Genomic DNA, 57671 nt, shown 5'->3' on the forward strand with positions numbered 1-57671 from the left:
AAAAATGCACGAAAATAATTCTATCGATTGGTCAAAAGTCATTCCACGAAAAATATCTGTTCGCGTTGATGGGCACGCAACAAGCGTCTCTTTAGAACCGCCATTTTTAGATATTCTAAAAGATATAGCCCGCAAAAAAGGACAATCTTTAGCCTTTATTATCACTGATATTGATAGCAAAAGACCACAACAAGTCAATCTTTCGGCTTCGTTACGCGTTTATGCCCTTCAAAGTGTTCTCACCCAACGCCTTTAATGTTTATGCTTATTTTTTACGTTCTCTTTTTGTTTATTCAACTGAAGCTGTTGTGACTTTTTTAAGAGAAGTTTTTTTAATCTAGAACTTCAATGAAAAAAAGACTACAAAAGAGATATAATGAGTAATTTTTCTGATCACAACATACCTTTCTTTGAAGAGGATTCCCCTCCAGACCATGATAAGAAGAGCTCTGGTTTTTCCTCCCATACTCTAAAAGAACAAAAATCATATAACACGGACTATTTAGAACAACTCAATCCAGAACAGCAACAAGCTGTTATGAATACTGAGGGACCTCTTTTAGTTCTTGCAGGTGCTGGTACAGGAAAAACGCGCGTTTTAACAACCCGTATTTCTCACATTTTGCGCTGTGGGCTTGCCTCTCCTCAGCAAATACTTGCTGTCACTTTCACCAACAAAGCAGCACGTGAAATGAAAATACGTATTGGTGAACTTATTGGAGAAGTTGTTGAAGGTATGCCTTGGCTTGGAACTTTTCATTCCACTGGTGCTAAAATTTTACGCCGTCACGCAGAGCTTGTTGGTTTAAAAAGAAACTTTACAATTCTCGATAGCGATGATGTTCTTCGACTTTTAAAACAGCTTATTCAAGCTGAGGGACTAGACGATAAGCGTTGGCCCGCACGAAACCTTGCCATGATGATTGATTCTTGGAAAAATCAAGGACTTTCACCAGAACATATCTCAAAAAGTGATGCTCATTCCTTTGGCAACGGCATGGGACGCGAACTTTATCACAGTTATCAAAATCGATTAAAAGACCTCAATGCTTGTGATTTTGGCGACCTTCTACTTCATTCTATCTCTATCTTCCAACATAATCCAGATATTCTTCGCGAATATCATTCTCAATTTCGCTATATTCTTGTCGATGAATACCAAGATACAAATACAGCACAATATCTTTGGCTTCGCCTTTTGGCACAACAGCCCAAAGGTCAACATATTAATCTTTGTTGTGTTGGCGATGATGATCAATCCATTTATGGATGGCGTGGTGCAAAAGTCGAGAATATATTACGTTTTGAAAAAGATTTTCCTTCTGCCAAAATTATTCGTCTAGAACGCAATTATCGCTCAACATCCCATATTCTTAAAACCGCCTCCCATCTCATTGCTCATAATCAAGAAAGACTGGGAAAAGTCCTTTTTTCTGCACAAATAAAGAGTGAGGAAGAAAAAGTAAAAATACATTCAGCATGGGATTCGCAAGAAGAGGCCCGTGCCATCGGAGAAGAAATTGAACAAGCACAACAAACAGGTCATGCATTAAATCATATGGCTATATTGGTGCGTGCATCATTCCAAATGCGTGAATTTGAAGATCGCTTTGTAACGCTTGGTCTTAACTATCGCGTCATTGGTGGTCCTCGTTTTTATGAACGAATGGAAATACGTGATGCTATGGCTTATTTACGCGTTGTTGTCCAACCTGCTGATGATTTAGCTTTTGAGCGTGTTATTAATACACCGAAACGCGGCATAGGCGATGCAACCCTGCGCATTCTTTATGAGAGTGCGCGAGCACGTGCTGTTCCTCTCTTTTCTGCGGCCGCTGACATCATTGAAACAGATGAGTTAAAGCCTAAAGCACGCAGTGCGTTACGAAACCTTATTGAAAACTTCCGCCGCTGGCAAAATATGCTTCAAGACACACCTCATAAAGAACTTGCCGAGATTATCCTTGATGATTCTGGTTATACAACCATGTGGCTAGAAGATCGCTCACCAGAGGCTCCTACACGACTAGAAAATCTTAAAGAAATGATCCGTTCCATGGAACAATTTGAAAATCTTCAAAGTTTTTTGGAACATGTTGCACTGGTTATGGATGCTGAAAACAATGAAAATACCGATGCAGTCAACATCATGACCCTTCATTCAGCCAAAGGGCTTGAATTTGAAACAGTTTTTCTTCCTGGCTGGGAAGAAGGACTTTTTCCCCATCAGCGCTCATTAGATGAAGGTGGACGTTCAGGATTAGAAGAAGAACGGCGTCTTGCTTATGTTGGACTCACAAGAGCAAAAAAACACCTGCATATATGGTTTGTATCTAATCGTAGAATTCATGGACTTTGGCAATCTACTCTTCCCTCCCGCTTTCTAGATGAATTACCAGCAGAACATATAGAAGTCATAGCAACGGAAACAGCTTATGGTGGTTATGGAAAATCTTCCTTTCAAAATCACGATTCCTGTTATACTGGCTATGCAACAGCAAGACAAAAGCGTGCACAAAAAAACAAGACGATTGAAGGGAAATTTATCGCTCAATCAATCTCTCATGAATCATCAGATTTTTCTATTAATGATCGGATTTTTCACATAAAATTTGGTTATGGTCATATTACAGCAATAGACGATCATAAATTGACAATAATGTTTGAAAAAGCCGGTGAAAAGCGTGTACTAGATAATTTTGTAAACAAAGCTTAACTAAAAGCAAACCACGATCAGTTTTTGCAAGAGAACGTTTTGTTTTATTCTGATTATCATTTCCATTTGCGAACAAAGACTTCAATGGGTAAATTTTGCATATCCGGCAATGCATCGTAAATTGTATCAAGCGACCAATCCCACCAAGCCATCTCCAAAAGGCATTCTATGACATGATTGGGAAAACGCATCCGCAAGCGTTTAGCAGGAACACCAGCGACAACCGCATAAGGCATAACATCTTTCGTTATAACAGCGTTAGCACCAATAATTGCTCCATGTCCAACTGTCACCCCAGGCATAATAACCGCGCCATATCCAATCCACACATCATGCCCAATAATAACACGTTTTGCACAACGCCTTTCACGAAAACCACTATCTAATGCCATATAACGAAAATATTCGTTTGGACGATAGGTTATTTTATGTGTTGAAACACGCTCCATAGGATGCTCCAATGCATTCATCCGTACATGAGATGCAATAGAACAAAACCGCCCAATACTGCTATAAATAGCCTCACTATTACGTTCTAAATAAGAAAAATCTCCAACGGTTACATCCCGTAAAATCACCCGCTCATTAATTTCCACATAGCGCCCTAATTTACAACCATGCAGCCGCGCTGTCGTATGGATACGAGGCTCACTTTCATGAAATCGAAGATCTTTCTCAATATTCATACATCTTTCACCAATGTTTCATCAATAGATATGGAAAGACATACCAATCAAGCCAATAAAATCAACCATGAAACAGAGATTGCAAAACAAACCTGCCGATGTTACAATTTCGTGATCTATCTAAGAGAGTCAAACTATGAAAAATGTAATACGCATCTTGGGGCTGACAATCATATTTCTTGCAGGTGTTTTTATTTATGATGCGCTGACAAATAAGCCTTTAGGTGATAATTTTACACTCACTGATTCTAATGGAAAAAATATCACTGAGGCTGATATTCGAAGCAAGCCTTCAATAGTTTTTTTCGGCTTCACTATGTGTCCTGAAATCTGCCCTACGACATTGATGAATCTTGATCGATGGCTTACAGCCCTTGGACCCAAGGCCGATAAATTAGGCATATGGTTTGTTACTGTTGACCCTGAACGTGATACACCAGAAGTGCTCCATGAATATCTCAGTAATTTTAACAATAAAATCATTGGGATCAGTGGAGATCCTGATAAAGTTCATAAAATGGTCAATTCCTTTAACATCGTTGCTGAAAAAGTCCCTGGAACAGATGGAAACTATACATATAACCATACAGCAGCAATTTTTTTACTCAAAAAAGGTGGAAAATTAGCTGGCGTTATCCGTTATGACACGAAAGAAAGCGATAGCGAATTAAAAGATGAAATCGCCATTGAACGGTTAAAAAAACTCATCTTAAACTAAAAAAAGCCGATCAAAAGAAAGAACAGCATGTCGCAACAAATTCGCCTCTATTATACTGCTTCTAAAAATGAAGCAGAACGGTTCTATACCCTTATAGACACAGCCTTTGACGAAGAAGGTTATCCTCTTGCTCTTACAGAGATAGATGAACAAAATGCTGTATATGAACTTTCACTCTATGTAAACCAAGGAAACTACGAGCATATTTTGAAACGCTTTGCCCAAATCCTTTCTATAGATCCTGATAAAATTAATATGGAAGTTTTACCCAACATTGATTGGGTACAGAAAAGCCTAGAAGGACTAAAACCTGTGCAAGCCGGTCCTTTTTTTCTTCATGGAAGTCACAACCGAAACGCCATTCCAGCCAATGTTCTCCCTATTGAAATTGAAGCAAATCAAGCTTTTGGCACCGGACATCATGAAACAACAGCTGGTTGTTTAGAAATGATTGCCAAAGTGATGGAACATGAAAGTCCCCAAAATGCACTTGATCTTGGTACCGGCAGTGGGATACTCGCCATCGGCATCGCAATGCTCAAACCTATTGCTATACTTGCGTCTGATATTGATCCAATCGCTATTCAAGTTACACAACACAATATCCAACTCAATGGCGTAAAAAAATATATCAAAGCTGTCACAGCAACAGATTTTGCCCATGATGAAATTGCTTCACGTGCTCCCTTTGATCTCATTGTTGCCAATATCCTTGCCAATCCTCTTATCGCACTTGCACAAGAAATGGTAAAGGCACTCCAAAAAGGTGGATCACTGATACTCTCTGGAATTCTTGAAGAACAACATGCAGATGTTTTAAAGGCTTATGTAAAACAAGGGCTGAAACACATTGAAACATACCACCGTCAAGGATGGGTTACGATACATCTGAAATAAAGTAAAAGAAAAGGACGTCGTTATGTATCAATCTTTTGAGGCGACAACAAATCCTGCTTATGCAGTAGAACGCATTGCCTCTCTTCGTAAAGAACTAGACCGCCTTGGACTCGATGGTTTTCTTGTTCCACGTGCAGATGAACATCAAGGAGAGTATGTCCCTCCTCATGCTCAACGCCTTAGCTGGCTAACCGGCTTTACTGGATCAGCTGGGATTGCACTGATTTTAAAAAACAAAGCCATCATATTTACAGACGGGCGATATAAACTCCAAGTTCGCCAACAAACTGATCCTAATATTTTTGATTATGAAGATCTCATAACCTACCCCCCCTCACAATGGCTTGAAAAAAATGGTCAAAAACTTTCTATTGGCTTTGATCCATGGCTCCACACCATCACTGCCACCGATGCATTGAAAAACGCATTAGAAATGAAAGTAGGTGGAAAACTTGTAGCAATTCACTCCAATCCCATTGATCTGCTTTGGCATGATCAGCCATCATTGCCACAAGCTGCCCTATCAATTCACCCTCTCAAATATGCTGGGTGCAATACGGATGAAAAACTCGCTTTGATTTACAAAGATATACAGAAAACTCATGCAAATGCTTTTATTTTTACAGACCCCTCCTCCATTGCATGGACATTCAATATACGTGGCAACGATGTTTCCAACACACCTTTTTCCCTTTGTTTTGCTCTCATTCCAATCCAAGAAACACCAGCCTTATTCATTAACAACAAAAAACTTGGTGTAGAACAGAAACAATATCTGGAACGTTATGCAAAATTATATGAACCAGAACAGCTTATTCCAAAGATCAAAGAGTATGTTCAAAAAGGGACAGTGTTTGCCTTAGATCCACAGCTAACATGCGAAAAATTACGAACTGTTATTGAAGAAAAAAATAGCTCTTTCATCACACTTACCGACCCTGCCGCTCTACCACGTGCCATTAAAAATGACACAGAACTCAATGGCGCACGCAAAGCGCATCTACGCGATGGTGTTGCCCTAACCCGTTTTTTTTCCTGGTTAGATAAACAAATACCAGGGTCAATAAGTGAAATTTCTGCCGCTCAAAAATTAGAAGAATTTCGCATAAATACAGCAAAAGAAATGGGAGAAGAACTTAAAGATCTTTCTTTTGATACAATTTCAGCAGCAGGAGAAAATGGCGCCATTATTCATTATCGTGTAACGACACAAACAAATAAACAACTCAATGCGGGTGAACTTTATCTTGTTGATTCAGGTGGACAATATCGTGATGGAACGACAGATGTCACACGTACAGTAGCAATTGGGAATATTGGAGAAGAAGAAAAACGCTGTTTCACGCTTGTCCTCAAAGGTATGATTGCTCTTTCAACTGCAAGATTTCCAAAAGGAACCCGCGGACAAGACATTGATATTCTAGCGCGCATTGCATTGTGGAAAGCTGGTTTTGATTATGCTCATGGCACCGGTCATGGTGTTGGGTCTTATCTTTCTGTTCATGAAGGACCACAAAATATTTCCCGCAAAGGATGCCAAGAACTCATCTCCGGTATGATTCTTTCAAATGAACCAGGATATTATCGCGAAGGTGCTTTTGGTATCCGTCTTGAAAATTTGATAATTGTAAAGCCAGCACAAAAAATTGATGGCGGGGATATAGAAATGCTTTCGTTTGAGACGCTTACACTTTGCCCTATTGATCGAAAACTCATTCTCCCAGAGCTTTTGACACAAGAAGAACGGCAATGGCTCAATGATTACCATGCGCGCGTTTATCAGATGAATGCACCTTACTTAAATGAAGAAGATAAAAAATGGACAAAAAAGGCAACACTGCCCCTTTAAATGAGGCAACACAAATATCTTCTAATGCTTCTTATAAAAACACCACACCCTTCTCTTTTAAAGAGAGAAATGCGTATTTACCATCAGCAATCACAAAAAACGCTTCTATAAAATACTTCAAGTTTTTTTGCCGATAGGATAAAAGCTCTTCCCAAACTGAAACAGAACGGGATATACTTGTAACAGATAATGCTTATAAACTATCCTCCACCATCTTCACATGAAGTTGTAGCCTTATTCTGCTATATAGAAATTTTCATTATATTTTGTAATCCTACGCGTCACATTTCTAAAAAGCCTATTATAACCAGCTTATTACGCCGTTTAAACTCAAAAATTCTGCATATTTAGTTACAATTTTACCTTGATTCACAGTGATAACGTATATCTTTTACTAATAATAACCTTGTATATTCTTAATCATAAGAGTTTAAGTTTAATATTTAAATTCAACGTTTTTTAATCACTTAATAAATATCAAAATATATGGCGCTCTATTTTTGCAAAAAAACAACCCCTATTATTCCCTTTTTGCTTCCAGCCCCCAAAAATGTAAGAGAGATAACCATACAACCAGCATACGCATCTTCTAGAAAACGCCCTCTAAACATTATGTTTCTCAATCAACTGTAGCCAAGTCTCTTCATCGATAACCTCAACACCTAATTCTTCAGCTTTAGCTAATTTAGAGCCTGCTCCAGGTCCTGCAACAAGAAGATCTGTTTTTTTAGAAAGTGAACCAGATGTTTTGGCTCCTAATCGCTCTGCCAATGCTTTTGCTTCATCGCGTGACATATGCGTCAAAGTTCCTGTAAAAACAATAGTCTTTTCCGCTATTGGAGAAGAAGCTGTCGTGATAGGCACCTCATCAAGAGGGGTTACTTCTTCAAGTAAAACAGACAAAACCTCACGATTATGCGCTTCTTGATAAAAATCAACAATTGCGCTCCCTACCTGTGGCCCAATGCCTTCGATATTGGTAAGCTCCATCCAAGCTTCATTGCCTTTTTCATTTTCCTTATCACACGGCATAAGTGCTCCCATAGCCGCAGTTTCAAAAGCTGTATAATTTTTATAAGTACGCGCAAGGCGGCGTGCATTCACCTCTCCAACATGGCGAATCCCCAATGCAAACAAAAAACGGCTTAAAGGAATTTCGCGACGTGCATTAATGGCATCATACAATTTGCGAACTGAAACAGTACCAAAACCTTCTATATTTTCTAAACGTATCAAAGATTTTTCTTGGCGACGTTCTAAAGTAAAAATATCGGCTGGTGTATGAATACAAAGCGCTTCATCTTGAGCATAGAAAAAAAACTCTACCTGTTTTTTACCCAAGCCCTCAATATCAAAAGCATTGCGCGCAACAAAATGACGAATACGCTCAATCGCCTGTGCAGGACAAATAAGCCCCCCTGTACAGCGACGCACGGCTTCTCCCACTTCACGAACAGCATGACTCCCACAAGCTGGACACAAATGAGGAAAAATAAAGACAGCAGCATCTTTCGGGCGTTTTTCAATAATAACATCAATAACTTGAGGGATCACATCACCAGCACGTTGTACAATAACGCTATCGCCTATACGAATATCACGTCCTTCACGAATAGGCTCTCCTTTATGACCAATTCCCTTAATATAATCCTCATTATGCAAACTAGCATTGGTCACCACCACTCCACCAACAGTAATAGGCGTAAGACGTGCCACAGGTGTCAAAGCTCCCGTGCGACCAACTTGAATGTCAATATCTCTCAAAAGCGCTATCGCTTTTTCTGCTGGAAATTTATGCGCGATTGCCCAACGCGGCGAACGAGAAACAAATCCCAAGCGCTTTTGGAGCATCAAATCATTAACCTTATAAACAATACCATCAATATCATAGCTTAAAGAATAACGGCATTCTTCGATATCGTGATAATAAGAAATAATCTCTTCTAACGTCTTAAAGACTTTTGTTAATGGATTGATAACAAAGCCATATTCTTTTAGCTTTTTCATCATCTCCATTTGACTTTCTGCCAATATTTCACTCACCTCACCACAAGCATAAGCAAAAAATTGAAGCTTTCTGCTAGCGGTTATCCGTGAATCAAGCTGACGGAGTGAACCAGCTGCCGCATTTCGAGGATTGGCAAAGGTTAACTTGCCCTTCTCTTGTTGGCTGATATTAAGTGCTTGGAAATCCTCCCGCCCCATATAAACTTCACCACGCACCTCAATTATATCAGGAAAATCACCTTGCAAAACTTGTGGAATATCAGCAATGGTTCGGGCATTTGCCGTCACATTTTCACCGACAGCTCCATCCCCACGCGTTGCCGCACCCACAAGCCGCCCCTTTTCGTAGCGCAAAGACAAAGATAAACCATCAATTTTTGGCTCCGCTGTTATTTCCAACACTTGTGTTTCTGGAAGCCGTAAAAAACGACGAATACGCTCAACAAATTCAGTAACATCTTCAGAGCTAAACGCATTATCAAGTGAAAGCATTGGCTGTGCATGAACAGATTTTTCAAACTTTTCAGAAATTGGTGCCCCAATTTTATGTGAAGGAGAATCAACACGAATAAGCTCTGGAAAAATGGCTTCAATTTCTGCATTACGGCGGCGCAAAGCATCATATTCTGCATCAGAAATTTCAGGCTGATCATCACGATTATAAAGCACATCATGACGTGCAATCTCTTTTGCCAACCACTCTAATTCACTTTCTGCTTCAAAAGCTGTGAGATTTTTATCTGCATCTTTGTTCATAAAATCTATTCCAAATTACGAGCACTGCCACAAGGATCTCCACGCCTCCTCATAAAGTGAATCTCAATAAATACAAGCTTTCCAGTATTTTTTCGCTGACTAATTACCTTTATGCTAGAAGCTTTTGAGCCGCTGCACGCGCTTCTTCAGTAATCTGTTCTCCTGCCAACATACGAGCAATTTCTTCTGCACGCTCATGCTCTTCCATTTTATGAATAGCAGTAAAAAAGCGTCCTTTATCATGACTCTCAATTTTTGAAATAAGAAAATGACCATGCGCTTTCGATGCGACCTGTGGAGCATGCGTAATAGCGAAAACCTGGACATGTTCTGATAAGCGTTGCAACCTTTGCCCAATAGCAGCTGCAACAGCACCCCCAACGCCTGTATCAATTTCATCAAAGATCAGCGTCGGTGCTGATCCCCGATCAGATAAAACAACTTTTAATGCCAACAAAAAACGAGACAATTCACCGCCAGAAGCCACACTAAGCATCGGTCCAGCACGTGTTCCAGGATTTGTTCGCACCCAATATTCAATACGATCACATCCCTCTGCACTCCGCTTTTCGATATCACTTTGCATTTCAACAATAAATTCAGCCCTCTCTAATTTCAATGCCGGTAACTCAGTCATCACGCTTTCAGATAAGTGCTTTGCAACCTCTTGACGTTTTATTGACAACGCTTGTGCTAACATATCATAATTTTTTTGTGCTTGTTTTGCCTCATCTTCAAAACGTGTCAATATAGTCTGAGCCTCTTCAAATTCAGCTAGTTCAGCATCCATCTTATCGCGTAACTGAACCAATTCATCCGCAGAAACTTGATATTTACGAGCAAAACCCCGAAGAGAAAAAAGACGCTCTTCTATCCGTTCCAATTCATCAGGTTCAAAATCTAATGCTCGTATTGCCGTCTCAATACCTTCTTGTGCTGTTGCAAGTGCATGCAATGCCTCATCAATAGATTTCACCACAGGTACAATAAGCTCTTGTGCCTCAGGAATTTTCCGCTCCAAACGCCTCACCAAATTAGAAAGCACTGGGATTGGTGATTTTTGACCCGTTAAAAGATCATCCGCTTCTTTAATATCCGTCGCTATTTTTTCTAATTTAAGCATATCGGCACGACGAAGAGAAAGAGTATCCTCTTCACCAACTTTAAAATCAAGCTTTTCAAGCTCTTCTACACACGCACGAAGATAATCAACCTCACGTACCGCGCTCTCCACTTTAAGACGCTGCCGTTGCAAACGCTCCTCAAATTCACGCCATGTGTAATAACACTGACGCAAATTTTCCACTTCATCCTCAAGACCACCAAAGGCATCTAATAATTGGCGATGTGTAGCAACATCAACAAGTGCACGATCATCATGTTGTCCATGGATTTCAACCAGCAAACGGCCAACACTTCTCATCAATGCAACACTAGACACCTGATCATTGATAAAAACACGGCTACGTCCATCACTTGATTGCACACGTCGTAAAATAATATCACCTTCATCATCAAGACCATTCTCACGAATAAGTTGACGTGCAGGATGTGAAACAGACACATCAAAAACAGCTGTGACCTGCCCGCGGTCAGCACCATGACGCACAAGCGAAGCATCACCCCGCCCCCCTAGAGCAAGTGATAAAGCATCAAGGAGAATAGACTTCCCCGCACCTGTTTCTCCAGTTAAAACCGTCAACCCCGCCGTAAAATGAATATCGAGCGTTTCGATCAAAACAATATTATGAATCGAAAGCTGTACCAGCATAGAGAATCAACGTACCCTCTTCTTATCACCACCTAAAGCATTTGAGATCCAAGAAGATTTATGCTCGCGTGGCGATATTTTATTCTTCTGCAAGAGATTATAAGAAAATTTATACCACTCACTTTTGGGATAGTTACGTCCTAAAATAGCTGCTGCCGTCTGTGCTTCCGCCGTTAAGCCGAGAGCAAGATTAACCTCAGTCAAACGGAAAAGTGCTTCTTCAATTTGATTTGTATCGGAATACTCTTCAACCACGGTACGAAACCGTCTACTTGCCGCAAGGTAGCGCCGCCCCTCTTCATAATAACGGCCAATCTGCATTTCTTTGCCAGCCAGCTGTTCGCGCCCAAAACGTATTTTATCTTTAGCATCCTTGACATATTCAGAATTAGGATAACGCTCTATAAGGAGCTGCATAGCAGCAATAGCGCGTTTCGTATCACGTTGATCACGCGTAACATCAGGAATCCGACGGAAAGAAGAAAGACCAATAATATAATACGCATAAGCCGAGTCAGTCGACCCTGGATAAAGAGTAATATAGCGTTGAGCCATACTAATTGAATCATCATACTTTCCGAGTCGATAATTAGTAAAAGCCCCCATGACTAAAGATTTACGCCCCCAGTCTGTATAAGCATACTGCTTTTCAATCTTCAAAAACTTCTTTGATGCATCCCCAAGCTTCCCACTCTCAAGGCTAGCAAGCGCCTGATTATATAAAACATCTGGTGGCTCTATTTTCAAAACATAAGCAGATGGATCAAGGGTATTTTTCTCTTTAAAGAGGCATCCCGCCAACATACAGGTGCTTCCCAAAAGCACCACCCCCAATATCTTGCGTACAATGTTAGATTTTCTATATGTCATATTTCCAATGCACACATGAGATTTTTTCATAGTTTTTCCGGCCTCCACAGAATATCACCTTGTAGCAAAAACAAGTTATAAAAGGTCTTATACCATATCACTTTAAAATCCACATAACCAATTTAGCAGTTTAGGTCAATCATCCCCTTAAAAATCAAATAAACGATAAAAAAATCTTGTCAATTTTTTTACTCTTTCTCTAAAAAGCTTTTTTCGTAATGTGATTCGTCTGCCAAAACAGCCTTCACCAATTGCGCATTAATTCTATGTCCACTACAATAAGAACGAAATAATCCAATAAAAGGCGCCCCAAGCAAAGCAGTATCACCAATCGCATCAAGCATCTTGTGCCGAACACATTCATTCTCCCAATAAGGACCACCGGGATTTAAAATTTTATCATTAAGATCGATAACAAGAGAATTTTCCAAAGAAGCGCCTCTCGCCTTTCCAGAAAGCCTTAATTTTTCCACGTCTTTGATAAAACCAAAAGTGCGCGCACGTGACAAATCATCTCTGAACCCTCGTGTGGTAAGATCAAAACTGAAATGTTGCTTACCAATAGCAGGAGAAGGAAAAGAGATCATTATATCAAAACGACGTCCATCGAATGGCAAAAGCTCTGCAACACCATGAGCTCCTTCAACCCGCAACGGTTTTTTTATAATGAAATAAGAACGCAACGCATCTTGCTGTACAATGCCAACGTCTTCAAAAGCTTGGCAATATAGCCACGCTGAACCATCCAAAATAGGAACCTCATTATGTGACACTTCAATAATAAGATTATCCAAATTATAAGCAGTAATTGCTGCCATCAAATGTTCAATTGTTTCAACCCTTACATCTCCATCTCCAAGTACCGTTGATAATTCAGTTTCTCCTGTTTGGGATGCATGGGCTTGAAATATTTTCTCTGTTCCATCTAATCCACAACGCTTAAAAATAATACCACACCCAACATCCGCTGGACAAACCTTTACCACTGACAAACAGCCACTGTGAACGCCAATCCCCTTAAATATTACTGCTTTTTTAAGAGTAGACTGATATTTTGGCACCAAATTTATCATATTATTTTATTGAATTGCTTTTACATCTTTTAACAAAAGTTATAAAACTATAAAAAGTATTCATAGTAAATAATAAAAAAACCGCTTACTATAAGCGGTTTTTTTAAAAACAAAGTATTTTATCCCAAAAATAGCAATATATTTTACTGTATAATTTTTGACTGATCATCAAAGAGGTAATAATTTTTCTTACTTTGCCTCATTTTTCATCAATTAATTTGCCTGACGACGTAAAAATGCTGGTATTTCCAACTGATCTTCTTCACTTATAAAAGTACGCTGATCTTGTGGTACCTGAGGGTGCAACTCACCAGAACGACGTGGAACATAAACAGAAGAATCTTGAGAAAGCGCCTGAGAATTTTTATTGTAAACATAAGACTCTTGCTGCTGAGACGATCTAACAGCAGGCTCCAGCCTCGCTTCTGGCTCTTCTTCTTCACGATGCGTTAAGCTCTGTTTCAAACGCTGCCAAAGATTACGAGGACCTTGATCAGTCACAGATGTTCTTTGACTTTGTCCATGAGCAACAGGAGGAAAATCCTTTAACTCAGGCATACGCATTGGAGAGCGCGCTTGCATTTGTTGTATTTGTTTTGGTTGCACTAGCTTTTCTTTTTGCTTCACAACCTCTGTCATCTCATCAAGAACATGCGCTGTTGCCTCCATACTCACAGGAGCCGTCATAGCCTGTTGAGAACCACGACTTACTTGCATACGAGGCACATTTGATCTCTGTTCCTGAACAGCATTTGAACCATACGCAACAGCATTCGTCGCACTTCGTGTCGTCATTGCTTCTGTAGGATGTGCAAAAATTTGACTTTTGGGACGGAACTGTTCTCCGGTTGATTTAGCCTTCTCTATTTCAAGTGATTCGATTACTTCTACCATTGACTCAGAACGCAGTGGCGATGACTGAACATGAAAAGAACTGTGTGACGTTCCAGGATCACTCTTGCGCATTGAAGAAGCAGGCCTTTGAAGCTGAGGATGAGAGGACTGAACCACATCACTAACTTCACGATCAATACCGGTGGCAACCACAGAAACACGAATAACACCTTCCAATGACTCATCATCAATAGCGCCAAAGATCACATTCGCATCAGCATCCACTTCTTCACGAATACGATTAGCAGCTTCATCAACCTCAAAAAGAGTCATATCACGACCACCCGTAATAGAAATCAGTAAACCACGCGCCCCACGCATAGAGGTATCATCCAACAATGGGTTTGCAATAGCAGCTTCAGCCGCAGCCAAAGCACGTCCATCACCAGATGCCTCACCCGTTCCCATCATGGCTCGACCCATTTCGTGCATAACAGAGCGAACATCAGCAAAATCAAGGTTAATCAAACCCTCTTTAATCATCAAATCCGTAATGGAAGCAACACCCGAATAAAGCACTTGGTCAGCCATAGCAAAAGCATCAGCAAACGTTGTCTTATCATTTGCAATACGGAAAAGATTTTGATTGGGAATAACAATCAATGTATCGACAGATTTTTGTAATTCTTCAATACCAGCCTCTGCCGTTTTCATACGACGTGCGCCTTCAAATTGAAACGGTTTTGTCACAACACCAACAGTCAAAATACCTTTTTCACGCGCTGCTCGAGCAACAACGGGAGCAGCCCCTGTTCCAGTCCCTCCCCCCATACCAGCAGTAATGAAAACCATATGAGAGTCTGCAAGATGATCGATAATTTCATCAATACATTCCTCTGCCGCCGCTTGTCCAACTTCCGGTAAAGCTCCAGCACCCAAACCTTCTGTCACAGCTGCCCCAAGTTGGATAACACGTTCAGCCTTTGACATAGCCAAAGCCTGTGCATCCGTATTTGCAACAACAAAGTCAACTCCCTGAAGACCAGCATTTATCATATTATTCACGGCATTCCCGCCACCACCTCCAACACCAAAAACGGTAATGCGTGGCTTCAATTCCGCGATATCTGGCCGATGCAGATTAATCGTCATTTTCTTTTCCTTCTCATAAGACACCGCAAGCCAAAGCGATGAAATTTATCCAACTAGACTTAACTAAAAACTCTCACGCAACCACTGACCGACACGCTGAAAATACCCACGCGTGCCCATCGATAAATGATTTCCTGCCGCCTGCATTGTTTTTTCTTCAAAACCCACCAATTGCGGATAAATTAACAACCCAACAGCAGATGTAAACGCCGCCCCTTTTGCAAGAGAAGGAAGCCTCGAAATACCTAAAGGCCGCCCGATACGAACATTTCTTCCCAATATAGTACGTGCCATTTCTGGCAATCCTGTTAACTGGCTTGCTCCCCCAGTCAAAATAACACGTTTACCAATGATATGACCAAAACCAGAACGATTTAAACAATCACGAACCATTTCTAAAATTTCTTCAACACGCGCACGAATGATACGCCCAAGAACCGCACGAGGATATTGAATTTCACGCTGTTCACTCCCAATTTCTGCTACATTAATCATTTGCCGCTCATCAGCACTTGTTAAAAGTGCTGAACCATAAATAACTTTTAAACGTTCCGCCTCTGTTAGAGACATAGAAAATCCGCGCGCAACATCAAGAGTGACATGATGCCCCCCAACAGCAAGAGCATCCGCATGAATAAATTTTCCCTCAAAAAACACTGAAAATGTTGTTGTTCCACCACCAAAATCAATACATGCAGCCCCTAAATGCGCCTCATCATTCATCAAGACAGCAAGACCACTTGCAAAGGGAGTAGCAACCATTGCTTCAACACTCAAATGTGCACGATTAATACAAGTTTCTAAATTACGCAAAGACGCTGTTTCAGCTGTTACCACATGCACGTCAACCCCAAATGTTTCCCCTGCCATTCCGACAGGATCAGAAATTCCTTTATCTCCATCCAATACATAAGAAACTGGAACTGAGTGCATAACATGACGTTCAGCATCAAAAGCTTTACGTGAAACATCTGAAAAGGCCATACGCATATCACGCTTGGTGACTTCACGGCCATTCAAATGGACTTTTCCATTAATCAAAGCACTTTGTAATCGACTTGAGGAAAAATTCACAATCACTGAATCCACCACCAAACCAGCCATTTTTTCTGCCGCATCAACAGCCAACCTTATTGATTGTTCTGCTGCAAACATATCCATGACAACACCAGATTTAATACCGCGTGAACGCTGCACTCCAAAGCCTAGAATTTCCGTAGAATGTGTACGACCATGTAAATAGTGCGCATGCTTCAAAGGACGCAAACAGGCAATAAGACAAACAATCTTACTTGAACCGACATCAAGAACCGTTAAAAAACGTGTTTTACGCCCTCCCAGATGATGTGATCTAAGCAACATCATGGGTTTCCTGCCTTTCGTGCCTTTAAAATACGTTCTTCTTCTTCTACAGTAGCATGATAACGCTCCAACGTTTCATCTGATAAAGAAACAGTAATTCGATCAGCAAGACGTAAATCAACACTGAGAATATCGCGAGATAAAAGATCTTGCATTGTACCGGACGAAACAAGAGAAGAAAGCCTTTCAAGGGCACCATTTTCAGGCAACATAACGCGCATTCCATTATCCAAAACAAGATCCCAACGTCGATCACCTACCCGCACAAAAGCACGAATACGATCATATACTTCCGGATAGACTGACAGCGCTTGAATAAACACTTTAGCAGCATTTTGTGCACCCTGCCCAACCACAAGAGGTAAATCCCGAACAATTTCCCCTTTAAAGGGCACAATGACACGACCTGTATTATCAACAATATCCACTATGCTATCATGTTGCCAAATAGCATAGGGTTCACGCTCCACGATGGAAATGCGCATTCTATTAGGATAAATTTTCTGAACATTAGCCGATTGCACCCAAGCCTGTTTTTCCAAAAGAGAACGTGCTCTTTCAACATCAAAAGTGAATATAGAAGGCGCAACATCAAGTTTTAAAATTTTAAAAATATCCTGCTTTGTCAAACGCTTATTGCCGCTTATATCGACATGAGTGACCACAAAACTACTATCTAATATGATCGTGTTTACGATCACAGCCATCTGACCACTTGATGAAAGTCCATAAAAAGCCGTAACAAAGAAAAACCATACCACCGCAAAAGAACCGAAATGGCGTGGAATATGAATATTGACAAAAACAAACTCAAACATAAACCGGAGGAAACGACGATAAAGACGTGGCAAAGCCGGCACTGAAAGCACCTCCATCGGAACATTTGTTTTATTAACATTCAACGCATACATGATGCGTCCTCCACCATCCATTGAACAATATCGCCGTAAGTACGGCCGCTCGCTTTTGCAATATCAGGAAGAAGAGACGTCGATGTCATACCGGGTTGCGTATTAATTTCAAGCCAAACCAATTCTCCCGTTTTCTCATCAAAACGAAAATCAGAACGGCTAACACCTCGACACCCTATCGCCTGATGGGCTGCTAAAGACATTCTTTGCACACTTTGGTAAATATTTAGTGAAAGTTGTGCAGGACAAATGTGAAGAGAACCACCCATTTTATATTTCGAGTCATAATCGTAGAATGGAAAGTGTTTATCGGGAAGAATTTCACACACATCCAGCACTTCATTCCCCAAAACAGCACAAGTCAATTCACGACCAGGAATATATTTTTCAATCATCACCTCATCGGCATACCCCCACTCAGCTCCCCCAATACTATGCGGCGGTGCTGCTTCATTTTCCTGGACAAGGACAACACCAAAACTTGATCCTTCACACACAGGTTTAATTACATAAGGAGGCTCCATGGGATGCGTTTGTCCCAAAGCAAAGCGGCTCATGATACGAGAAGGAGCAACACAAACCCCAACATTTGCAACGATAATTTTTGCACGTCCCTTATCCATTGCCAAAGCGGATGCCATCACACCAGAATGGGTGTAAGGAATTTTTAAATATTCAAGAATCCCCTGGATCCGGCCATCTTCACCAAATGGACCATGCAATGCATTGAAGGCAATATCGGGCTGTAACTGTTCAAGAACAGAAGCAATATGCGCGTCAACATCCACGCGGCTCACGCGATACCCCTGCAGCTCTAGAACATCAGCACAAGCCGCCCCTGAAGATAAACTTACAGACCGTTCAGAAGAAAAACCTCCCATTAACACAGCTATATGTTTATCTCTCATAATAAATCACCCTCTTTCGCATACTATATGTAGTCTATATAAAATACATCAGCACCACATACAGAAAAAACAAGGTTTATCCTTGCGAATCAATAACCTAGCATTTTGCATAATGAATCAGACTCAAAAGCCTGATGCAAGAGATTCTTTGTTAATTTATTGATTCTTAATAGAAATTTTTTATTATCTCTTTGAAATGACTCAATTTTTTATTTGCACTTTTTTAGTGAACAATAAATCAATGAAATGGATCAAAAGGAGAAACACTTCGACCACGCTCAAATTGACCAATACGCTCTATTTCCCATTGTAAAAGGTGGGCTGAATTTGCAAAAACACGCGCACGCACTGTTTCTCCCAATGCTTCAAGATCATATCCTGTTGCTTTCCCTGTATTAATCATAAAATTACAGTGCATTTCACTCATTTGAGCGCCACCAATCCGTAAACCACGACACCCTGCTTCATCAATCACGCGCCACGCAGATCCATTCTCAGGATTTTTGAAAGTTGATCCTCCTGTCTTTTCACGAATAGGTTGTACTGTTTCTCTGTGGAGGGAAACTTCATCCATAGCAGCACGAATATCATCTTTATTACCGAGTTTTCCTTCCAATAAAGCAGCTGTAAAAATAAAATCTTTAGGAATATCACAATGGCGATAAGAATAATGCATATCTTTCAAACTCAAGATATGACGTTGCCCTTTACGATCCAGCGCATAGACCTCAACAACACGCGCTGCGGTTTCAATACCATTCGCACCCGCGTTCATTTTGAGAGCTCCTCCAAGAGCACCAGGAATACCATGATAAAAATGAAAACCTGCAATTTCTGCCTTTAAAGCAGCAGCAGCTAAATGTTTATCCGCCGTACCAGCACCAACTAAAAAGCCTTTTGGAGAAACTTGCTGCACTTGCCCAAAATTTTTTGGAGAAAGACGAATCACAACACCAGGAACGCCCCCATCACGCACCAAAAGATTAGAACCGATACCGACAATTGTTACAGGAACAAATTCAGGCAAATTTTGAAGAAAGAGAGCCAAATCTTCTTCATCAACAGGCTGATAAAAAAGCTCTGCCAACCCGCCCGTGCGAAACCACGTTACCTTACGCATTTCAACATTAGGTGTAAGCTTGCCTCTCACGCCGCCCAACAGCGGTTGCAGTTGCGCCAATAGCGCCTCACCATCAATGTGCTGAAAATTTACCATGACCATCCAATACCGCTAACTGATGAGGCAACGCGCAAGCCCATTGTGTGATATTACCAGCACCAAGAAAAATAACATAATCCTCTGCCTGAGCAAATTTTGAGACAAGAGACACGACATCTTCCAGACTATGTATCAAGCGCACATCACGATGACCCGCCATTTTAATATGCTCTACCAATTCTTGAGAACCAAATCCAATAATAGGCTCTTCACCAGCCGCATAAACGGGCGTAATCAACACTGTATCTGCATCATTAAAACAAGCAGAAAAATCATCAAATAAATGATACAAACGTGAATACCGATGGGGTTGTGCAATCGCAATAACACGCCCTTTTGCACTCTCACGTGCTGCACGCAAAACAGCCTTTATTTCAACAGGGTGATGTCCATAATCATCAAATATTTCAATACCTCGCCAACTTCCTGTTCGCGTAAAACGCCGTTTTACTCCGCCAAATTCTGCTAAACCCCTTTTTATAGCTTCATTTGAAATGCCTAGTTCATGCGCAATAGCAATCGCCGCCGTTGCATTAGCAACATTATGCTGTCCTGCCATGGGTAAAAGCAAATTTTTCAACTCAATCTTTCTTCCTGTTTTGCGTGAGCGAATAAGAACATCAAAATGCGTTTTTTGACCATGCATCGAAAGATTAAGAAAACGAACATCCGCTTGTGGATTTGCACCATAAGTGATCACCCACCGATCATCAATACGGCCCGCCAATGACTGAACCTCTGGATGATCAAGGCACAAAACAGCAAAACCATAAAAAGGAACATTTTCTACGAATTGCCGAAAAGCCTCACGCACAGCATCAAAACTTCCATAATGATCTAAATGCTCAGCGTCAATATTAGTAATAACAGCAATATCAGCAGGCAGCTTTAAAAATGTACCATCACTTTCATCAGCTTCAACAATCATCCAATCGCCATCTCCTGTACGAGAATTCGTACCATAAGCATTAATAATACCGCCATTAATCACCACTGGATCAAAATGACCAGCATCAAGAAGAGCTGCGACCATTGATGTGGTCGTTGTTTTACCATGTGTACCACCCACCGCAATTGCACGCCGAAACCGCATCAGCTCCGCCAGCATTTCTGCACGTCTGACAAGCGGTAAATGTCTTTCCTTTGCAGCAATATACTCAGGATTTGTTTTTTTAACGGCAGTAGAAAAAACAACAACCTCTGCATTTCCTAAATTTTCAGCACAATGACCTATATAAACATTAATTCCTTTTCTCCGCAAACGTTCAACATTTGCACTCTCAACTTGATCTGACCCTTGAACTTTATAGCCAAGATTATAAAAAACCTCCGCAATTCCACTCATACCGATCCCCCCGATTCCGATAAAATGGATAACACCTATATCAAGTGGCATTTTCATTAAAAAGCTCCTCTTTTATATCTGACAACAATCGCCCTGCAATTAAGGATTCAGCCATATCAGCAAGGCAAAGGGTTGCATGAGGTTGCCCAACTTTTTTTGCAGCAAGCGCTTGTTTTTCTAATAAATGGGGCGCACAACAAGCGTGCATTAAAAGAGAAGAAAGCTTTTGTGCATTTAAATCTTTTTCTGATACAATTTGTGCACCACCTACACGAGCAAGCAAAGCTGCATTAGCGACCTGATCATGATCTAAAGCATGGGGATAGGGAACAAGCAAAGCAGGTCTACCAATCACCGCTATCTCACAAACAGATGAAGCCCCAGCGCGCGACAAAATAAAATGGGCATGTGCCATACGTTCAGCCATATCATCAAAAAAAGGAGCTACCTCTGCTTGTACACCCATATCACGATAGATTTTGATCAACCCTTCTGCTTCACCTCGGACTTGCTGCACAATTCGTAAACGTTTACGATTCTTATCATCGAATAAAGCAATAGCTTCTGGAACAATATGTGAAAAAGCAGAAGCCCCTTGGCTACCTCCAAAAATTAAAAAATGAAATGGCTCTTCACCAGTTGAGGAATGATAAGGAATTTTAGCCGCCTTCAACACAGCCTCACGGACAGGATTCCCCGTCAAAAGTATTTTATGAGCATAAGCGCCATTTGGCGACAACAAACCACCAGCGATTGCACGCACAAAAATTGCCAACACCCGATTGGCACGCCCCATAACAGCATTTTGTTCATGAATAAATGTTACACGCCTCGTTAAGGCCGCAATAAAAAGAGGAGGAAAGCTCGGATACCCCCCAAATCCTCCAACAAGAACAGGACGTAATTTATAAAACAACGCCAACGATTGCCCCATACCCCTTAGCAAAGACCAAAACGTCTTTATCAGAGCAAAAGGATGGCGTCGTATAAATGTTGCCGATGAAACGATATGAATATGCTCTTCATCAAAGCACCGAACAAAAGGTCGTGCTCTTTCATCTGTTATTAAATGAACATCATATCCACGCCGCCTTAATTCAACAGCAACTGCTTCAGCAGGAAAAAGATGTCCACCTGTACCACCAGCCACTAAAACAATAACTTTTTTATCATTCATAAGGGGTATCCAAGACAGAAGAGGAAGAAAAAGCTGAAAGGCGTGCTTCTGGCCAACGACGTGTTAAACTGAGCAAAATGCCCATTGAAAAAGCAATCGCCACCATTGAAGAACCACCATAAGAAATAAAAGGCAATGTCATGCCTTTTGGAGGAATTAAGTGAAGATTAACGGCCATATTAATAGCTGATTGAAAGCCAATCATCATTGCTATGCCAGTAATACCAAGACGTATAAAGGAATCACGTGTATTCATGGCTATATACAATGAACGCATAACGATAAAGCCAAAAAGCATCATAATTAACAAACAAAGAATAATACCATATTCTTCAGCAGCAACGGAAAATACGAAATCTGTATGGCTATCAGGAATGATACGTTTTACTGTTCCCTCCCCAGGACCTTGCCCAAACCAACCACCATTCAAAATAGCCTCACGTCCTACATCCACTTGAAAAGTATCCCCTTCACCTGTCAAAAAACCATTGATACGCTCACGCACATGATGCAGAAAAAGATAAGCTAAAATAATTCCTACAACGCCTAAAATGAGAAAGAGAAAAATAATGGTAAGAGGTACACCAGCAATAAAAAACAGCCCCCCCCATGTTGCACTTATTAAAACTGTTTGTCCAATATCAGGCTGCAAAACCAAAAGCACACAACAAATGGCATAAAGTAGAATCGCTAACGTATAACCCAGAATTCCCCTCCTGCGTATCTGTTCTGAAAAAAGCCAAGCGGACATAACCACAAAAGCTGGCTTCATAAACTCTGAAGCCTGTACAGAAAAACCAAATAGTAGAATCCACCTCCGAGCTCCCTTTAATTCTGGACCAAAAAATAAGGTTGCAACCATAAGAGCAAGCGTTACTACGAGCAAAAGAGCACATAAACGACGAATATTAGAAAGCGAAAAAAAAGAAATGGTAACCATCGTAAAAAATGCTGAAATGCTAAAAATGATATGCCACCGAACAAAATAAAAACTATCAGCAATTCCGATTTTTTTTGCAATAATAGGGCTGGCAGCAAAAGACAGCATAATGCCAATTCCCATTAAAATTAAACAAGCTGCAAAGATAGAGCGATCAATCGTCCACCACCAATTAGCAATTGGATCTCTATCTGCACGCGTAACCATGGTATCCACCTTATCCATTTTATAAATTATCTCAAAGTGATATGGTTCCCCAGCCTATTTAACAAACACTTTAAAAACTAAATTACACAACAAAAGATTCTGGAGTCTTAACGCAAAAATATTTTTTTATAACTGATGCTTTTTTTATTGTAACTGCATCACAAAAGAGACAAATTCTTCGCCTCGCATTTCATAATTTTTAAATTGGTCATAACTTGCACAAGCAGGTGACAAAAGAACCGTCACCTCTTTTTCCTTACAACCCATTGCGTCAACAGCTGCTTCACGCACCGCATTTTTCAAAGTTAAGCTCATAGAAAAGGGAAAAGCAGATCCAATAGTGCGAGCAAATTCTTCCGCCGCGCTCCCAATCAAATAGGCTTTACGAATTTTAGGAAAAAATTCTCTAAGAGACTCTATTCCTCCCTTTTTTGCCTGTCCCCCAACAATCCAAAAAATATCATTAAAGGTGGAAAGCGCAGGAGCTGTTGCATCTGCATTAGTCGCCTTGCTGTCATTGATAAACAAAACCGCCCCCATTTTACGCACCTGCTGCATACGATGATCCAGCCCTTTATAACTTGCTAAATGCTTGTTTATAGAGGAATCGGTTATTTTTAAAGCCTGCAACGTTGCTAATGCCATAAGGGCATTTTGCGCATTATGACGTCCGCGCAAAGCAGTCATAGACGCCAAATCTGCAAGCATATGACGCTGTCCTTGACAAACAGAAAAGAGCTTAGTCCCATCTGCATAAAAACCATTTTCAACAAAATGATCCTTGGAAATTGCCCCAATTTTCTTCCCTTCATGAAGTAACTGTTGATATAAAACCCTACAAGCTGCATCATCAACTGAAATAAAAGCATGAGAAGCCTGAGCAATCAGATGCCTTTTGGTTTGCACATAACAGGCAAAACTCCCATGTCGATCAATATGATCAGGTGTTAAATTCAATAAAAGTCCAATGGTCGGCTGAAGAGAGGGAGTAAGATCAATTTGAAATGATGAACATTCAATCACATAGATACGTTTTTTAACAAATGGCTTAAGCGTCAATATTGACTTTCCGATATTTCCCCCCATCTGCACATCATAGCCCATTTTTTCCAACAAATGCGCAAGTAAAGCCGTTGTGGTTGACTTCCCATTCGTCCCCGTAATCGCAATGAACGGAACATCTTGGTCACAAAAACCATAATGCTGTAAAAAATGATGGCGCGCACGAACAAATAATTCAATATCACCGATAATTTCTATATTTTTTTTTCGTGCTTTTTCAACAACCCAATGGGGTTGAGGATAATTTAAAGGAACTCCAGGAGCTACAATCAATGCAACAAATTCTGACCAATCTTCATAACGGAAATTTCGCGTTGGAATATTGTGCCGAAAAGCCATTTGCACGCTTGAAGGACTATCATCCCACGCCACCACTTCTGCACCGCCACGCATCAATGCTTGTGCCGTTGCTAGTCCAGACTTCCCTAATCCAAATAAAGCAACTTTTTGCCCTTTATAACACGCAACAGAAATCAAAATCTCACCGCAATTTAAGTGTTGAAAGACCAATAAGAGCAAGAACAATTGAAATAATCCAAAAGCGTATCACGACTTGGCTTTCAGTCCAGCCTTTTTTCTCAAAATGATGATGTATCGGTGCCATAAGAAACACTCGTTTTCTTGTTAATTTGAAATAACCAACCTGAATAACGACCGAAAAAGCTTCCACAACAAAAAGCCCACCAATAAGAGCCAAAACAATTTCGTGCTTCGTAGCGACCGCAACAGTCCCTAATAATCCTCCAAGAGCCAATGAACCAGTATCTCCCATAAAAATAGCTGCAGGGGGTGCATTAAACCATAAAAAACCAAGCCCTGCCCCAACAACAGCTCCCAATAAAACAGCCAATTCACCTGCTCCCGATACATAATGGATTTGGAGATAATCAGCAAAATTCATATTACCAGAAAGATAAGCAATCAGAGCAAAAGACAAGGCTGCAACCATCACAGGAACAATAGCAAGCCCATCAAGTCCATCCGTCAAATTAACCGCATTACCCGTCGCGACAATGACAAAAGCAGAAAAAGGAATAAAAAACCAGCCCAAATTGATAAGATAATCTTTCAAAAAAGGCAAAGCGAATCCAGATGAACCAATTTTCAGGATGACAAAAGCAGCAATTGCGGCAACACAAAACTCCAAACTTAACCGTGCTGTCCCAGAAAATCCTTTGTCTGTTTGTTTTGTGACCTTAAGATAATCGTCATAAAATCCAATTGCCCCAAAAGAAAGCATAACCAATAGCGATACCCAAAAATAAATATTCGATAAATTACACCACAAAAATGCCGATACTACAATGCCGGTTAAAATCATCAATCCACCCATTGTAGGTGTTCCAGCCTTTTTAAAATGTGTTTGAGGACCATCAGCACGAATCGGTTGCCCCTTACCCTGCCGCAATTTAAGAGAAGCAATGATGCTAGGTCCAAACAAAAAGACGATGAGCCCCGAAGTAAGCATAGCTGCTATCGTGCGAAAAGTAATATAACGAAATACATTCACACCTGGAAGCCAATCACTAAACGAAGAAAAAAACAGCATCATGGTACAAAAAACCTCTTAAAACTATGAAGAAACTGCTTTATAGCGATCAAGCAATGCAGTCACAATATTTGATGAACAAAGGCTATTGGATGATTTAACCATAAGCAGATCCCCAGAAGAAATTTCTGCTAAAAGAAGAGATAAAATTTTCTCAATATTTTCAGCATAATGAACCTTAACATCAGCAGACAAATCACTGACTAAAGATTTCATCGCCTCACCAAATAGAAAAACCGGATTAGCACCGGAAAGACGTATTGGCTTTATTAAATCACGATGAAGCTTTTCACTATACTCCCCTAACTCTAGCATATCTCCTAAAATAGCAATTCGCCGCCCCTCTTTACCGATTGGTCCTGTAGCAAGAAGCTCAAGCGCAGCACGCATAGAAGCAGGATTTGCATTATAGCTTTCATCGATGAGATAAAATTCACCCCCATTTGATAAAGACAGTCGATAACAAACACCTCGCCCCTTTTGAGAAGAAAAATGGCGAAAAGAAAGAAGAACAGGCTCTAACTCAACTCCCATAACATCACAAGCAGCAATAACCCCTAAACTATTTTGCACAATATGGCGTCCGGGAGCACCAATTTGAACCTCCCTATCCCGTTCCCTAATACTTACAATCATAGAAGAACGATCGGTTAGAAGACGTATATTTCGCGCTTGATAATCAGCATTTTTACTCTCACCAAAGCTTAAGATCTTCTTTACACCGCATTTCTTTGCTTTTTGAACGAGATAAGAAAAAAAATCACTATCCGCATTTAAAATGGCAATGCCTTTCTCATCTAATCCTTCAAAAATTTCAGCTTTTGCCTTTGCTATTTCTTCAAGATTTTTGAAAAAACCCATATGTCCTGCACAAATATGCGTAATGAGAGCAACATGCGGACAAACCAGTTTGACCAGAGGGCGAATTTCATCTTTATGATTCATACCAATTTCAAAGATACCATAATCACTCTCCATAGGCATCCGCGCTAAAGTGAGTGGAACCCCCCAGCAATTGTTTAAAGAAGCGAGATTCGCATGAACGTTCCCAGTCGTTGCAAGTGCTTGTTTCAAAGCTTCTTTTGTCGTTGTTTTTCCCACCGATCCTGTTATCGCGATAATCTTAGCTCTTGAACGTTTGCGTGCAGCTTGTGCAAGTTTTTCTAGGGCTTGCAAAACATCAGGAACAACAATAAGTGGAGCCGATATTTTTTTCATATCCCTCAAACGGTGTTCCGCAACAATAAGAACGCCTGCACCCCGTTCATAAGCTTGCGCAGCAAAATCATGACCATCAAGATGATGCCCCTTAATGCAGAAAAAAATATCACCTTCCGCAAGAGTACGGCTATCAATGGAAACCCCAGAAAAAGTTTCTGGCATACTTCCCATTACAACACCATTAATTGCAGCAACAAGTGCTTTCTTATCCCATAAAGCTGTCATTTCTTTCGGTCCTCGAGAGCTTCTATCGCTTTCAGACGATCTGAAAAAGGATAAGTTGTCTGCCCTATAATTTGGCCATCCTCATGACCTTTTCCAGCAATGATTAATGTATCACCAACTTTCAAAAGCCCCACCGCGTAAGAAATAGCCTCACCACGATCTGCTATCTCTATTGCTTTTGGCACTGCCTGTAAAATATCCTTGCGTATTTTTTCTGGCATTTCTGTACGAGGATTATCATCCGTTACAATAACAATATCCGCTTTATCCGCCGCAATTTTTCCCATCAAAGGTCTTTTTCCTTGATCACGATCTCCTCCACAACCAAAAACAACGATCAAACGCCCTTGCGTAAAGGGACGAACAGAAAGCAAAACCTGCTCCAAAGCTTCTGGTTTATGGGCATAATCAATATAAACAGGCGCATTATTTTCTGTCTTTCCGACAAATTCTAACCGCCCAGGTGCCCCCTGCAAAGTTTCAAGCGCAGAAAAAACCTTACGAGGTGAAACACCCGTTGCAATTGCTAACCCCGCTGCCATAAGCGCATTGGCTACCTGAAAATCTCCAGCCAAAGGCAAATCAAATGTATAAATATTATTTTCCACACGACACTCAATACACTGTTTTGAGCGTTGATGTTCAACACGATTAATCGTGATAAATTGCCCCTTACGACCAATTGTCAAGACACGACGGCGCGCTTGTGTAACAACATCGATAACCTTTTGTGAATAAACATCATCAGCAAAAATCAAAGCAGGAGCAGATACAGGCAAAAGTGTATCAAACAACTTCATTTTAGCCCGCAAATAATCCTCTACCCCCGTGTGATAATCCATGTGATCTCGCCCTAAATTGGTAAAGGCACCAGCCGTTAAACAAACTCCATCAAGTCGTCCTTGATCAAGCCCATGCGAAGAAGCTTCAAGAGCTGCATGAGTCACACCTTCATGAGAAATTTCACAAAGAAGACGATGCAAGGCAACCGGATCAGGTGTTGTGAGAGAACCATAAACATTCCGTTTAGGAGAAACAACCCCAACCGTTCCTATACTCGCAGCACAAAATCCAACATGAGTCCAAATTTGCCGAATAAAAGAGACAACAGATGTTTTACCACTTGTACCAGTCACAGCAACGACCATTTCAGGCTGAGAACCGTAAAAACGTGCAGCTGCCAACGCTAAACTATGACGAACATTGGAAACACGTAAAATGGGAACAGATAAATCTTCAAGAACAGCATGACAATCTGTAACAATTGCTCGTGCGCCACGCTTTATCGCAGCATCTATATAGTGTCTTCCATCACTTTTTTTTCCTTGAACAGCAACAAAAACATAGCCTGGCAAGACTTGTCGAGAATCTGCACTGATTCCTGTTATTTCCATTGAAGAAAGATTCTGATCTTCAAGACATTCTGTAAAAACTGTTCCAAACAACATAACGATGCACCTTTTATTACCGTTGTTTAACGAAACTTGAATTGTTCTTTTTACTTAAAAGAGGCTCATATTCTTTTTTAAAATCGGGTTTTACACCAAGAAAACTAGCTGTGCGACGAACAATATTAGCAAGCATTGGTCCAGCATTCATCCCCGCTGTTGCTGAACGCTGTCCCTCTGCAGGCTTTGGTTCATCAATAATTGTTAAAACAACATAAACAGGATCATCAATAGGAAAAGCAGCAAGAAAACTATTGAAGTTTTTTGTTTTAGAATATTTTCCATTTTCAACTTTTTCAGCTGTTCCTGTCTTACCACCTATACGATAACCTTCGACTTTTGCATTACGTCCAGAACCAATATCACTATTTAATTTATAAAGGTAACGCATATTTTGACTTGTTTTAGCCTGCAAAACCCGTTTTGCATGGTGCAAAGTTTGTCCTTTTGTACGTTTTAAAAATGTCGGAGCAATTAACCAACCACCATTCATTAAAGCAGCTGCCCCGACAGCTGTTTGCAAAGGTGTTGTTGCCATACCATGCCCAAAAGAAATCGTCATAGAATGGATATCCTTCCAATGATGTGGCACAATAGGATGAGCAACTTCAGGCAACTCTGTTGTAAGACGATCCAGTAACCCAAGTTTTTGCAAAAAACCACGATGTTTATCAATCCCTATCGCCAATGCCTCTTTAGCAGAACCAATATTGGAAGAATAAATAAAAACCTCCCATAACGTTAAGGGACGATTTTTCCCATGAAAATCATGAATAGTATACCCACTACTTGCTTTTATTGGCTTTGAAGCATCAATAATACTGTTTAAATGAAAAATATCAGAATCAAGAGCCATGGCGGTTGTAAAACTTTTAATGATCGATCCCATTTCAAAAGCTCCTGCCGTCATCCGATTGAGACGATCACTTTTTAAAGCTTCAATAGGATTTCCAGGATCAAAATCTGGTAGTGATGCCAAAGCCAAAATTTCCCCCGTATGTATATTTAAAATAATAGCTCCTGCAGCAATTGCCCTATAACGCTTCATAGCCTGAATAAGTTCATCATGAACAATTGCCTGAACACGCACATCAATCGAAAGCTGAACTTGTTTTAATGATTCTTCCATGGCAAGACCAGCGGCACGCAAAGCACTCAACCCCGCATCATCAATATATTTTTCCATACCTGCAATCCCCTGATTATCAACATTCACCATACCGAGAATATGGGAAGTTACAGGTCCATCAGGATAAAAACGACGAATTTCAGTCCGAAAACCAATTCCTGGTATACCAAGAGCCATAATTTTCGTCTTTTGCATTGGTGTTAACCCACGCTGTATCCAAGAAAAACCAGATTTTCTTTTTAAGCGCTTATAGGTTTCCTGCCAATTAAGATCAGGCAAAACTGTTGAGAGCAATTCAATTGTTTCATCCACATCAATAATACGTCGTGGCTCAGCAAAAAGTGAATACGTTTTAATATCTGTTGCCAATAAACGACCATTACGATCAACAATATCAGGACGTGCCATCAATTGAAGAACTCCTGGCCCCTTTGCTTCTTCAATCTGTCCACCTTCCAACCCATAAGAAATAAGGCAAGCCCCCATGATGCTATATAAAATTAAAAAGCAGAACAACGAAAAAAGCAAACGTGGACGACTAGAATAGGGACGACGAACAGAAACATTATGATTATTCAACGAATTCTTTAAGCGCTTTTTCTTCTGTGAGAATAAAAAAGTCGATTTCATTACTGCGCGCCTTTTTGGACAACACCATTTATCTGAGAAGCCCGATTATTTGTCAAAATATCCTGATTATCTTCCAAAATATTTTGTTTAATCACTTCTTCAATTTGATCACGTATCCGTACCGGAATATCTTTAAACGCCACGATTTGACGCGGCTGTATAACCTCTAACTCAAGTTCTTTTTGATAACGTTTTGCAAGTTTTTGCATGCGTGAAGGCCTTATCATCACAGCCCACTCAGCACGAAGCAAACTTACCGTATTTTTTGCTGCAGCAATTTCATGCTCAAGATGACGAACTTCGTTCATTCGTTTTTGAACATCATATTTTACTTTATAAGTAAGACCTGCCATACAAATCATAATCATCACTAAGATCATATCAAATGTACGAAAAACTGTCATTTCTTGCCGCCTTCAAAACTGGCAATCTCTGCTAAACCAAATAATTTCATATCTGCTGTAAGAGCCTCTGCTTCAGTTCGTACACCAATACGCAACCGCGCAGAACGTGAACGAGGATTTTGCTGTAACTCCTCTTCACTTGCAGTTATCCCCCCTTTAAACAAAGGAAAAAATGTTGCTGGAGCCGTTTTTATTTCAGGAAGATAACGTGATCTCATACATTCTCCAGAACGAACTGAAAAAAATCTTTTGACCATACGATCTTCAAGAGAATGAAAACTGACAACGCCCAAACGACCTCCCGCTTTTAAAACGCGTTCAGCAGCAAATAAACCACATGCCAATTCACCAATTTCATCATTAACATATATACGAAGAGCCTGAAACACACGTGTTGCCGGATGAATACGATCTCCCGGCTTACGTCCTATCAACGCTTCGATAGCATACGCCAAATCACCTGTACGCAAAAAAGGCTGAACAACACGACGCTTTTCAATCATCCGTGCAATTCGCCCCGCATAACGCTCTTCTCCTAATATCTTAAAGATACGTGCCAAATCCCTTGCTTTTAAGTGATTTACAACATCGCTGGCTGTAAAACCAGTCTGAGCCATTCGCATATCCAATGGACCATCTTTTTGAAAAGAAAATCCCCTTTCAGCTTCATCAAGCTGCATTGAAGAAACACCAATATCCAAAATAACTGCATCCACCTTCTCTTCAACGACACAATCGAGCTGTGAAAATGCCATATGGACCAAACGAAGGCGTGGAAAAAATTCTTCAACAAGCGATTGTCCTGCACTAATCGCATGAGGATCACGATCAAGAGCAATCACCTCCGCTCCTGCCTTTAACAAAGCGCGCGTGTAACCACCAGCACCAAAGGTGCCATCAATCACTTTTGCTCCAACCAATGGCATAAGCCCAGCCAAAACTGGCTGCAACAACACTGGAATATGGCGCTCAGCTCTTTGATCCTGCTTTATCAAAATAATCCGTCTTGAAGTTATGCTGTCTCAAATCAACAGCTCTCTCATAGCAACTGATTTTAGAATAACCTAGCCTTCAACTTTCATATTAATCACAATGAACGAAAAAACTAAAGTTATCCCAAGACAGATCCTAACGCATTATACTTAAAGAAATGTTATAATTTTTTAAAACACTCTTTGCTCAAGTGTCCATTTCAAACACATAGACTCCATAAAAGACCATATATAATCGATCTTATAAAATATCGCGTATCATCATGAAATATCAGTCGGCCTATAAGCCGGGTTCTGTAGAGTAAAGCTTACACTTTACATGGCAACCATTCATCTGGGACGGATGTTACCATCCGCCTCGTGCAACCTACCCGAATGACTCGCCCGGAAATCGGCTGCAAATTAAATTTTGCACGTCATTTCTATTTGGTCTTGCTCCCGGTGGGGTTTACCTTGCCACATTCATTACTGAATGCGCGGTGGGCTCTTACTCCACCCTTTCACCCTTACCTATAAAAATAGGCGGTTTACTTTCTGTGGCACTTTCCCTAGGGTCACCCCCGCCGGGTGTTACCCGGCACCGTCTTTCCATGGAGCCCGGACTTTCCTCACCTGCCGCATTTCAGCATTAGACAAGCGCGGCTGCCCAGCCGACTGACGCATTAATTTATAAAACATTTTCTGCTCCATGAAAATAGCATCTTAAAATATTTTATAGCAAACCTGTCTAAAAAGATGTTTTTATTTTAATGAAGCTAGATAAGTTTTTACTTTTGCGCAATATTTCGCCGAAATGGAATTCATTTTTTTTGCAGCATGACCTGCGTTATATTTAAGGATTGTACCACACGTACTTCCGCCACTGAGTTTATACGCCCGTGCCAAATAACGCATACCATATTCAAGATTGGTCGCAGGATCGTACAAATCCTGTACAGAACCACTAAAGCCCAACCCTCGTGCCGTAGAGGGTTTAATTTGCATCAAACCTATTTCGCCAGCAGCCCCCTTTATACCTGCCTTATAATTACTTTCAACTTTTACAACAGCATGTGCTAAATTAACGGGAACATTATATTTATTCGCAAGTTTCTGAATAAGAAACTCATAAGGACGATCAGGAATCTTAGAAGCAACAATCACTGAGACTTCTCCTGATTCCGCAACATTTAAGACACTATGAGTCCAACTTATATCAAATACAAAAAATACAGCACACGCTGTATTTAACAAGATTTTCAAAAATTGCATTTTCTTTCTCTTCACTCAAACATTCTCAAATTCTAGGCGCAAATAATTTGCAAACGTATTGTACAAAAAAAGAAAGCAAAAGAACGGCTTGAAAAAGGAAAGAGTAAGACAATTTCAAGATAAAATTCTGCAATAAAAGAAAATCTCTTTATGCACAAATTATAGATTTATCTATATCATAAAATAAAAAAAATAAAGAGACTATAATTAATCTTATAGCGTATTAAATAAAATGATATAATCTGTAAATTTCTGCTATCACTGTTGTATAACTCAATTTTTATATTAAAAAATAGCATCTTAAAAAGAGACAAGAACATCTCTTTACCGAAGATCCTCAATATAAAAAAAGTTTCACAAAAAATATAAACCGTTATCAACGCTTCTCTCTGGTTAATAAACACCCACAGCACTCTTTATATCCGATAAAACCCCAACAAATCATAAAACAAATCCCTACCCCCATCATTGCGCATAAAGATTCATAAACATACTAAAACCATCACACTCTTTACCAATTCAAAATATTGCAACAGACTTTTAGCTATCAAGATGCCTCAAAGAAGCTTTTATCCACACAAGCCTCCCACTTGTCGTCCACAAGAAACTGATTTTGATTTTTTCACCATGAATAAATTTAAAACGAGAGAATTTTACAATTCTTAAGATTCTCACTCAATATGAAAGTGACAAATTATTATTATAAAACAATATGCTAAAAAAGTTATATCCGTCTTTGTCTCTACAACAAAGCTTAACAATTACTTTTATCTGTTTTTTGAAAAATGTTAGAAAACTTAATACCCTCAAAGCCTTTTTAAATGAAAATAGACCTCTCATCTTCATTCAAATATTTTTTCTTTGTCACAGACTATCATCTTATCAGCCTTGCACCTCATTTTCAGAAATCATACAAGTGAATAAATATCCTAAAACCCGTAGAACAAAGAAATCTTAAATCCTTTAAAATTTTCTATTTGCCTATATCAAATAAAAAAAATAACTGGCATATAAAATACGATTAACGCGTTTTATTATAGTCAATACTGCTTTTGCCATTGTAGCGATTGATAATGCAATTAACTTGACCAACACCCTTAGTAGACTTGCTATCACTCCTGTAATGATTACAACATTATCCTTATACTCCGATTGCTTACCTTTTGAGTAAGATAAACTTTGCTAATTATCCTACAAATTGATTATCTCCTCGCACTTTTCAAAAATTCATGAAAAGCTCTTGCTGCTTAAAATAAAACCCGAAAGCGCGATTAAAAAAACAGCTAAAAATAAGCATTAGCAATGGAAGGACGAGAAATCGCTTTTGAAAGAGCCATAGCAACAGTTTCACCAGATTTGTGAGCCTGCTCACGACTCTGACCACTTTTAAAAGCAAGCGCAATTACATCACGACGCAGCTGCGCAATAAACAACTCTTGCTGTTGAGGACTCATCTTAGAAAGATGCTTGATAATATCTGGAAAAGATACAGACAATCTCTCTAACAACTCCTCCTCTGTTACATCAAGCTTCTGAGAAGAAAAAGAAGAGCGGCCGGAAAAAAACTGATAAACAGCACCGCTTCGAGAAGCAAAAAAGACAGCGCCAAAAATAAAAAATACAAATAAAATAAAAACAATACGACGCGAAAAAGATTCCATTATCTCTTACCTAAAGATCACAGAACACAAACATAGATTCCTTTTATGATTCTCCTTATAGCATTCAACGATGCCTCAATAAAGAAAAATCAAATTATTGAAAATGAATACGCTAACACGATCCGCCCAACAAGACCTGCCCCTCTATGTATTTAGGTAGTATAGGCGAAACAATAACAGATCTTACACTTCCCCCCTAATAACACACTACAACATCCCCAAAACAATTATAAAAAGCCTGACTGAGGAAATCCTCAGTCAGGCCAGACAATCTAGGGGATCCACGCGGGGGGGGGGGAGGAGGTTCCCCGATCGTCCTCTCACATCAACCACTAAGATAGCCGATGCAATATTCTTGCTATGGAATAAAATTCTTTAAACAACAAGAAATTCTTATCATCTTCTACGCAAAAAAACATAAAAGAGTTATAAATTGTTTAAAAATGTTTAAATTTAGGCAAAAAAAGTTTAAAATGACCCAATTTGAAGCAATTTTATTTCAAGAAGCATCAATTGGAATCTACGATCATTATAACTTTTAAATAGTTTCTTTCATAACTCTGATGATCATAATTAAAAAAACGTAATTTCTACGTATCCACCCTATAAAAATCAAACTATGTAAAAGTAGAATCACTTTTCCAACAGCAATCACCACAAAAAGAAAAATGTAGATTTTTAAAATCTTACACAAATAACCGTAAAAAATGAAAAACATCTTCTTGCAAGAAAACAATAAATTAGAGAAATAAAATCTTATCTATCTTCATAAAAAATTCTGTAAATGATTATTAAAATATTGTCGCATCTCTCATGTAACAATCAATGAAGAATTTAAACAGCTTAATTTTATGAAAAAATAAGAACTCTAAAGGTATTTGTTTCGAATCACGTCCTATAATCGTTCCAAATAACGATAAACTATTTTACAATAACCAACAGTCTCTAACGCATTTTAACATAACAAACCGAGATCAATACAGACAGTTTCTCTTAATCTCTATCATTTAAATGATCCCGTAAAATAATACACAAAGCAGTTTCTATGCTCAAAAATTGTGATAGTCTGTTCTTCTAACGTAAACAATTCATTGATTTACAATCATAACTCATCATTTTCAACTTACATGAAAGATCTCAAGAACGTAAGATTCCCTTATTTTCAATCTTCGTCTATTGAATAAATGAATAGCCATACTATGGCACATCACAAACAAGAAGAAACATAAAACGATGATGCCCTATCAATTTTACGCTATCCTCACGGGCTGCATCATAAGATGAGCAGCAAGCATAAAAAGAAAGAAAATCACTTTTGGCAAGAAAAATGAACTTATTTAATAGCCCTTTTAATAACCTTCATACTTCTCATGATAAAGAGATACAAAACTTTAGTGTAATATCACGCTTTTCTTTCCTACTTTCAGCCACGGACTATTCATAGATCATCATCAATCTTATTTTTATGAATATAATGCAAAACACATAAACGAACGCCATATATGAATGCTTGTAGGAATAAATAAACGTAAAGCCAGGTACGCTATTATAACCATTGTTGTACAAAATGTTTTTAAAATTCAGAATATCACTCCAATCCATTACTAATTTATGAGTAATTTTATGACGTCATCTACCAAGCTTTTACTTTTGCTATTACTTGTAGATCAACACCTTCTCCTAACATGGTAATATGTTTGAGATAAAGATTAGAGCAAATGAGAACCATGTAAACAGTTCCAGCTTTTATATGCCCAATTAGAGCAAAAATATTTACGTCTGTTTGAGTAATCTTAAAAAAGCCATCATTTATTTTAAACGAAATATAAAAGCCCAAAGATAAAAACCTATTGCCATCTTTACTGTCCCTTTCATTTGCCTTTACGACTTTCAAACACACTCATAACGCTGTGTTTTAAATAATGAAAATCATGCATTGTCTTACCCTTTTACTTTTTCGTCTTTTTAGAGCATCTTTTTGCATCCCTCACTAAAAATTCCAAGGTACTTCTTATCTAAGCACCTGTTTTAAAGAGACATCTTAAGATCTATTGGGCACCACCATTTTTGACATTTATGAAGGTATGAGCCATAATTATATTATATTGTACGGTATTATATCATAGTGCAGCTGCTCTCATATTTAGAAATATGTATGAACGATGTATTTCCTTTTACAAACGGTATTATTTAGATAAATATCTTCTCTTGTAACAGACAAACAGACTCTTTTAGATTCTGGAACAGGAAATTTGAAATGAAAAAATATTTCTATATTCAAGACTCTCATTGAAGTCTAAGAAGTCTAAAAAAAATCAATATATTGGCTAATAAAACAAATATGATATCAACACACCTTAAACAACGATCCTCATAGGCTTAACTCTATAGAAGGTGCTTTCATTACAAAGCGCACAGCCGCCAAGCCCCTATGAAATACCAATACTCTCATATAAAACATAATACAAATGTAAAAAACAATAGATTATCAATGATTGAATAAAGTTTTATCTCTACGCTATTTCTTGAGAAAAATCAGAGAATAAAGCACGTTAACAAACGCGATTTATGCAAAATCGACTTGTTTATCTTTGATATCATCAACTAATAAACGCGGATCACGAGCAAGCCAAAGCGTAACCATACCCTCCTCACTGTTTTCATTTTGTATAGGAGTAAGACAAACCGTTTGTTCTAGAACAAGTCCCGTATTTTTAAGCCATTGTTCTATTTGTAAAACCGAAAATCCAAAACGCATATGTGCTTGATCAGAATATGAAGACTCAATTTCATGATAACCAAAATCCACAATCAATAAACGTCCATGAGGACGCAAAACACTTGATATCTCATGAAAAAATATTTCAGGATTTTCAAGAAAATGTAAAACCCTATGAAGAATAACTAAATCAAAAGTTGTATCCCCAACAGACAAGTGAAAAACATTGCTATCAAGCACGACTTCAACCGCATGCGTATAAAGATTAGAAAACAATTTTAAGACAGAGTCTCCACCTATTCCAATATTCAGCATCGTCTGAAATGGTTTATCGCCAATGATTTCAAGTAAAGCGTTTTCCACACCATGATCTGCCATATAGGATGACCGTAATACATCCCATTGCAACGTATTTTGTAAGAAATGCTTCTTCCTCGTTTTTTGACGCTGCTTTTTAACATCCTTCAAACGTTCTAAATCATACGCTAACAACATATCATGCTTTGGCAAAACCGAAAGAACACCCATCACAATGTCTTTACCCCAAAAATCATGACAAAGCTTAAAATAAAGGCTATCTCCCTTCTGATAACGCTCAATCAATCGTGCTTCGTACAATAAACATAAATATCGTGATATACACGCTTGCGACTGATCAAGAATAAACATAAAATCAGGAATTGTTAAATCTTCATGGCGCAAGAGCGTAAGAACACGTAAATGGCTTACTTCTGCGACCGCTTTCAGCAGCACAATCATTGCATCTAAACTTGCACTTTTTTTCATAATTATCCCTTAAATATTCCTATAAACATTTGTTTATAGAAAAAAAAGTAAAGCATAAAAAGCATATTCTCATCTATTTTGTTCTCTCTATTTTATTATACTATGAAAAAAATAGACTACTGTAAAAAACGAACAGATCTTATCCCCCTGCTTCTTGTTATAATGAGAATACATTGATTTATAATAACAATTCATCATTTTCAACTTGAATAAAAAACCGGAATACCGTAAATTTTTCTCATTTCAAACCTATTCATGATAAATCAATCCAAATTATTCTCTTACAGCTCATAAACGGAGAGAACATATGGATAAAAATACCTTTTATGGTCATCTCAAAACAAGAGCTGCACACTATTGAGAGAAAATAAATAACATGACGGTGCCAGCTTGCATTTTTATTAAGTAAAGATGATAATGCTCAATGACCAGAGCATTTGTAGAAATAGTGCTATACTCTTCATCCCCTCCTTTTCATTGCAATTTTACAAGCAATAATCGGTTATATATCATGAGTAGAATAACCCTATTTAGGTCATAATTTCATAAAGTACCTCTTACTATTTTCAATGAATAAAAACTTCCACAGAGTACACATACACTTTATTTATGAAATAACAAATGCAATAAAATACACCATTTTTTCAAAAACGTTGAGATAAGATAAAAAATTCTAGCGTGTAAGAGGTTTATAATTTGCATGCTTAGGATTAAGAGATTCCGCCCCAAGACGACGAACTTTATCAGCCTCATATTCAGCAAAATTACCTTCAAACCATTCTACATGGCCATCACCTTCAAAGGCTAAAATATGTGTTGCCAATCGATCAAGAAACATACGATCATGCGATATGATAACTGCACAACCAGCGAAATTTTCCAATGCATCTTCCAATGCACCCAATGTTTCAGTATCAAGATCATTTGTCGGTTCATCAAGAAGAAGCACATTCCCCCCCTCTTTTAGAAGTTTCGCCAAATGTACGCGATTGCGCTGCCCTCCTGATAAATTTGCCACCTTCTGCTGTTGATCTGCCCCCTTGAAATTAAAAGCCCCGCAATAAGCACGACTATTCATCTCATATTTGCCTAATTTAATAATGTCATTTCCACCAGAAATCTCCTCCCAAACAGTTTTATTCCCCACCAAGGAATCGCGACTCTGATCCACATAACTCATGTGAACTGTTTCACCGATACGTATTTGACCTGAATCGGGCTGTTCCTGTCCCGTCAACATTTTAAACAAGGTCGACTTTCCCATACCATTGGCCCCAATAACGCCGACAATACCACCAGCAGGAAGTTTAAAAGAAAGAGAATCAATCAATACACGCTCACCATAAGCTTTAAAGAGATTATCAACTTCAATAACAACCTGTCCTAATCTTTCTCCAATAGGGATAATGATTTGCGCCTCTCCAGGACGGCGCTCACGTGCTGCTTGAACCAACTCATCATAAGCCTTAATCCGAGCTTTTGACTTTGCTTGTCGCCCTTTTGGACTAGAAGCGATCCATTCTTGCTCACGTGATAAAGCACGTTGACGTGCTGCCTCTTCACGGCCTTCTTGAGCCAAACGCTTAGCTTTAGCCCCCAAATAAGCAGAATAGTTCCCCTCATAAGGAATACCTCTCCCGCGATCTAACTCTAAAATCCAACCCGTCACATTGTCGAGAAAATAACGATCATGGGTTATCAAAAGCACAGCCCCAGGATATTCACGTAGATGCCTTTCAAGCCAAGCCGTCGTTTCAGCATCTAAATGGTTTGTCGGTTCATCCAAAAGTAATAAATCAGGTTTTGACAAAAGCAATTTACAAAGTGCAACACGCCGCTTCTCACCACCCGAAAGTTTTGTTACATCCCCATCGGCTGGCGGACAACCAAGAGCAGCCATAGCCATTTCCACTTGACTTTCTAAATCCCAAAGATTCTGACTGTCAATAATGTCCTGAAGCCGTGCACTTTCATCAGCCGTTTCCTCGCTATAATTCATCATCAATTCGTTATAACGCTCAAGAATTTCTTGTTTATCTGCAACACCTTCCATCACATTGCCACGCACATCTTTGCTCGCATCAAGCAAAGGTTCTTGTGGTAGATAGCCACAGCGTGCTCCTTCAGAAATCCATGCTTCTCCCGTATATTCCTTATCTAGCCCAGCCATAATACGTAAAATAGTTGACTTCCCTGCACCATTCGGCCCTAAAATACCGATCTTCGCATCTGGATAAAAAGACAAATGAATATTTTCTAGAACTTTTTTATTGCCGTAAGACTTGTTAAGCCCAGCCATATGATAGATAAATTGACGTGCCATAAATTTCTCTTTATATTGTGCGATATTAAAGATTAGGATTTTGAAAAACTGCTTTTGCTTTTTGAAACTGTACAGTAAATAGCACTTACATCGTATCAAAAGCTTTTCGCTTTATATTGGTACATTTTTTCTAATCTCACAAGCCCCAGTATGGTCCTGAATGCAAAAAAACATCCCCCCAAAAAGAAAAAAGCAAATCTTTTTAGCTGTACCTGAAACCTGTTATCAAACATTGCCTCTCTTTTCCATACCAGATACAACATTGTATTTTTATCGTATTAAACCAACTTATCAATGTAATATGGTACCAAAAAGAAAAGCAATTCTCTATGCACCTTCTTTCTTCGCTTTATGGGCTTTATATTACGCAGTAAAAAATCCTTCCCTTTTTTCATCGATTTTTTGCTACGGGAAACAATGGTCTTCCCCCCTTGCCTTGATATGGCTTAAATTACGTTTACAAAACGATCGCCGCCTTATGGGATCTGATGTTCCAAGCCCAATGATCATGAAAGCTTTGCATCAACACGTAGCAACAAATGACTACAGTGCACTTCCCATTGGTACGTGGTTACAATTCGTAAAAAACTATAAAACCAATTGTAAAAACTTATCCATCCCCCTCTTTTGGCTTGATAATTATAAAAATAATATCAATATTCAGCAAATTATTTCAAAACTTCAAGACGAAATATAGCTTTTTAAAAATACGATAAAAGATCATCTCATATAGGAATATATTTATGGAAAAAAAAGCCTTAATCGTCATTGATGTTCAAAATGACTTCTTACTGGGTGGAGCACTTGCCGTACCACAAGGTGATGCTATTTTACCCGCCGTCAATAATCTTATAAATCATTTTGACCACGTTATCTTAACCCAAGACTGGCACCCAAAAAACCATTGCAGCTTTGCTTCCTGCTATCCTGAAAAAAAGCCCTATGATACCATCATTCTTGACTATGGTCCTCAAATACTTTGGCCTGATCATTGCATACGAGGAACACAAGGAGCAGAATTTCATACATCTCTTAGAGTAGAAAAAGCACAACTTATCCTTAGAAAAGGCTATAATCAAAAAATGGATAGCTATTCTGCTTTTCTTGAAAATGATCAAAAAACACCAACAGGTTTACAAGTTTATCTCAAAGAACGTGGTTTTACCAAGCTCATTATATGTGGCTTAGCAACTGATTTTTGTGTCGGATTTTCTGCTCTTCACGCTATACAATGCGGTTTTAAAGTCAGTGTTTCATTAAATGCCTGTGCTGGTATTGATGTAAACGGATCACTAAACACTATGCTTAAAACTATGAACGAAGCTGGTATAGAACTTTTAATGGTCTCTTAAAATGTTCTTCTCTAATCTACTACCATAATATACTGATTTATAAAGGATAAATTATTTTTCACATATTTAAGTGAGAGTTCAGAATATCGTAAATTCTCTGATTTCAAACCTGTTTCAAAACCATTCTCTTACACGTTACAAAGAGAATCAATGTATGAATAAAAATCATTCAAAAAAACAATAAAAATGCTTCTTATGAACCATTAAATGCAGGAGCTTGTCATAATATTGAAAGCTGGTAAAAAGTATAGCCTCAGTTTTCTGTCTTAAATTTAGGTCAAAAAGCACCCTAGAGATTGTACACGATCCCCTTCATGGGTAGTATCATGCAATGGACTCAACTTTAAAACAAAAACGCAAATAAGCAATAAAATAAAATAGTATTTTATTTTGCATAAAAGACCTCTTTCTATTCAAAGATATGCGATAAATAAAAGCCTGAGAAAAGAAGAAATCTCCATTACTTAGACACAACATATTTATCCAATTGACGATGCTTAAAACGAATCGAAGAATATAATGCCATTCCAATAATACAGACTCCCACAAGTCCTGTTAAAACTTCAGGAACCGATATAATCGTTTGCAGATACATAATCACTGCAAGAACCAAAATTGCATAAAAAGCACCATGCTCCAAATAACGATAATGCAATAATGTTCCTGATTCAACCAACATAATTGTCATAGAACGAACGTAAAATGCACCGATACCAAGACCTATCGCAATAATAAAAAGGTTGTGTGAAAAGGCAAAAGCACCAACCACGCCATCGAAAGAAAAACTAGCATCAAGAACTTCTAAATAAAGAAACGCCCCTACTCCCCCGTGAGTTACTGTTGTTAAAGTCTTTTGAGGGGTATCCAAGAGATGACCGACAACTTCAACACCGATAAAGGTCAAAAGTCCATAAAGGGCTGCCAATAAAAAAGTTATTTTATCTTCTGTGTCAATCTGCCCTGAAACAAATAAGATCAAAATCAAAACAATTGCAATATCAATCCCAACAAGCGCCCCAAACTTTTGAGCAGGTCTCTCTATAACATTAAGCCAATGTACCTCTTTTTCAGAATCAAAAAAATATTTTAAGCCAACCATCATAAGGAAAGTTCCTCCAAAAGCAGCAATCCCCATATGCGCATCGGTTAAAACTTCAGCATATCGATGTGGTTCCCATATCGCTAATTTGACTGCCGCAATTGGATTAATCCCAACAGCAACGACAACCACCAATAATGGAAAAATAATTCGCATCCCAAATACAGCTATCAAAATGCCCCATATAAGAAAACGACGACGCCACAAGGGATCCATTCTACCAAGAACACGCGCATTGATAATAGAATTATCAAAAGATAAAGAAATTTCCAAAACTCCTAAAACAAAGCAAATAAAAAAATATTTAAGAAAACCAGTAATACTGTCCGTTTCAAACCAACCAATAACCCCTCCTAAAAAGACACCAATAATCGTGAAAAAAAAAGCAAACCCAAAATAGCGTAATAGGGCCATTATCATTCCTCAAAGTCTATTTTCTAATTCATCTAAAGCACACCCAGAAATCCAAACTTTGCATCTCTTTAAAGTTGCATCTATTGATGCAGAGGTGTATAGAATGTATATATATGGTAAAGTTACATGAAAATTCTCTCAAAAAAAGCAAGAGACAAATGTAGCAAACAAAGAATTTTGTTTTGAAATGAATATCAATTGTCAATATAATAAGTGAAAGATTTCTTTCTATCCACGAAAATAAAAAATAAAGAGAAATTAAAGCTGTAAATATTGACATTATATCATATAATATTAATACATAGTGTGCTTTTATTATTTAATGATTTATACCATGATGATTTACTGAGGGAGATAATTCGTGGCACGTCCTGAAACTGAATCAAAAACCATATTTGGAAAACGTTTACGTTATGTACGTCTTGCTTTAGGTGATCCATCGCGTGAAACCTTAGCTAAAAATTTTAGCATGACAAAAAACTCCATTGCTTTTTATGAGCGTGGAGAGAGAGAACCCAATCTTAGTGTCTTACAAACATACCGCACGTTATATGGTGTCAATATTAATTGGCTTTTAACTGGTCAAGGAAAAATGTTTGACACCGAATATACAAAAGGTGATTTTGACTGGAATTATTTTATTAAAAAAATCGAAGGACTGGAAGAAACACTTGCCAATAGTGATCGTAATGAAAAACTAAATCAAGAAAAAATCAACAGTTCTTATGAAAAATTGCAGCAATATTTGTCAAGACAAGGTTTATCAAATGGCCTTAACCCTAAAACTACAACCTCTCTGATCGATATGAAAGCTAAAATGGTCAATTCTTATACCCTTAGCTTATTCATTGATTTACTCATTCGAAGCGTATCCCAAAAAGAGGTTATAGCTAATCAATAAACGTCTGTTTCAAAAGAAAAAGCAAGAAATGATAAAACTCTACCAGTATGGAGAAGAATATTTTTTACTTTATCCATGCTGGTGAAATTTTGTAATGACAATAAAAATATTCGCATTGTAAATGAAAGTATAGTGTCTTTAAATTAAAAAAAATAATTTTATAGTATAAAATTCTCATTCATATCTTATTGACAAGAATTTTTTTCTTGTTAAAAGAATAATAGCTCTCATAGAAATTATTTTTTAAGGTCAGAAAATTTAAGGGGAATATATTGACGACTTCCTATAGAGGCATACATTAGTATTCACAAACGGATTAGTTAAATATTTATCCTGAAAATTATCAGCTATTTTATGAGGTGGGAAGCATGTATTTTGAGGTGTTTCAAGGAGTTCATAATCAATGGTACTGGCGTTTAATCTCAGGAGATGCACAAAAAATTGCTTTTTCTAGTAAAGGTTATCCAACAAAACAAGATATCCTAATCAATATTGAACAAATCAAAGAAATTACACATAAGGCTCTTGTTAGAGAACTACAGTCCTGACGTTCTTTACCATTAAAACAAACGTTTATTTTGTGTAATGGTGGATTTTGAGTTGCTTTTGTGACAAATAAGAAGTTATCGTTTTTCCCTCAATGGGAGGAGGTTTTGTATTATTTCTAATACTCACAAATAACAATCACATTCTTGCAGATTATTATGCTGGTTTTCAATCATACTTAAGTCTCTATAGCATTTATCAAAAAGAAAGTCTCTTAAGTCTTGTATTTTTCATAAAAATAAACACACATAAAGATAATTTATCAATGAGAATATTAATATCTTTTATGTTCATATTCCTCTTCTGCATTTGATAATCATAACTAACTTACCCATTTCATCTTCATAAAAAGAAAATATCTCTTTCTTTCTATTATTATGCAATTTTTTAGACATATTAGCTGAAACTATCGTAGCATTTATACCTTATATCTAAAAGGAACGTGCAAAATTGTTTCTAGAATACTGGATTGTATAGACGCGCCTTTTAATAACCAGCATACCTATAAACTGGTTTATCATCATAAACTCTTATTTTATAATCAAAGACGCTCTGTCTTATAAACTTAAAGGTTTTCATAAAATCAGAGTAAATTTGAATATTCTCTTTCAATACAATCTCTCCATCAGCACCATAATTGGCTTCATTAAAGTTTATCTCTCTCGTCATTCCAATCTTCCTAACACATTTCCAAGCCCTTTAATGTAAAATATGAATACAATCACTCTTTATCATCTTCATGATTTAAGCATTTTTTGATATTTCTTTTCATTTTTTTCATATTGTTTAATTTGTTTTTTCAGTTTTTCAATTGCTTGGTCACGTCTTTTAATCACCATACTTTGCTCTCTAATAGCTCTATCTCGTTCTTCAGTCATCTTCATAGAATCTCTTAAAAACTCATGCTTTATTCTTCTAGATTCCTCTTTTAAAACTTTCACTTGACGGCGATAATATAAAAAAAACCGAAATATAACCCCACTGCACAACAAAACAACAACCATTGCTCCCAATAAAATTTCGTTTACACTCATTTGGATCTCCCTTAATTGTCGCTCAAGTGATCATCTTGACTAATTTGTTTCATCCTCAATCAAAAAAAGAATGCAATAAACTGCATGTTCCAAGTGTGAACAATCACTCTTGGCATTCTTATTTTCTCTATTAAAGCCATTGATAAATGACGCAAAAAAAATCTCTGAAAACGGCTAAATCTACACGCTTACACCAATTATTTGCGACACATTTATTGACACAAAAAACAAAAAATAAGGAACGTCAAATAAAACTAACGACGCAATGCAATCATACATGCCCTGCCCAAATCGTTCCTATCTTCCTTTTTTACGCCATGTGGAATGCGGCTATATATGAAAGTTTTTCATTATTACAAAAATCATCAGTATCACCAAGCACCGCATTTCTGTAAAATTTTGCCTTCCAAAAAATCTTTACATCACCATAAAAAAGCATCACTATAAACTCGAGCCTTTCTACAATCACGAGTATCACCATAAAATTCAATACATTGAGCATTCAAAACTTGATCAAAAAAGACCGCATTAGCATAAACATATGCATCTCCACTCATATTCAAATAACTATAAAGTTCTTATCTTTCATAAACATGCAAACTCTTACGAACGACTACACAACCATATGTTAATGCATTGTTATAAATAACAATATCATTGTAAACACAGACTTCATTATAAACTGCAGCTGCCTTAAAACACATTCATCCCCATAAGGGCATTGATCGAATGTATACACCCTACCAAACAACCACCTTTGTGACTCAGATTACCTTCCTGTTCAATAAAATATCCAAGATCACTTTTTTGATATTTCCCAAGTTTTTTAACGGATATATACGATATACTATCTGATAGTGATCTAATTTATTACAATAAAAGAGAAATCAGTATTCTTTGCCTATGAATTTACATTTTTTCTACAGCCATTATCCTATCTCTTAAGGCTCTAAAGCTTCGTTATACTCACACACCCCCTCAAAGCAGAATTCTTTTTACAAATTCTGATGTTGGGGTATATCTTGATTTATAATGCTGCTACGTATACTATCACAGTGAAGTCTCATAAACATACGAGTGTGTATTGCCGTTTCTGGTATACACATTTATTTTTTCACAACCGTGGAACTAAGCAACCATTTTTTATTGATTCGAATCTGAAAGTGTATGGGGACATTTTGTTATTAGTTAAAAACAACTCTATATGCTTCATTAGCGAAGAGCTACACATGGATATTTTCACGCTCCTTGTATCATATATTCTGGATTCGCAACGCAATATTAACGCTATAGCGTAAATATGTAAAGGTCTAAAAATGACAAAGACTGAAAAAGATTGGTTCCAACGCTTAGTTGAATTGATTAAAAGTGACGGACGAACAATGATTGAAATAAGCAGAGCTGCAGGCTGTGGACAAAATTACGTCCAACAAATGATAAATGGAGGAAAGAGGCCTTCAGTAGATAAACTCATGGCTATTTTGAACACACTGGGAAATGCTAGTGCCATATATGTAATAACTGGTTTCAACATCTCCGATGAAGACTTAAAACTCATAACTTTGATTTCGTCTGGAGATAAAAAGAAGATTGAAGCTTTAAATGTTCTGTTGAACGAGCAGAATCTGTAGAATTTTCTACTCTATCCAATATCGCTTGCTTTTGAGACGTCGATAAAGACTCCCATTTCACAATAATATCAGATAAAGTTGTTTCAAATTTTTTATCATTCTTCATAGTTATACTCCATGTAGTCAAACTATATAACGCTAAAGCGTTTAAATATATCTCATACCCTAGAAAAAAATATTTGCAATAGGCAGTATGGAAGCAATTGTGTACAAACTTATTTTACAAAATCAGATGAAGTTTTATTAGTCATGTACCATAGTGAAACAGAAAGCATCACACGATCCAGATCTTCTTATGAAAATTGGTATGATCTATCAAAAATGCGAATAATGTTACGCATATCTTGTGATTCGGACCAATAACAAACTAATGTGAAAATATCCCTGAAGACACTCCTGAACTCTATATAAGAGAACACGAAAAAGCTTTTTTGAAAAAAATATATCACAATTTTATTCTACATAGCACCATCTATGTTTTTTAAACAATATTGCAAAGCAAGAATATAACAATGTTATAGGAATAAATTCTTATAAACAGAGCTATACTACCTAGAACTCTGTAACACGTTTATAGGTAACCTCCCCTCTAAACGCACCTTGTGAATACTAATATAAGTTTCTATCATAAACAAAAATGATACTATTAAAAAATAAAACGAATCACCACGCATAATCTTTGTACGTAAATTGTATTGCAAATTTACAACAAGAGGGAAATTCCCTTATGTAAATGAAGAATTATATTTTCAAAGTATGATTTTGAAGAAACGTATACTTTTCCAAAAAAATTTACCCTCTCTGCTAATAATTTTTCATAAGAGAGAAAACTCATAACAAAGATAAAACTCTACACAATCAATAGGAGAAAAATGTTAGCAATACCAAAAAGTGCTAGGTTTACGGAAATATTGCCAGTCCCTTATGAGAGTAAAATCAAAAAAGACTTCTGCTCTTCAATAATAATTTGGATCACATGAAAACTCTATAATTTGAGCATTAAGCGAAAAATACACAAAAACAGAAAATGGCATTGTAACGAATTTTCCAATATCATAGAAAACATTTTACAGAATAATAAAACGCTTATTACAATAAAATCTGGATGATGCAAAGCAATAGAAACAATCACTCAATTGACTTTTCAAAGAACAATTGATGAAATTCTTTTCAGAGAACACGCCACCGTCACTGTAAACAATATTTCTCAAAAATCAAATAGAACTCCTCTCTTGGGAAAAAGAAAATATCAACAAATGTTATCATCGTTGACCCCACAAAACATACGATCGCCTATGGACCACATTCTTTTATATACAACCCTTCATCATGATAATGCTATTCGAACATCTGAAAGACATTAACATCACTCAGAAAAAAGTAAATTTACACTAAATGTTTTTTGAGCCATTTGTTCTAAACAGGTATAATCTTTAAAATTTGTTTTATTGGGATCTGTTTATTTGCAGAATAAGCATAAATAAACTTATCCAATGAAGCTTTTAGCCTTCTATTTTATGAAGAACATCATACAGAAAAAGTACAAAACAGTATATGAATTAAGAGAGTAAATAGTGCCACATATCAGTTAATCCAAATGCTACAATGTTTCTAAATGAGAGCACTTCAAAAAACATACCATCACTTTATATTAAAGCGACTGATAGAAAAAAACAGCAACAAACAATGACAAAGAATTTTAGAACAAACAGGAAAATAAATAAAAAACGAAAAAGGTAGAATCTTAAAATTTTTATATAAGCTATCCATTTTTCTATTGGCCATTTCCCTATTGGTGGGCCCGGAGGGACTCGAACCCCCAACCAAGCGGTTATGAGCCGCTGGCTCTAACCAATTGAGCTACAGGCCCCATATAGGTTGTTTCTCTCTAAACTAAAATGCCCTTTGATACAAGAGCTGACAAGAATTATAATCCATCTTTTTCTCTTTTCTATTGGTTTTTTTTTCTGCGCCCTAATTTCTTTACAAGAACTCTTAAAAATGAGAGAATAGTTAACTGACAAATATAAAGGTATAGATATGATAGAAAAGAAAATTCAACCACTGAAGGGTTCTCTGGTTAAAGCAGTTATATTAGCATTTACACTCTTAGCCACATCATTGACTGTACGTGCTTACGCTGAAGAAAATAAAATGAAAAATGCAACGATTACAGTGACTGCAATCGGAGAAAGTCAAGCAGCACCGGATATGGCAATTATTAATCTAGCCGTTGTTACCTATGACAAAACTGCCCAAAAGGCATTAGCTGCCAATAATCAATCCATCAATGATATTATAAAAGCTTTTCAAAACAATGGCATCCAAGCAAATGATTTGCAAACATCAGGTTTATCCATTTATCAGTCGACTTCTGATAAACACCACGAAAAAAAGAATAATGAAAAACTCTATCATGTTTCAAATTCTTTAACCGTGCGCATTCGTGATCTTACCAATGCTGGTAAAATCTTTGATCAAGCGATGACACTAGGTGTTAATTCAGTTAACGGCATTACTTTTACCAACGCAGATACAAAACCATTTTATCAAGAAGCACGTAAAAAAGCCATTACTGAAGCCATTGAAAAAGCGCAAACGATAGCGCAAGCAGCCGATTTAAAATTAGGAAAAATTATTGAAATCAATGAAAAGGATGATTATTACCACCCAACACCACGTCTCATGAGTAGAGCAGCAGATGCAAGCTACGCAAATACAAATTTTGCAGGTGGTGAATTAAATTATAATGTGAGCGTCACTGTCGTCTTTGCGATCGATTAAGTCACCAACTGTTGTATAAAAAATCATATTACTGGCCTTTACATAGAAGACCAGTAATATGATGAAGATAATCTTCCTCAGATAATAATTCGTCTTCGTAAACCTCTATCTGTCCGCGTGCAGAAATATGCGCTGTATGTACCGTCTGACAATCTCCTGATACCAATGGATGCCACCAATGGAGATCTTTTCCCTCATAAATTAATCTATAAGCACAACTTTCTGGAAGCCAACGCGCTGTTTTAACTGTCGTAATGTCTAACGATATACAGTCTGGTACAATTGATTTACGATGAGCATAATCTCGACACCTACAAGTTTCCCCATCTAAAAGACGACAAGCAATACTGGTTGCATAAAGGTCACCCGTATCATCGTCCTCAACTTTATGGAGACAGCAACGGCCACAGCCATCACAAAGGCTCTCCCACTCAGAAATGGAAATCTCTTCTAATTTCTTTACTTTCCAAAAGGGAAGTTCTCCACTCATAAACTCAGACACACCTTTTTTAATTAAGACGATCTATAAAAAATGAAACGTTTAATTTCTATGATTTCATCTATTTCTGTCTCTTAAAAAGATTCAACTCAATGTATGCTTTAAACCGTTGTCTTAAAATCTATCTGAATAAAAAGAGAATATTCAAAAAATAGCGCATATAAATGAACATAATCTATTGAAACATCCCTTTATAAACTGACAAAGAATAAAATGCGTCACCTAAAATGATAGAAAAATTCCGCAACGAATACACATTTCTCATCAAAAAGTCCGTATGTTGCAATATAAGTTTATTCTTAATAGATCCTATTTCTTAAGAAACGAGCCACTACACGCAGAATAATGTTTTTCGTTCATTTTTTCAAATGACTATCACACCAGTATTTGCCCTACATTTGCTATTTCAGAAAGAAAAATACAAAATTCAAAAGCTAAGAAAAACATTAAACATCGTAAAATTTCTGGATTATTCCAATTCTTCCCATATTTTTCTCAAAAAAGCATCCAAGTACAATGGCGACACGCCTTCCCCTTCATTAAGAAGAAAGAGGGATTTATTAAAATGCACAAGAATTCCTTTATTTAAGAATCGAGAAAACTGCGCAATTTTCGCGAACGACTAGGATGTTTTAATTTACGAAGTGCCTTTGCTTCAATCTGACGAATACGCTCTCTTGTAACTGAAAATTGTTGTCCTACTTCTTCCAACGTGTGATCTGTATTCATCCCTATTCCAAAACGCATCCGCAACACACGTTCTTCCCGCGGTGTTAATGAAGCAAGAACGCGTGTTGTCGTATCTCGCAGATTAGCTTGGATAGCTGCATCAATTGGTAATAACGCATTCCTATCCTCAATAAAATCACCCAAATGGGAATCATCTTCATCACCAACAGGCGTTTCGAGTGAAATGGGTTCTTTTGCAATTTTAAGAACTTTTCGTACTTTTTCTAACGGCATAGAAAGCTTGCTAGATAATTCTTCTGGTGTTGGTTCTCGTCCAATTTCATGGAGAATCTGACGCGAAGTACGAACGATTTTATTAATTGTTTCAATCATATGAACAGGGATACGAATAGTACGCGCCTGATCAGCAATTGAACGTGTAATAGCCTGACGAATCCACCATGTTGCATAAGTTGAAAACTTGTAGCCGCGCCGATATTCAAACTTATCCACAGCCTTCATCAAACCGATATTGCCCTCTTGAATAAGATCAAGAAACTGCAAACCACGATTAGTGTATTTTTTTGCAATTGAAATGACAAGACGCAAATTAGATTCTACCATCTCTTTTTTCGCAATTGTTGATTCGCGTTCACCTTTTTGCACCTGCATAACAATCCGACGAAACTCACCAATCGAAATAGCCGTTTCTTGCGCAAGATTTTGTATCTCACTTCGCAGTTTTTGGATTTCTTTTGCTTCACGCGTCGAAAATTCTTTCCAACCAGGTGTAGGCAAAGCAGCAATATAATTCATCCAATCTGCGTCCAATTCACGCCCTTGGTATTCTTTTAAAAAATCCTCATGGCCAATACCATAGCTGTTGGCAATCCGTTTCAGCTTACCTTCATTATGAATCAATCTCTTATTGATGTCATAAAGCTGTTCAACCAAAGCTTCGATACGATTTTGGTTTAAAGAAAGAGATTTTACTGCTTGAATCAACTCACCCTTTAATTGAATATACTTCTTCTTCTGAGAAGATGTAAGGGCCCCCTCTTTACGCTCTGCCAAACTGCTTTCAACATGCTGATCTTGTAATTTTCGTAATTTCACATAGGTTTGAGCAATAAAATCCAATGTTTCCATAACTTGAGGACAAAGTTCATTTTCCATTGCAGCAAGCGATAAGTTAACATCGTCATCATCTTCTTCATCATCTTCTTCAATGTTTCTCTCTCCTGCGCTCTCCCCCATATTACGTATACCAGAAGACATTTTTTCTTCTTCTGTCTTATTAACTTCACTTCGCTCAATAACAGGAGCCTGCTTTGCTTCTGGACCAGCATACGTCGTTTCAAGATCAATAATTTCACGAAGAAGAATACGCTGTTCTTTTAACTCGTCACGCCAGATAATAAGAGCCTGAAAAGTTAAAGGGCTCTCACAAAGTCCCGCAATCATTGTCTCACGCCCTGCTTCAATACGCTTAGCAATGGCAATTTCGCCTTCCCGCGAAAGAAGCTCAACAGCTCCCATTTCACGCAAATACATACGCACCGGATCATCCGTACGATCTGTTACTTCGCGTTTATTCGTTGTCGTTGCAATTGCGTGGCTAGAGGCTTCTACTAAATCACCACCCTCTACCGTAACTTCTTCTTCATAATTTTCAGACTCAACTTCATCCTCATCATCCACAACATTAACCCCCATCTCAGAGAACATCGCCAAGATATCTTCAATTTGTTCGGATGTAACCTCGTCAGAAGGAAGAACAGCATTGAGTTCATCCATTGTTACGTAACCATTTTTTTTGGCAAGTTTAATCATTTTCTTGATGGCATCATCAGAAAAATCAAGAAGAGGACCATCCAAACTCGCTTGGCTTGTTACTTCTGCATTATCTTTCTGTTTAACCTTTGTTGCCATACCATAACTCCACTCGATCACTTCACAGTTTCCATGTAACCACAGTTTCCATGTAACCACAGTTTCCATGTGACCAGTTTTTTTGTTCTCACTAAAATCTACCAATAGTTTCTCATATATACTTCCTTTTAAGAGATTACTATTGGAAAGAATACATTTTGTATATGCCCTGACATCCAGACAAACTTTATATCCAGACAAAAACACGGGAAAACCCCAGAAGTTTCCCCGACACCTCTCAGCCCTTCTGAGATAATCTCTGTACCCTATCGTAAGAACCAATTTCCCGCTTTTCCTAAAATTTACCCGCTTTTCCTAAAATTTAATTGCCATCTTTATGAAAATGTCACTCCCATAAACTTCCTCATCTAAAATTTAAGTGACTGATTCGCATTAAAAAAGCGAATCATTTTACCGTATCTTGTGTATTCCCGTCTATTTTTTCATCCAACCAACTTCCAAACCCTTCAATTAACGCTTCTGTTGCCTGCATCTGCTCCAGCTCATTTTTTACCTCACGAAGCAGATCAAAAACCTCACTCTTAGGATTTTCTACAAGTTGCTCTTTAATATCCTGTAATCTCTTATGTAGGTGGTGTTCTTGAAGATGCAAGTAGACAGCTTGTTTTAATATCGCACGTGCATCCTCTATAGGGGCTCTACCAAAGATAATACGCATACCAATATTTTGCACAAGATGTTTCATACGCTCTAACAAAGCCTTTTGCCCTCTTTTTTCTAAGAGCGCAACCATCGTCTCTTTATCATGAAGCTGTTGATTCCCAAGAATTTCCAACATAGCTTGATGAAAGCACATCAATTGAGTATTTTTTAATTCTAACTCAGAAAGAATTTCAAAATTTTCATACCACAACTCAGGATAGTAAGCTAAAGTGAGTAAAATCACTGCTTCTCGCAAAGGAATAGATTGCGAAGAATTTCGTACTATTTCAGAATTTGCTAACAGAGAAAAGGATTGATCTTTAAAGATCCTATTTGGTGAAGATTGATCATATCGCCCTTCTCCCTTTTTTTTCGAAAAAGAGGGACGAAAAAAATCAAAAAGGCGTTTTTTTACATCTTGCAAATAATAACGACGGACATCTTCATCCTTAATCGTAAAAATTTGTTGTTTTAGTTGTTTTTCTAGCGTTGCTCGTGTCTCTGGAGTTTCAAAATGCTTTCCATAGGTAGCTCGCCACCATAAAAGCTCACTCAAAGGAATTGCTTTTTGCAAAAAAGAAGAAAAAAGTTGTGCTCCACCTGCACAAACAATTTCATCAGGATCTTTTCCTTGTGGCAACAAAACAAAGCGTACACAAACCCCAGCCTTTAAAAGAGGCAACACACGATCAGCAACACGAAAAGCAGCGTTTAAACCAGCATCATCACCATCAAAACACAAAATGGGCTCCTTCCCCATCTGCCATAAAAGCTCAATTTGCGCTTCCGTTAATGCTGTCCCTAAAGGCGCTACGACTCCTTCAAAACCAGCTTTAGTCAATGCAATGACATCCATATACCCCTCAACAACAAGGAGTGAATGATTTTTTTCATCGCCAACAAAGCGACTATTTTTGCGAGCCGCTATCGCGTTATAAAGTATATTTCCTTTATGAAACAGCACTGTTTCAGGGCTATTAAGATATTTTGCTCGTGTCTCTTTCTCTAATGCACGCCCTCCGAAAGCCACCACACGTCCGCGCAAATCTTCGATAGGAAACATAATGCGATTTCTAAATCGGTCATAAGAATCCGCACTCCCCTCATGCACTGTGAGAAGTCCACATTCTTCCATTTGCTTTATTGAAATGCCCCGTGCACTCAAAGCTTCTTTCAAAGCTGTACGCCTTACCGGTGCAAAACCAATGCGGAAACGCTCTACGAGCTCTGGTGTCACACCACGTGCATCCAGGTAACGACGTGCTTGCGCACCTCCTTTATCGCGTAAATTATATTGAAAAAAATCTGTAGCAATTTTCATCACATCATAAAGCTCAGCTTTTTCCAGTTGACGTTTATGACTTTGTGAATCCAAAATAGGGAGTTTTATTCCCGCAAAATCAGCCAAACGCTCTACACTTTCTGAAAAGTGCAATCCATCAAGCTCACACAAAAAGGTAAAAATATCTCCACTTACACCACAACCAAAACAATAATAGCGCCCTTTATGATCATCACAATGAAAACTTGGCGTTTTTTCACCATGAAATGGACAACAACACCAAAAGTCTCCCCGTGAAGGCTTACTTTTTCGAGGATCAAAATCCACCCGTTGACCAATCACTGTTGAAATTGGGAGTCTAGTACGCAGTTCATTAAGGAAATCGGGCGGAAAACGCATTATCTCTCACAGAGTTTGAAAATTCTTTTTTGCATATTTAACGACTTTAGAGCATAATTCCAATACTTCCTCTTAAGCAGTTGTAAAATTTTAAACTCTTAACTGCATATAATTTTAGAAATGGAGAGTGGAAAAGTGATCGAATTTATTGTTCAATATCCGTGGTTAGAGGCTATTTCTTGGCTTATTATTCTTACTATATTTTCCCTTTTAGTCAACTTTCTAGGACGAAAATTACTTATTCACGGAGCAAAAAAACTCTCTTCTTTTCTCCCCAAAAATACAACGATCGATATTAATAATGCTATTCAATACATAGCGAATATCATTTCAGCCTTTATTATTTCGGTTGGTGTTAATTTTATACCAACATTGCCCAATGCATTCAGTACTGTCATCGGTAATGTTGCTAACGCCTTCATTATCTTTTTTGTTGTTCTGACAATTTCTGCCTGTCTGAATGTCATTAACATCCTCTACGAACAACGACCAACAGCACGGTTAAAACCAATAAAAGGTTATATTCAAATTGCTAAAATTGCACTTTTTGCTGTTGCGACAGTTTTAATGGTCGCTACATTGATTGACCGCTCCCCTCTTATTCTTTTCTCCGGTCTTGGTGCAATGGCCGCGGTTCTCATGTTAATTTTTCAAGATACGCTTCTTTCTCTTGTTGCCGGTATTCAAATTTCATCCACTGACATGGTTCGCGTTGGTGATTGGATTGAAATTCCCAATCTCGGTGCCGATGGTGATGTTATTGAAATTGCCCTGCATACTGTTAAAGTTCAAAATTTCGACAACACCATCACCTCAGTTCCTATCCGTAAACTTGTGACCGACCCTTTTAAAAATTGGCGTGGAATGCAAGAATCGGGTGGAAGACGCATCAAACGCTCCCTTTTTATTGATCAATCAAGTATCCATTTTCTCACAGAAGAAGAACAAAAATATCTTTCCCGATTTAATTTATTAGAAAATTATTTCACGCAAAAAGTAGCAGAAATTGACCAATGGAACGCTCAATTAGATAAAAATCATGATGTCTTAGCCAATACGCGCCGTCTAACCAACATTGGAACTTTTCGTGCTTATGTTTTTGCTTATCTACAACAACATATAAACATCAACCCTAATATGACCTTTATGGCACGGCAATTACCTCCTACAGAAAATGGTTTACCCTTGGAAATTTATTGCTTTACGAACACCACCGTTTGGATAGACTACGAACAAATTCAAGGTGATATTTTTGATCACCTTTATTCCATTCTTCCCTGTTTTGGTCTAAAGGTTTTTCAAAATCCAAGCGGTTATGATTTTAATCAAGTATTAAAAGCAAAAACGAAATAAAAACGATAAACTTTAATTTATCAATTTTGAGGCAAACATACTCATAATAACAGAGAAAGAATAAAGTATCATGAATGGTTCATTGGTACTCCTTCATCTTGCCGGCGCTATTTCTTTGCTTCTCTGGGCCACACGCATGGTGCGCACAGGAATTGAACGCGCCTATGGTGACAGACTTAAATATAAAATGTGCCACGTCATTTCAAAACCATTGTTTGCGGTAAGTTTTGGGCTTTTTACAGCAATGATTTTACAAAGCTCTACAGCAATAACGCTCCTTGTTGGTTCTTTCGTTGAATCTGGTTTTGTCTCTGG

General features: G+C 38.1%; 45 protein-coding genes, 1 tRNA gene and 1 other RNA gene (1 of these 47 only partly in view). 13 read left to right on the forward strand and 34 right to left on the reverse strand.

What is annotated here, in order from left to right; genetic code table 11:
• Window positions 1-4 precede the first annotated feature (4 nt).
• Window positions 5-256, forward strand: a complete 252-nt coding sequence (locus ACFINF_RS03080; protein WP_273788067.1) for a ribbon-helix-helix domain-containing protein — start codon at window positions 5-7, stop codon at window positions 254-256.
• A 120-nt stretch (window positions 257-376) separates the two neighbouring features.
• On the forward strand, window positions 377-2716 hold the full coding sequence (locus ACFINF_RS03085) for an ATP-dependent helicase (RefSeq protein WP_375619624.1): 2340 nt from the start codon (window positions 377-379) through the stop codon (window positions 2714-2716).
• A 56-nt stretch (window positions 2717-2772) separates the two neighbouring features.
• Here the strand turns inward: ACFINF_RS03085 and ACFINF_RS03090 are convergent, their stop codons facing one another.
• Window positions 2773-3402 (reverse strand): DapH/DapD/GlmU-related protein, encoded by a 630-nt coding sequence (locus ACFINF_RS03090; RefSeq protein WP_375619625.1) that lies wholly within the window; start codon window positions 3400-3402, stop codon window positions 2773-2775.
• Between the two features lie 136 nt (window positions 3403-3538).
• Between ACFINF_RS03090 and ACFINF_RS03095 the strand changes: the two genes are divergently transcribed.
• Genes ACFINF_RS03095 through ACFINF_RS03105 form a run of 3 tightly spaced genes read left to right on the forward strand, consistent with a single transcriptional unit; the run spans window position 3539 to window position 6866 of the window.
• Window positions 3539-4120, forward strand: a complete 582-nt coding sequence (locus tag ACFINF_RS03095; RefSeq protein ID WP_375619626.1) for an SCO family protein — start codon at window positions 3539-3541, stop codon at window positions 4118-4120.
• A gap of 27 nt (window positions 4121-4147) precedes the next feature.
• Window positions 4148-5017 carry a 50S ribosomal protein L11 methyltransferase gene (locus tag ACFINF_RS03100; protein ID WP_375619627.1) on the forward strand — a complete coding sequence of 290 codons (870 nt, stop codon included), beginning with the start codon at window positions 4148-4150 and terminating at the stop codon, window positions 5015-5017.
• A 22-nt stretch (window positions 5018-5039) separates the two neighbouring features.
• Window positions 5040-6866, forward strand: a complete 1827-nt coding sequence (locus ACFINF_RS03105) for an aminopeptidase P family protein (RefSeq protein WP_375619628.1) — start codon at window positions 5040-5042, stop codon at window positions 6864-6866.
• Between the two features lie 603 nt (window positions 6867-7469).
• Here ACFINF_RS03105 and ligA read toward each other — a convergent pair.
• From ligA to ettA, 25 genes are all read right to left on the reverse strand, one after another.
• Window positions 7470-9629, reverse strand: coding sequence for an NAD-dependent DNA ligase LigA (gene ligA / locus ACFINF_RS03110; RefSeq protein WP_375619629.1), 2160 nt, complete (start codon window positions 9627-9629; stop codon window positions 7470-7472).
• Window positions 9630-9738: 109 nt separating this feature from the next.
• Window positions 9739-11400 (reverse strand): DNA repair protein RecN, encoded by a 1662-nt coding sequence (gene recN, locus ACFINF_RS03115; RefSeq protein ID WP_375619630.1) that lies wholly within the window; start codon window positions 11398-11400, stop codon window positions 9739-9741.
• Window positions 11401-11406: 6 nt separating this feature from the next.
• A complete protein-coding gene (locus tag ACFINF_RS03120) occupies window positions 11407-12300 on the reverse strand; it encodes an outer membrane protein assembly factor BamD (protein ID WP_375619631.1) in 894 nt (297 codons plus the stop codon).
• Between the two features lie 158 nt (window positions 12301-12458).
• Window positions 12459-13343 carry a UDP-3-O-acyl-N-acetylglucosamine deacetylase gene (lpxC, locus tag ACFINF_RS03125; protein ID WP_375619632.1) on the reverse strand — a complete coding sequence of 295 codons (885 nt, stop codon included), beginning with the start codon at window positions 13341-13343 and terminating at the stop codon, window positions 12459-12461.
• A gap of 213 nt (window positions 13344-13556) precedes the next feature.
• The gene (ftsZ, locus tag ACFINF_RS03130) at window positions 13557-15329 is read right to left on the reverse strand and encodes a cell division protein FtsZ (protein ID WP_375619633.1); all 1773 of its coding nucleotides are present in this window, start codon (window positions 15327-15329) and stop codon (window positions 13557-13559) included.
• 63 nt (window positions 15330-15392) lie between these two features.
• Complete coding sequence (gene ftsA / locus ACFINF_RS03135; protein ID WP_375619634.1) at window positions 15393-16694, reverse strand: cell division protein FtsA; 1302 nt, start codon at window positions 16692-16694, stop codon at window positions 15393-15395.
• Entirely contained in the window at window positions 16691-17602 is a 912-nt protein-coding gene (locus ACFINF_RS03140) for a cell division protein FtsQ/DivIB (RefSeq protein WP_375619635.1), read from the reverse strand. The genes ftsA and ACFINF_RS03140 overlap by 4 nt, the downstream gene beginning before the upstream one ends.
• On the reverse strand, window positions 17590-18510 hold the full coding sequence (locus ACFINF_RS03145; protein ID WP_375619636.1) for a D-alanine--D-alanine ligase: 921 nt from the start codon (window positions 18508-18510) through the stop codon (window positions 17590-17592). The genes ACFINF_RS03140 and ACFINF_RS03145 overlap by 13 nt, the downstream gene beginning before the upstream one ends.
• Window positions 18511-18748: 238 nt before the next feature.
• Window positions 18749-19726 (reverse strand): UDP-N-acetylmuramate dehydrogenase, encoded by a 978-nt coding sequence (gene murB / locus ACFINF_RS03150; protein WP_375619637.1) that lies wholly within the window; start codon window positions 19724-19726, stop codon window positions 18749-18751.
• Window positions 19704-21131: a UDP-N-acetylmuramate--L-alanine ligase gene (gene murC / locus ACFINF_RS03155; RefSeq protein WP_375619638.1), complete on the reverse strand. Its 1428-nt coding sequence runs from the start codon at window positions 21129-21131 to the stop codon at window positions 19704-19706. Before murC ends, murB begins: the two co-directional genes overlap by 23 nt.
• Window positions 21115-22251 carry an undecaprenyldiphospho-muramoylpentapeptide beta-N-acetylglucosaminyltransferase gene (gene murG / locus ACFINF_RS03160; protein ID WP_375619639.1) on the reverse strand — a complete coding sequence of 379 codons (1137 nt, stop codon included), beginning with the start codon at window positions 22249-22251 and terminating at the stop codon, window positions 21115-21117. The genes murC and murG overlap by 17 nt, the downstream gene beginning before the upstream one ends.
• Window positions 22244-23398: an FtsW/RodA/SpoVE family cell cycle protein gene (locus ACFINF_RS03165; protein WP_375619640.1), complete on the reverse strand. Its 1155-nt coding sequence runs from the start codon at window positions 23396-23398 to the stop codon at window positions 22244-22246. Before ACFINF_RS03165 ends, murG begins: the two co-directional genes overlap by 8 nt.
• 144 nt (window positions 23399-23542) lie before the next feature.
• A complete protein-coding gene (gene murD / locus ACFINF_RS03170; RefSeq protein WP_375619641.1) occupies window positions 23543-24937 on the reverse strand; it encodes a UDP-N-acetylmuramoyl-L-alanine--D-glutamate ligase in 1395 nt (464 codons plus the stop codon).
• A gap of 4 nt (window positions 24938-24941) precedes the next feature.
• Window positions 24942-26012: a phospho-N-acetylmuramoyl-pentapeptide-transferase gene (gene mraY, locus ACFINF_RS03175; protein WP_375619642.1), complete on the reverse strand. Its 1071-nt coding sequence runs from the start codon at window positions 26010-26012 to the stop codon at window positions 24942-24944.
• A gap of 21 nt (window positions 26013-26033) precedes the next feature.
• The gene (gene murF / locus ACFINF_RS03180; RefSeq protein ID WP_375619643.1) at window positions 26034-27455 is read right to left on the reverse strand and encodes a UDP-N-acetylmuramoyl-tripeptide--D-alanyl-D-alanine ligase; all 1422 of its coding nucleotides are present in this window, start codon (window positions 27453-27455) and stop codon (window positions 26034-26036) included.
• A complete protein-coding gene (locus tag ACFINF_RS03185) occupies window positions 27452-28903 on the reverse strand; it encodes a UDP-N-acetylmuramoyl-L-alanyl-D-glutamate--2,6-diaminopimelate ligase (protein ID WP_375619644.1) in 1452 nt (483 codons plus the stop codon). The genes murF and ACFINF_RS03185 overlap by 4 nt, the downstream gene beginning before the upstream one ends.
• A 16-nt stretch (window positions 28904-28919) precedes the next feature.
• Window positions 28920-30662, reverse strand: a complete 1743-nt coding sequence (locus tag ACFINF_RS03190) for a peptidoglycan D,D-transpeptidase FtsI family protein (RefSeq protein ID WP_375619645.1) — start codon at window positions 30660-30662, stop codon at window positions 28920-28922.
• Entirely contained in the window at window positions 30662-31066 is a 405-nt protein-coding gene (locus ACFINF_RS03195; RefSeq protein WP_375619646.1) for a hypothetical protein, read from the reverse strand. The genes ACFINF_RS03190 and ACFINF_RS03195 overlap by 1 nt, the downstream gene beginning before the upstream one ends.
• The gene (gene rsmH, locus ACFINF_RS03200) at window positions 31063-32061 is read right to left on the reverse strand and encodes a 16S rRNA (cytosine(1402)-N(4))-methyltransferase RsmH (protein ID WP_375619647.1); all 999 of its coding nucleotides are present in this window, start codon (window positions 32059-32061) and stop codon (window positions 31063-31065) included. Before rsmH ends, ACFINF_RS03195 begins: the two co-directional genes overlap by 4 nt.
• Window positions 32062-32325: 264 nt before the next feature.
• Window positions 32326-32716: RNase P RNA component class A (gene rnpB, locus ACFINF_RS03205), an RNA gene on the reverse strand.
• Between the two features lie 83 nt (window positions 32717-32799).
• Window positions 32800-33309, reverse strand: coding sequence for a lytic transglycosylase domain-containing protein (locus ACFINF_RS03210; protein WP_375619648.1), 510 nt, complete (start codon window positions 33307-33309; stop codon window positions 32800-32802).
• 1283 nt (window positions 33310-34592) lie between these two features.
• Window positions 34593-34970 carry a hypothetical protein gene (locus tag ACFINF_RS03215; protein ID WP_375619649.1) on the reverse strand — a complete coding sequence of 126 codons (378 nt, stop codon included), beginning with the start codon at window positions 34968-34970 and terminating at the stop codon, window positions 34593-34595.
• Between the two features lie 1633 nt (window positions 34971-36603).
• Window positions 36604-36864, reverse strand: coding sequence for a hypothetical protein (locus tag ACFINF_RS03220; protein WP_375619650.1), 261 nt, complete (start codon window positions 36862-36864; stop codon window positions 36604-36606).
• 672 nt (window positions 36865-37536) lie between these two features.
• Entirely contained in the window at window positions 37537-38475 is a 939-nt protein-coding gene (locus ACFINF_RS03225; RefSeq protein ID WP_375619651.1) for an ArsR/SmtB family transcription factor, read from the reverse strand.
• 673 nt (window positions 38476-39148) lie between these two features.
• Window positions 39149-40798, reverse strand: a complete 1650-nt coding sequence (ettA, locus tag ACFINF_RS03230; RefSeq protein WP_375619652.1) for an energy-dependent translational throttle protein EttA — start codon at window positions 40796-40798, stop codon at window positions 39149-39151.
• Between the two features lie 160 nt (window positions 40799-40958).
• Here ettA and ACFINF_RS03235 point away from each other — a divergent pair, with 160 nt between their 5' ends.
• Window positions 40959-41495, forward strand: coding sequence for a hypothetical protein (locus tag ACFINF_RS03235; RefSeq protein ID WP_375619653.1), 537 nt, complete (start codon window positions 40959-40961; stop codon window positions 41493-41495).
• A 46-nt stretch (window positions 41496-41541) separates the two neighbouring features.
• Window positions 41542-42150 carry a bifunctional nicotinamidase/pyrazinamidase gene (gene pncA / locus ACFINF_RS03240; protein WP_375619654.1) on the forward strand — a complete coding sequence of 203 codons (609 nt, stop codon included), beginning with the start codon at window positions 41542-41544 and terminating at the stop codon, window positions 42148-42150.
• A 460-nt stretch (window positions 42151-42610) separates the two neighbouring features.
• Here pncA and ACFINF_RS03245 read toward each other — a convergent pair whose 3' ends face one another.
• Window positions 42611-43663 carry a DUF475 domain-containing protein gene (locus tag ACFINF_RS03245; RefSeq protein WP_375619655.1) on the reverse strand — a complete coding sequence of 351 codons (1053 nt, stop codon included), beginning with the start codon at window positions 43661-43663 and terminating at the stop codon, window positions 42611-42613.
• Window positions 43664-44024: 361 nt separating this feature from the next.
• On the opposite strand from ACFINF_RS03245, the gene ACFINF_RS03250 reads away from it, so the two are divergent.
• Both ACFINF_RS03250 and ACFINF_RS03255 read left to right on the forward strand, forming a co-directional pair.
• Window positions 44025-44564, forward strand: a complete 540-nt coding sequence (locus ACFINF_RS03250) for a helix-turn-helix domain-containing protein (protein ID WP_375619656.1) — start codon at window positions 44025-44027, stop codon at window positions 44562-44564.
• A 368-nt stretch (window positions 44565-44932) separates the two neighbouring features.
• On the forward strand, window positions 44933-45112 hold the full coding sequence (locus tag ACFINF_RS03255; protein ID WP_375619657.1) for a YegP family protein: 180 nt from the start codon (window positions 44933-44935) through the stop codon (window positions 45110-45112).
• A 484-nt stretch (window positions 45113-45596) separates the two neighbouring features.
• On the opposite strand, the gene ACFINF_RS03260 is transcribed toward ACFINF_RS03255, so the two are convergent.
• The gene (locus ACFINF_RS03260) at window positions 45597-45779 is read right to left on the reverse strand and encodes a hypothetical protein (RefSeq protein WP_375619658.1); all 183 of its coding nucleotides are present in this window, start codon (window positions 45777-45779) and stop codon (window positions 45597-45599) included.
• 68 nt (window positions 45780-45847) lie between these two features.
• Window positions 45848-46144: a hypothetical protein gene (locus ACFINF_RS03265; RefSeq protein ID WP_375619659.1), complete on the reverse strand. Its 297-nt coding sequence runs from the start codon at window positions 46142-46144 to the stop codon at window positions 45848-45850.
• Between the two features lie 1316 nt (window positions 46145-47460).
• Here ACFINF_RS03265 and ACFINF_RS03270 point away from each other — a divergent pair.
• On the forward strand, window positions 47461-47775 hold the full coding sequence (locus tag ACFINF_RS03270) for a helix-turn-helix domain-containing protein (RefSeq protein ID WP_007347852.1): 315 nt from the start codon (window positions 47461-47463) through the stop codon (window positions 47773-47775).
• On the opposite strand, the gene ACFINF_RS03275 is transcribed toward ACFINF_RS03270, so the two are convergent.
• On the reverse strand, window positions 47699-47881 hold the full coding sequence (locus ACFINF_RS03275; protein ID WP_375619660.1) for a hypothetical protein: 183 nt from the start codon (window positions 47879-47881) through the stop codon (window positions 47699-47701). The genes ACFINF_RS03270 and ACFINF_RS03275 overlap by 77 nt on opposite strands.
• A 1687-nt stretch (window positions 47882-49568) precedes the next feature.
• Window positions 49569-49645 (reverse strand) — tRNA-Ile (locus tag ACFINF_RS03280).
• Between the two features lie 170 nt (window positions 49646-49815).
• Between ACFINF_RS03280 and ACFINF_RS03285 the strand changes: the two genes are divergently transcribed.
• Entirely contained in the window at window positions 49816-50559 is a 744-nt protein-coding gene (locus ACFINF_RS03285) for an SIMPL domain-containing protein (RefSeq protein WP_375619661.1), read from the forward strand.
• 28 nt (window positions 50560-50587) lie between these two features.
• Here ACFINF_RS03285 and ACFINF_RS03290 read toward each other — a convergent pair whose 3' ends face one another.
• The 3 genes from ACFINF_RS03290 to dnaG all read right to left on the reverse strand — a co-directional run bounded on the left by ACFINF_RS03290 (window position 50588) and on the right by dnaG (window position 56003).
• Window positions 50588-51049, reverse strand: coding sequence for a YcgN family cysteine cluster protein (locus ACFINF_RS03290; protein WP_015856661.1), 462 nt, complete (start codon window positions 51047-51049; stop codon window positions 50588-50590).
• A gap of 594 nt (window positions 51050-51643) precedes the next feature.
• On the reverse strand, window positions 51644-53659 hold the full coding sequence (rpoD, locus tag ACFINF_RS03295) for an RNA polymerase sigma factor RpoD (RefSeq protein ID WP_375619675.1): 2016 nt from the start codon (window positions 53657-53659) through the stop codon (window positions 51644-51646).
• Between the two features lie 406 nt (window positions 53660-54065).
• Window positions 54066-56003, reverse strand: coding sequence for a DNA primase (gene dnaG, locus ACFINF_RS03300; RefSeq protein ID WP_375619662.1), 1938 nt, complete (start codon window positions 56001-56003; stop codon window positions 54066-54068).
• Between the two features lie 135 nt (window positions 56004-56138).
• Between dnaG and ACFINF_RS03305 the strand changes: the two genes are divergently transcribed.
• Both ACFINF_RS03305 and ACFINF_RS03310 read left to right on the forward strand, forming a co-directional pair.
• A complete protein-coding gene (locus ACFINF_RS03305; protein ID WP_375619663.1) occupies window positions 56139-57356 on the forward strand; it encodes a mechanosensitive ion channel family protein in 1218 nt (405 codons plus the stop codon).
• 70 nt (window positions 57357-57426) lie between these two features.
• Window positions 57427-57671, forward strand: partial view of a Na/Pi cotransporter family protein gene (locus ACFINF_RS03310; RefSeq protein ID WP_375619664.1) — the beginning only. It continues 1447 nt past the right edge of the window; only the first 245 of its 1692 coding nucleotides appear in the window; it begins with the start codon at window positions 57427-57429; its stop codon lies beyond the right edge, outside the window.

Origin of the sequence: Bartonella sp. TS25HLJMH (genome assembly GCF_042193505.1) — a bacterium.
Taxonomy (GTDB): domain Bacteria; phylum Pseudomonadota; class Alphaproteobacteria; order Rhizobiales; family Rhizobiaceae; genus Bartonella; species Bartonella grahamii.

Coding starts and splice junctions, on each gene's coding strand:
- ACFINF_RS03260 (WP_375619658.1), bottom strand. CDS start 45,779: ATGACGAGAGAGATAAACTTTAATGAAGCCAATTATGGTGCTGATGGA.
- ACFINF_RS03245 (WP_375619655.1), bottom strand. CDS start 43,663: ATGGCCCTATTACGCTATTTTGGGTTTGCTTTTTTTTTCACGATTATT.
- ACFINF_RS03165 (WP_375619640.1), bottom strand. CDS start 23,398: ATGGTTACGCGTGCAGATAGAGATCCAATTGCTAATTGGTGGTGGACG.
- ftsZ (WP_375619633.1), bottom strand. CDS start 15,329: ATGACGATTAATCTGCATCGGCCAGATATCGCGGAATTGAAGCCACGC.
- ACFINF_RS03265 (WP_375619659.1), bottom strand. CDS start 46,144: ATGAGTGTAAACGAAATTTTATTGGGAGCAATGGTTGTTGTTTTGTTG.
- murF (WP_375619643.1), bottom strand. CDS start 27,455: ATGACAGCTTTATGGGATAAGAAAGCACTTGTTGCTGCAATTAATGGT.
- ACFINF_RS03090 (WP_375619625.1), bottom strand. CDS start 3,402: ATGAATATTGAGAAAGATCTTCGATTTCATGAAAGTGAGCCTCGTATC.
- ACFINF_RS03080 (WP_273788067.1), top strand. CDS start 5: ATGCACGAAAATAATTCTATCGATTGGTCAAAAGTCATTCCACGAAAA.
- dnaG (WP_375619662.1), bottom strand. CDS start 56,003: ATGCGTTTTCCGCCCGATTTCCTTAATGAACTGCGTACTAGACTCCCA.
- pncA (WP_375619654.1), top strand. CDS start 41,542: ATGGAAAAAAAAGCCTTAATCGTCATTGATGTTCAAAATGACTTCTTA.
- ACFINF_RS03190 (WP_375619645.1), bottom strand. CDS start 30,662: ATGAAATCGACTTTTTTATTCTCACAGAAGAAAAAGCGCTTAAAGAAT.
- ACFINF_RS03145 (WP_375619636.1), bottom strand. CDS start 18,510: ATGAGAGATAAACATATAGCTGTGTTAATGGGAGGTTTTTCTTCTGAA.
- recN (WP_375619630.1), bottom strand. CDS start 11,400: ATGCTGGTACAGCTTTCGATTCATAATATTGTTTTGATCGAAACGCTC.
- ACFINF_RS03095 (WP_375619626.1), top strand. CDS start 3,539: ATGAAAAATGTAATACGCATCTTGGGGCTGACAATCATATTTCTTGCA.
- ftsA (WP_375619634.1), bottom strand. CDS start 16,694: ATGATGTTGCTTAGATCACATCATCTGGGAGGGCGTAAAACACGTTTT.
- murG (WP_375619639.1), bottom strand. CDS start 22,251: ATGAATGATAAAAAAGTTATTGTTTTAGTGGCTGGTGGTACAGGTGGA.
- ACFINF_RS03105 (WP_375619628.1), top strand. CDS start 5,040: ATGTATCAATCTTTTGAGGCGACAACAAATCCTGCTTATGCAGTAGAA.
- ACFINF_RS03235 (WP_375619653.1), top strand. CDS start 40,959: ATGCAAAAAAACATCCCCCCAAAAAGAAAAAAGCAAATCTTTTTAGCT.
- ACFINF_RS03185 (WP_375619644.1), bottom strand. CDS start 28,903: ATGTTGTTTGGAACAGTTTTTACAGAATGTCTTGAAGATCAGAATCTT.
- ACFINF_RS03215 (WP_375619649.1), bottom strand. CDS start 34,970: ATGGAATCTTTTTCGCGTCGTATTGTTTTTATTTTATTTGTATTTTTT.
- ACFINF_RS03210 (WP_375619648.1), bottom strand. CDS start 33,309: ATGCAATTTTTGAAAATCTTGTTAAATACAGCGTGTGCTGTATTTTTT.
- mraY (WP_375619642.1), bottom strand. CDS start 26,012: ATGATGCTGTTTTTTTCTTCGTTTAGTGATTGGCTTCCAGGTGTGAAT.
- rpoD (WP_375619675.1), bottom strand. CDS start 53,659: ATGGCAACAAAGGTTAAACAGAAAGATAATGCAGAAGTAACAAGCCAA.
- murC (WP_375619638.1), bottom strand. CDS start 21,131: ATGAAAATGCCACTTGATATAGGTGTTATCCATTTTATCGGAATCGGG.
- ACFINF_RS03290 (WP_015856661.1), bottom strand. CDS start 51,049: ATGAGTGGAGAACTTCCCTTTTGGAAAGTAAAGAAATTAGAAGAGATT.
- ACFINF_RS03120 (WP_375619631.1), bottom strand. CDS start 12,300: ATGAAAAAATCTCATGTGTGCATTGGAAATATGACATATAGAAAATCT.
- ligA (WP_375619629.1), bottom strand. CDS start 9,629: ATGAACAAAGATGCAGATAAAAATCTCACAGCTTTTGAAGCAGAAAGT.
- ACFINF_RS03255 (WP_375619657.1), top strand. CDS start 44,933: ATGTATTTTGAGGTGTTTCAAGGAGTTCATAATCAATGGTACTGGCGT.
- ACFINF_RS03285 (WP_375619661.1), top strand. CDS start 49,816: ATGATAGAAAAGAAAATTCAACCACTGAAGGGTTCTCTGGTTAAAGCA.
- ACFINF_RS03275 (WP_375619660.1), bottom strand. CDS start 47,881: ATGAAGAATGATAAAAAATTTGAAACAACTTTATCTGATATTATTGTG.
- ACFINF_RS03100 (WP_375619627.1), top strand. CDS start 4,148: ATGTCGCAACAAATTCGCCTCTATTATACTGCTTCTAAAAATGAAGCA.
- murB (WP_375619637.1), bottom strand. CDS start 19,726: ATGGTAAATTTTCAGCACATTGATGGTGAGGCGCTATTGGCGCAACTG.
- ACFINF_RS03195 (WP_375619646.1), bottom strand. CDS start 31,066: ATGACAGTTTTTCGTACATTTGATATGATCTTAGTGATGATTATGATT.
- ACFINF_RS03270 (WP_007347852.1), top strand. CDS start 47,461: ATGACAAAGACTGAAAAAGATTGGTTCCAACGCTTAGTTGAATTGATT.
- ACFINF_RS03085 (WP_375619624.1), top strand. CDS start 377: ATGAGTAATTTTTCTGATCACAACATACCTTTCTTTGAAGAGGATTCC.
- ettA (WP_375619652.1), bottom strand. CDS start 40,798: ATGGCACGTCAATTTATCTATCATATGGCTGGGCTTAACAAGTCTTAC.
- lpxC (WP_375619632.1), bottom strand. CDS start 13,343: ATGATAAATTTGGTGCCAAAATATCAGTCTACTCTTAAAAAAGCAGTA.
- ACFINF_RS03140 (WP_375619635.1), bottom strand. CDS start 17,602: ATGTATGCGTTGAATGTTAATAAAACAAATGTTCCGATGGAGGTGCTT.
- ACFINF_RS03225 (WP_375619651.1), bottom strand. CDS start 38,475: ATGAAAAAAAGTGCAAGTTTAGATGCAATGATTGTGCTGCTGAAAGCG.